The organism is Melioribacter sulfuriphilus (genome assembly GCF_052656625.1).
On record NZ_JBQXXK010000002.1, the window covers coordinates 1 to 57,671 of the forward strand.

The 57,671-nt window shown below is 37.8% G+C and carries 54 protein-coding genes and 1 tRNA gene (1 of these 55 running past the window's edge); 29 read left to right on the top strand and 26 right to left on the bottom strand.

What is annotated here, in order from left to right:
* Nucleotides 1–115 precede the first annotated feature (115 nt).
* A tRNA-Asn gene (locus ACUN8G_RS01990) sits at nt 116–187 on the bottom strand.
* 255 nt (nt 188–442) lie between these two features.
* Between ACUN8G_RS01990 and ACUN8G_RS01995 the strand changes: the two genes are divergently transcribed.
* The 7 genes from ACUN8G_RS01995 to ACUN8G_RS02025 all read left to right on the top strand — a co-directional run bounded on the left by ACUN8G_RS01995 (nt 443) and on the right by ACUN8G_RS02025 (nt 8,412).
* Complete coding sequence (locus ACUN8G_RS01995; RefSeq protein WP_437345440.1) at nt 443–2,122, top strand: acyl-CoA mutase large subunit family protein; 1,680 nt, start codon at nt 443–445, stop codon at nt 2,120–2,122.
* 13 nt (nt 2,123–2,135) lie between these two features.
* Nucleotides 2,136–2,555 carry a methylmalonyl-CoA epimerase gene (gene mce, locus ACUN8G_RS02000; RefSeq protein WP_437345441.1) on the top strand — a complete coding sequence of 140 codons (420 nt, stop codon included), beginning with the start codon at nt 2,136–2,138 and terminating at the stop codon, nt 2,553–2,555.
* Between the two features lie 14 nt (nt 2,556–2,569).
* Nucleotides 2,570–4,129, top strand: a complete 1,560-nt coding sequence (locus ACUN8G_RS02005; protein ID WP_437345442.1) for an acyl-CoA carboxylase subunit beta — start codon at nt 2,570–2,572, stop codon at nt 4,127–4,129.
* Between the two features lie 7 nt (nt 4,130–4,136).
* On the top strand, nt 4,137–4,547 hold the full coding sequence (locus ACUN8G_RS02010) for an OadG family protein (protein WP_437345443.1): 411 nt from the start codon (nt 4,137–4,139) through the stop codon (nt 4,545–4,547).
* A 1-nt stretch (nt 4,548) separates the two neighbouring features.
* Nucleotides 4,549–4,992, top strand: coding sequence for an acetyl-CoA carboxylase biotin carboxyl carrier protein (locus tag ACUN8G_RS02015; RefSeq protein WP_437345444.1), 444 nt, complete (start codon nt 4,549–4,551; stop codon nt 4,990–4,992).
* Nucleotides 4,993–4,994: 2 nt separating this feature from the next.
* Complete coding sequence (locus ACUN8G_RS02020; RefSeq protein WP_437345445.1) at nt 4,995–6,158, top strand: sodium ion-translocating decarboxylase subunit beta; 1,164 nt, start codon at nt 4,995–4,997, stop codon at nt 6,156–6,158.
* Nucleotides 6,159–6,351: 193 nt separating this feature from the next.
* Nucleotides 6,352–8,412 (top strand): alpha-amylase family glycosyl hydrolase, encoded by a 2,061-nt coding sequence (locus ACUN8G_RS02025; RefSeq protein ID WP_437345446.1) that lies wholly within the window; start codon nt 6,352–6,354, stop codon nt 8,410–8,412.
* Here ACUN8G_RS02025 and ACUN8G_RS02030 read toward each other — a convergent pair.
* From ACUN8G_RS02030 to ACUN8G_RS02040, 3 genes are all read right to left on the bottom strand, one after another.
* Nucleotides 8,396–8,995 carry a hypothetical protein gene (locus ACUN8G_RS02030; protein ID WP_437345447.1) on the bottom strand — a complete coding sequence of 200 codons (600 nt, stop codon included), beginning with the start codon at nt 8,993–8,995 and terminating at the stop codon, nt 8,396–8,398. The genes ACUN8G_RS02025 and ACUN8G_RS02030 overlap by 17 nt on opposite strands.
* 136 nt (nt 8,996–9,131) lie before the next feature.
* Nucleotides 9,132–12,488 carry a hybrid sensor histidine kinase/response regulator gene (locus ACUN8G_RS02035; RefSeq protein WP_437345448.1) on the bottom strand — a complete coding sequence of 1,119 codons (3,357 nt, stop codon included), beginning with the start codon at nt 12,486–12,488 and terminating at the stop codon, nt 9,132–9,134.
* A gap of 60 nt (nt 12,489–12,548) precedes the next feature.
* Nucleotides 12,549–13,784: a M28 family peptidase gene (locus ACUN8G_RS02040; protein ID WP_437345449.1), complete on the bottom strand. Its 1,236-nt coding sequence runs from the start codon at nt 13,782–13,784 to the stop codon at nt 12,549–12,551.
* 106 nt (nt 13,785–13,890) lie between these two features.
* Between ACUN8G_RS02040 and ACUN8G_RS02045 the strand changes: the two genes are divergently transcribed.
* Complete coding sequence (locus ACUN8G_RS02045) at nt 13,891–14,847, top strand: NAD(P)H-dependent flavin oxidoreductase (protein WP_437345450.1); 957 nt, start codon at nt 13,891–13,893, stop codon at nt 14,845–14,847.
* Nucleotides 14,840–15,550 (top strand): DUF6901 family protein, encoded by a 711-nt coding sequence (locus ACUN8G_RS02050; protein ID WP_437345451.1) that lies wholly within the window; start codon nt 14,840–14,842, stop codon nt 15,548–15,550. Before ACUN8G_RS02045 ends, ACUN8G_RS02050 begins: the two co-directional genes overlap by 8 nt.
* Here ACUN8G_RS02050 and ACUN8G_RS02055 read toward each other — a convergent pair.
* Together ACUN8G_RS02055 and ACUN8G_RS02060 are read right to left on the bottom strand one after the other, a co-directional pair.
* A complete protein-coding gene (locus ACUN8G_RS02055) occupies nt 15,547–16,614 on the bottom strand; it encodes a hypothetical protein (protein ID WP_437345452.1) in 1,068 nt (355 codons plus the stop codon). The two genes, ACUN8G_RS02050 and ACUN8G_RS02055, sit on opposite strands and share 4 nt — an antisense overlap.
* A 47-nt stretch (nt 16,615–16,661) precedes the next feature.
* A complete protein-coding gene (locus ACUN8G_RS02060; RefSeq protein WP_437345453.1) occupies nt 16,662–17,336 on the bottom strand; it encodes a FlgD immunoglobulin-like domain containing protein in 675 nt (224 codons plus the stop codon).
* Between the two features lie 118 nt (nt 17,337–17,454).
* Here ACUN8G_RS02060 and ACUN8G_RS02065 point away from each other — a divergent pair, with 118 nt between their 5' ends.
* The 9 genes from ACUN8G_RS02065 to ACUN8G_RS02105 all read left to right on the top strand — a co-directional run bounded on the left by ACUN8G_RS02065 (nt 17,455) and on the right by ACUN8G_RS02105 (nt 28,058).
* Nucleotides 17,455–17,916: a hypothetical protein gene (locus tag ACUN8G_RS02065; RefSeq protein ID WP_437345454.1), complete on the top strand. Its 462-nt coding sequence runs from the start codon at nt 17,455–17,457 to the stop codon at nt 17,914–17,916.
* Nucleotides 17,917–17,925: 9 nt separating this feature from the next.
* Nucleotides 17,926–19,071: a 1-deoxy-D-xylulose-5-phosphate reductoisomerase gene (locus tag ACUN8G_RS02070; RefSeq protein WP_437345455.1), complete on the top strand. Its 1,146-nt coding sequence runs from the start codon at nt 17,926–17,928 to the stop codon at nt 19,069–19,071.
* A gap of 12 nt (nt 19,072–19,083) precedes the next feature.
* Nucleotides 19,084–20,436, top strand: coding sequence for an RIP metalloprotease RseP (gene rseP, locus ACUN8G_RS02075; RefSeq protein ID WP_437345456.1), 1,353 nt, complete (start codon nt 19,084–19,086; stop codon nt 20,434–20,436).
* A gap of 141 nt (nt 20,437–20,577) precedes the next feature.
* Nucleotides 20,578–22,404, top strand: coding sequence for a TonB-dependent receptor plug domain-containing protein (locus ACUN8G_RS02080; protein WP_437345457.1), 1,827 nt, complete (start codon nt 20,578–20,580; stop codon nt 22,402–22,404).
* A gap of 88 nt (nt 22,405–22,492) precedes the next feature.
* Nucleotides 22,493–23,896: a glycine--tRNA ligase gene (locus tag ACUN8G_RS02085; RefSeq protein ID WP_437345787.1), complete on the top strand. Its 1,404-nt coding sequence runs from the start codon at nt 22,493–22,495 to the stop codon at nt 23,894–23,896.
* A 92-nt stretch (nt 23,897–23,988) separates the two neighbouring features.
* Entirely contained in the window at nt 23,989–24,885 is an 897-nt protein-coding gene (locus ACUN8G_RS02090; RefSeq protein ID WP_437345458.1) for a DUF1684 domain-containing protein, read from the top strand.
* On the top strand, nt 24,886–25,563 hold the full coding sequence (locus ACUN8G_RS02095) for a sensor histidine kinase (RefSeq protein ID WP_437345459.1): 678 nt from the start codon (nt 24,886–24,888) through the stop codon (nt 25,561–25,563).
* Nucleotides 25,564–26,328, top strand: coding sequence for a LytR/AlgR family response regulator transcription factor (locus tag ACUN8G_RS02100; RefSeq protein WP_437345460.1), 765 nt, complete (start codon nt 25,564–25,566; stop codon nt 26,326–26,328).
* Nucleotides 26,329–26,525: 197 nt separating this feature from the next.
* Nucleotides 26,526–28,058, top strand: a complete 1,533-nt coding sequence (locus ACUN8G_RS02105; protein ID WP_437345461.1) for a sensor histidine kinase — start codon at nt 26,526–26,528, stop codon at nt 28,056–28,058.
* 6 nt (nt 28,059–28,064) lie between these two features.
* Here the strand turns inward: ACUN8G_RS02105 and ACUN8G_RS02110 are convergent, their stop codons facing one another.
* Nucleotides 28,065–30,455: a DUF5686 and carboxypeptidase-like regulatory domain-containing protein gene (locus ACUN8G_RS02110; RefSeq protein WP_437345462.1), complete on the bottom strand. Its 2,391-nt coding sequence runs from the start codon at nt 30,453–30,455 to the stop codon at nt 28,065–28,067.
* 67 nt (nt 30,456–30,522) lie between these two features.
* Here ACUN8G_RS02110 and ACUN8G_RS02115 point away from each other — a divergent pair, with 67 nt between their 5' ends.
* On the top strand, nt 30,523–31,425 hold the full coding sequence (locus ACUN8G_RS02115; RefSeq protein ID WP_437345463.1) for a TIGR01777 family oxidoreductase: 903 nt from the start codon (nt 30,523–30,525) through the stop codon (nt 31,423–31,425).
* On the opposite strand, the gene ACUN8G_RS02120 is transcribed toward ACUN8G_RS02115, so the two are convergent.
* From ACUN8G_RS02120 to ACUN8G_RS02130, 3 genes are read right to left on the bottom strand one after another with little or no spacing between them, the layout of a single operon-like run.
* Nucleotides 31,426–32,658, bottom strand: a complete 1,233-nt coding sequence (locus tag ACUN8G_RS02120) for a DUF4900 domain-containing protein (RefSeq protein WP_437345464.1) — start codon at nt 32,656–32,658, stop codon at nt 31,426–31,428.
* A 12-nt stretch (nt 32,659–32,670) separates the two neighbouring features.
* Nucleotides 32,671–33,303, bottom strand: a complete 633-nt coding sequence (locus tag ACUN8G_RS02125) for a hypothetical protein (protein WP_437345465.1) — start codon at nt 33,301–33,303, stop codon at nt 32,671–32,673.
* 3 nt (nt 33,304–33,306) lie between these two features.
* The gene (locus ACUN8G_RS02130) at nt 33,307–33,834 is read right to left on the bottom strand and encodes a hypothetical protein (protein WP_437345466.1); all 528 of its coding nucleotides are present in this window, start codon (nt 33,832–33,834) and stop codon (nt 33,307–33,309) included.
* A gap of 205 nt (nt 33,835–34,039) precedes the next feature.
* On the opposite strand from ACUN8G_RS02130, the gene ACUN8G_RS02135 reads away from it, so the two are divergent.
* The 3 genes from ACUN8G_RS02135 to ACUN8G_RS02145 all read left to right on the top strand — a co-directional run bounded on the left by ACUN8G_RS02135 (nt 34,040) and on the right by ACUN8G_RS02145 (nt 36,644).
* Entirely contained in the window at nt 34,040–34,627 is a 588-nt protein-coding gene (locus ACUN8G_RS02135; RefSeq protein WP_437345467.1) for a methyltransferase family protein, read from the top strand.
* A 6-nt stretch (nt 34,628–34,633) separates the two neighbouring features.
* A complete protein-coding gene (locus tag ACUN8G_RS02140; protein WP_437345468.1) occupies nt 34,634–36,169 on the top strand; it encodes an N-acetylmuramoyl-L-alanine amidase family protein in 1,536 nt (511 codons plus the stop codon).
* A 61-nt stretch (nt 36,170–36,230) separates the two neighbouring features.
* Nucleotides 36,231–36,644, top strand: coding sequence for a c-type cytochrome (locus ACUN8G_RS02145; RefSeq protein WP_437345469.1), 414 nt, complete (start codon nt 36,231–36,233; stop codon nt 36,642–36,644).
* Nucleotides 36,645–36,710: 66 nt separating this feature from the next.
* Here ACUN8G_RS02145 and ACUN8G_RS02150 read toward each other — a convergent pair whose 3' ends face one another.
* From ACUN8G_RS02150 to ACUN8G_RS02175, 6 genes are all read right to left on the bottom strand, one after another.
* The gene (locus ACUN8G_RS02150; protein WP_437345470.1) at nt 36,711–37,703 is read right to left on the bottom strand and encodes a class II fructose-bisphosphate aldolase; all 993 of its coding nucleotides are present in this window, start codon (nt 37,701–37,703) and stop codon (nt 36,711–36,713) included.
* 78 nt (nt 37,704–37,781) lie between these two features.
* Nucleotides 37,782–38,459: a hypothetical protein gene (locus ACUN8G_RS02155; protein ID WP_437345471.1), complete on the bottom strand. Its 678-nt coding sequence runs from the start codon at nt 38,457–38,459 to the stop codon at nt 37,782–37,784.
* Between the two features lie 33 nt (nt 38,460–38,492).
* A complete protein-coding gene (aat, locus tag ACUN8G_RS02160) occupies nt 38,493–39,089 on the bottom strand; it encodes a leucyl/phenylalanyl-tRNA--protein transferase (RefSeq protein WP_437345472.1) in 597 nt (198 codons plus the stop codon).
* Complete coding sequence (locus tag ACUN8G_RS02165) at nt 39,082–39,558, bottom strand: DUF2721 domain-containing protein (RefSeq protein ID WP_445480892.1); 477 nt, start codon at nt 39,556–39,558, stop codon at nt 39,082–39,084. The genes aat and ACUN8G_RS02165 overlap by 8 nt, the downstream gene beginning before the upstream one ends.
* 4 nt (nt 39,559–39,562) lie before the next feature.
* Nucleotides 39,563–39,991 carry a CBS domain-containing protein gene (locus ACUN8G_RS02170; RefSeq protein WP_437345474.1) on the bottom strand — a complete coding sequence of 143 codons (429 nt, stop codon included), beginning with the start codon at nt 39,989–39,991 and terminating at the stop codon, nt 39,563–39,565.
* Nucleotides 39,992–40,063: 72 nt separating this feature from the next.
* Nucleotides 40,064–41,452, bottom strand: coding sequence for an aminopeptidase P family protein (locus tag ACUN8G_RS02175; RefSeq protein ID WP_437345475.1), 1,389 nt, complete (start codon nt 41,450–41,452; stop codon nt 40,064–40,066).
* Nucleotides 41,453–41,573: 121 nt separating this feature from the next.
* Between ACUN8G_RS02175 and ACUN8G_RS02180 the strand changes: the two genes are divergently transcribed.
* A complete protein-coding gene (locus tag ACUN8G_RS02180; RefSeq protein WP_437345476.1) occupies nt 41,574–42,455 on the top strand; it encodes a DMT family transporter in 882 nt (293 codons plus the stop codon).
* On the opposite strand, the gene ACUN8G_RS02185 is transcribed toward ACUN8G_RS02180, so the two are convergent.
* Together ACUN8G_RS02185 and ACUN8G_RS02190 are read right to left on the bottom strand one after the other, a co-directional pair.
* The gene (locus ACUN8G_RS02185) at nt 42,433–43,401 is read right to left on the bottom strand and encodes an MBL fold metallo-hydrolase (protein WP_437345477.1); all 969 of its coding nucleotides are present in this window, start codon (nt 43,399–43,401) and stop codon (nt 42,433–42,435) included. The genes ACUN8G_RS02180 and ACUN8G_RS02185 overlap by 23 nt on opposite strands.
* A gap of 61 nt (nt 43,402–43,462) precedes the next feature.
* The gene (locus tag ACUN8G_RS02190) at nt 43,463–43,918 is read right to left on the bottom strand and encodes a TPM domain-containing protein (protein ID WP_437345478.1); all 456 of its coding nucleotides are present in this window, start codon (nt 43,916–43,918) and stop codon (nt 43,463–43,465) included.
* A 110-nt stretch (nt 43,919–44,028) separates the two neighbouring features.
* On the opposite strand from ACUN8G_RS02190, the gene gpmA reads away from it, so the two are divergent.
* From gpmA to ACUN8G_RS02205, 3 genes are all read left to right on the top strand, one after another.
* Nucleotides 44,029–44,775: a 2,3-diphosphoglycerate-dependent phosphoglycerate mutase gene (gene gpmA / locus ACUN8G_RS02195; protein ID WP_437345479.1), complete on the top strand. Its 747-nt coding sequence runs from the start codon at nt 44,029–44,031 to the stop codon at nt 44,773–44,775.
* Between the two features lie 138 nt (nt 44,776–44,913).
* On the top strand, nt 44,914–45,942 hold the full coding sequence (locus ACUN8G_RS02200; RefSeq protein ID WP_437345480.1) for a PorV/PorQ family protein: 1,029 nt from the start codon (nt 44,914–44,916) through the stop codon (nt 45,940–45,942).
* Between the two features lie 44 nt (nt 45,943–45,986).
* Complete coding sequence (locus ACUN8G_RS02205) at nt 45,987–46,484, top strand: hypothetical protein (RefSeq protein ID WP_437345481.1); 498 nt, start codon at nt 45,987–45,989, stop codon at nt 46,482–46,484.
* Here the strand turns inward: ACUN8G_RS02205 and ACUN8G_RS02210 are convergent.
* The 4 genes from ACUN8G_RS02210 to ACUN8G_RS02225 form a co-directional block, all read right to left on the bottom strand.
* Nucleotides 46,477–48,444: a tetratricopeptide repeat protein gene (locus ACUN8G_RS02210; RefSeq protein WP_437345482.1), complete on the bottom strand. Its 1,968-nt coding sequence runs from the start codon at nt 48,442–48,444 to the stop codon at nt 46,477–46,479. The two genes, ACUN8G_RS02205 and ACUN8G_RS02210, sit on opposite strands and share 8 nt — an antisense overlap.
* A 98-nt stretch (nt 48,445–48,542) precedes the next feature.
* Nucleotides 48,543–49,052: a hypothetical protein gene (locus ACUN8G_RS02215; protein ID WP_437345483.1), complete on the bottom strand. Its 510-nt coding sequence runs from the start codon at nt 49,050–49,052 to the stop codon at nt 48,543–48,545.
* 13 nt (nt 49,053–49,065) lie between these two features.
* Nucleotides 49,066–49,371, bottom strand: a complete 306-nt coding sequence (locus tag ACUN8G_RS02220; RefSeq protein WP_437345484.1) for a hypothetical protein — start codon at nt 49,369–49,371, stop codon at nt 49,066–49,068.
* Nucleotides 49,372–49,378: 7 nt separating this feature from the next.
* Nucleotides 49,379–50,038, bottom strand: a complete 660-nt coding sequence (locus ACUN8G_RS02225; protein ID WP_437345485.1) for a hypothetical protein — start codon at nt 50,036–50,038, stop codon at nt 49,379–49,381.
* A 207-nt stretch (nt 50,039–50,245) separates the two neighbouring features.
* Here ACUN8G_RS02225 and ACUN8G_RS02230 point away from each other — a divergent pair, with 207 nt between their 5' ends.
* Together ACUN8G_RS02230 and ACUN8G_RS02235 are read left to right on the top strand one after the other, a co-directional pair.
* Nucleotides 50,246–52,210, top strand: a complete 1,965-nt coding sequence (locus tag ACUN8G_RS02230) for a thiamine pyrophosphate-binding protein (protein ID WP_437345486.1) — start codon at nt 50,246–50,248, stop codon at nt 52,208–52,210.
* A 71-nt stretch (nt 52,211–52,281) separates the two neighbouring features.
* On the top strand, nt 52,282–53,520 hold the full coding sequence (locus ACUN8G_RS02235) for a DNA polymerase Y family protein (RefSeq protein WP_437345487.1): 1,239 nt from the start codon (nt 52,282–52,284) through the stop codon (nt 53,518–53,520).
* Here the strand turns inward: ACUN8G_RS02235 and amrB are convergent.
* Genes amrB through ACUN8G_RS02255 form a run of 4 tightly spaced genes read right to left on the bottom strand, consistent with a single transcriptional unit; the run spans nt 53,514 to nt 57,094 of the window.
* Nucleotides 53,514–54,329 carry an AmmeMemoRadiSam system protein B gene (gene amrB / locus ACUN8G_RS02240; protein WP_437345488.1) on the bottom strand — a complete coding sequence of 272 codons (816 nt, stop codon included), beginning with the start codon at nt 54,327–54,329 and terminating at the stop codon, nt 53,514–53,516. The two genes, ACUN8G_RS02235 and amrB, sit on opposite strands and share 7 nt — an antisense overlap.
* A complete protein-coding gene (gene amrA / locus ACUN8G_RS02245; protein WP_437345489.1) occupies nt 54,326–54,889 on the bottom strand; it encodes an AmmeMemoRadiSam system protein A in 564 nt (187 codons plus the stop codon). Before amrA ends, amrB begins: the two co-directional genes overlap by 4 nt.
* Complete coding sequence (locus ACUN8G_RS02250) at nt 54,890–55,705, bottom strand: DUF4905 domain-containing protein (protein ID WP_437345490.1); 816 nt, start codon at nt 55,703–55,705, stop codon at nt 54,890–54,892.
* A 12-nt stretch (nt 55,706–55,717) separates the two neighbouring features.
* A complete protein-coding gene (locus ACUN8G_RS02255; protein ID WP_437345491.1) occupies nt 55,718–57,094 on the bottom strand; it encodes a tryptophanase in 1,377 nt (458 codons plus the stop codon).
* A gap of 227 nt (nt 57,095–57,321) precedes the next feature.
* Here ACUN8G_RS02255 and ACUN8G_RS02260 point away from each other — a divergent pair, with 227 nt between their 5' ends.
* Nucleotides 57,322–57,671, top strand: partial view of a Yip1 family protein gene (locus tag ACUN8G_RS02260; RefSeq protein ID WP_437345492.1) — the 5' end (the start) only. Its footprint extends 478 nt past the window's final position; 350 of the gene's 828 nt are visible here — the first part of the coding sequence; it begins with the start codon at nt 57,322–57,324; the stop codon falls past the right edge of the window.

Below are 57,671 nucleotides of genomic sequence, written 5' to 3' on the forward strand. Positions count from 1 at the left end.
TGCAAATCTTCGGTCTGTCCAATATAAATTTTATTGTGATGGCGAGAATATAAAACATATACTGTGTACATAAATAAAAAGCCCCTTAATCTTACTGGGGCTCTATTTGTTTTTGCTCCGCGTGCAGGACTCGAACCTGCAACCCTGCGGTTAACAGCCGCATGCTCTACCATTGAGCTAACGCGGAATATTTTATAAGAACGAGTGATTAAAAAAATCGAGTCAAAAAATAGAGTTTATTCTAACTTTTGTCAAGTATAAATATGAAAAAAATATCTGGTATTTTCCATTTATTGACTTTATCTTTCTAAAATATGAGAAGCTGATCATTATTTTGTGACGTTATTGTCTTTTTTTGACCGCTTATTGCACTTAGTTCATATTTATTATAATACGGCACACTTATTGATGTAAACTTTTATTCTTATAAGGAGTTATTAAAATGGATTTAGAGGAATTGAGGAAGAAAATAGAAGAAACCTATGCAGATTGGGAAGAAAATTATTACAAAAAAACCATAGACCGAACCCCGGAACGACAGCCTGAATTTACAACTCCTTCTTTTACAAAAATAAAACAACTCTATACACCCAACGACTATTCATTCGAAAATTATCTCGAAGAAATCGGATACCCTGGTAAATTTCCTTTTACACGTGGCGTTCAACCTACGATGTACAGAGGCAGGCTCTGGACAATGCGACAGTATGCCGGTTTTGGTACGGCGCGGGAGTCGAACGAACGGTATCGCTTCTTATTATCGCAAGGTCAAATGGGATTGTCTGTTGCTTTCGATTTGCCTACACAAATCGGATACGACAGCGACGATCCGATGGCTTTAGGTGAGGTTGGAAAAGTTGGCGTTGCAATCGACACTCTGGCAGATATGGAAATTTTATTTGATCAAATTCCACTTGATAAAGTTTCCACCTCGATGACAATCAATGCACCTGCATCAATTTTACTTGCAATGTACATTGCGGTAGCCGAAAAGCAAGGCGTTGGCAAAGAAAAATTGAGTGGTACTATTCAGAACGACATACTGAAAGAATACGTTGCGCGCGGCACTTACATCTTCCCGCCCAAACCATCGATGCGTCTTATTACCGACATTTTCAAGTTCTGCTCGGTTGAAATTCCAAAATGGAATACAATTTCGATATCGGGCTATCATATAAGAGAAGCTGGTTCAACAGCGGCTCAGGAAGTTGGATTTACGCTGGCAGATGGCATTGCGTATGTCGAAGCAGCAATAAATTCCGGCTTGAATGTGGACGATTTTGCCGGTCAACTCTCCTTTTTCTTTAATTCTCATAACGACCTGTTCGAAGAAGTGGCAAAATTTAGAGCTGCGAGACGGTTATGGGCTAAAATCATGAAAAACCGCTTCAAAGCGACCAAACCTAAATCGATGATGCTGAGATTTCACGCTCAAACTGCCGGCTCGGCATTGACTGCTCAACAAGTGGACAATAACATTATTCGCGTTACAATTCAAACATTAGCTGCTGTGCTCGGCGGAGCTCAAAGCCTTCATACTAATTCAAAAGACGAGGCGCTGGCACTCCCCACAGAAGAGTCGGTTAAAATTGCTCTGCGAACGCAACAGATAGTTGCATACGAAAGTGGAATTACAAATACAATTGACCCTCTTGCCGGATCGTACTACGTGGAAACCCTTACGAATCAGATTGAAAAAGAAGCGGAAGAATATATAAATAAAATCGACGCACTCGGTGGAATGGTATCCGCAATTGAACTTGGATATATTCAAAGTGAAATTCAAAAATCCGCTTACAAATATCAGCAAGAAGTCGAAAAAGGCGAACGAATTATAATCGGTTTAAATAAATTCACTGAGAAGGAAGAACATAAAGGCAAAATACTGAAAATAGACGAACACATTCAGAAAGAACAAATTAATTTCCTGAAAAAAATTAAATCGGAACGCAATAATCATTTAGTCGAACAGAAATTAAAAGAATTAAAAACGGCAGCCGAAACCGATACAAATTTAATGCCCTACATTATCGATGCGGTCAAAGCGTATTCAAGCATAGGGGAAATTTGTAACACGCTCCGCTCTGTCTTCGGAGAATACAAAGAACAAGTCATAATTTAAAATGGAGGCGAAAATGGAAATCACGCATATAGAACATATCGGCATAGCCGTTAAAAATCTTGAAGCTGCAATTAAATATTACGAGGATGTACTCGGTCTTAAATGCTATTCAGTTGAAGAAATTAGAACTCAAAAAACGCGTACAGCTTTTTTTATGGTTGGACAAACAAAGATCGAGCTCCTTGAATCTACCGAGCCATACGGACCTATTGGAAGATTTATCGAAGCAAAGGGTGAAGGGATTCATCATATAGCATTTGCCGTAAAAAACTTACCCGAAGCTTTAAAAGAAGCTTCTTCTAAAGGCATTACTCTAATCGACGAAGAACCTAAGCTCGGTGCAGAAGGTTTGAGAATTGCATTTCTGCATCCAAAATCAACCAGAGGTGTTTTAACTGAATTGTGTGAGCACCCTGAAAACGACAATAAATAAACTGGTTTAATAGAATGTCGATAAGCGAAAAGATAAAAGTACTGATGGAAATGCGGGAAGAGGCACGTCTTGGCGGCGGAAAATCCCGCATCGAAGCTCAACATAGCAAAGGAAAATTGACAGCCCGCGAAAGAATTGAACTGCTCCTTGACGAAGGAAGTTTTGAAGAATTCGACATGTTTGTAACTCACAGAACAACTGAATTTGGACTCGATAAAAAATCGTATCTCTCCGATGGAGTAGTTACAGGATACGGTACAGTCGACGGTAGATTGGTCTATGTTTTTTCGCAGGATTTTACAGTTTTTGGAGGCTCACTCTCCGAAACTTATGCCCAGAAAATATGCAAAATAATGGACAAAGCTCTCAAAATGGGAGCTCCTGTAATTGGAATTAACGACAGCGGCGGCGCAAGAATTCAAGAAGGGGTGCGAAGTCTTGCAGGCTATGCCGATATATTCCAGAGAAATATTCTTGCATCGGGTGTAATTCCACAAATTTCTGCAATATTTGGACCATGCGCTGGTGGTGCAGTTTATTCACCTGCTTTGACCGATTTTACAATCATGTCAAAAGACACGAGCTATATGTTCGTTACAGGTCCGAAAGTAGTTAAAACTGTAACCGGTGAAGTCGTTACCGAAGAAGAACTTGGCGGTGCAATGGTTCACGCTACTAAATCGGGCGTTACACACTTCGTGGCTGAGAACGAAGAAGAAGGAATTATGCTCATCAGAAAATTGTTGAGCTATCTGCCTCAGAATAATCTGGAAGACCCGCCAATAATTCAATGCGACGATCCGATAGATAGAGTAGACGACTTTTTAAATGAAGTAATTCCAGAAAATCCGAACAAGCCCTATGACGTTAAAGATATTATTCATTCAATTGTAGACAACAATGAGTTCCTTGAGATTCAAAGGTATTTCGCTCCTAACATTGTAATTGGGTTTGCGCGTTTTAATGGGATGCCAGTTGGTATCGTTGCCAACCAGCCGAATTATCTGGCAGGAGTTCTTGACATAAACGCTTCCAGAAAAGCCGGTCGCTTCGTCCGCTTCTGCGATGCTTTTAATATACCAATAGTAACTCTCGTAGACGTACCTGGATTTCTACCGGGAACTGCGCAGGAATACGGCGGAATTATTTTACATGGGGCAAAACTCTTATTTGCTTACGGCGAAGCAACAGTTCCAAAAATTACTATAATTCTCAGAAAAGCATACGGCGGTGCATACGATGTAATGGGTTCGAAACACCTTAGAGGCGACATTAACTACGCATGGCCTATTGCAGAAATTGCCGTAATGGGACCACGAGGCGCAATCGAGGTTTTACATAATAAAGAAATTTCCAGCATTGCCGACGACTCAGAACGGGCACAATTTATCCTTCAAAAAGAAAAAGAATATAAAGAAAAATTTGCAAATCCATACGTAGCCGCTAAATACGGTTACATAGACGATGTCATTGAGCCCCGAAATACGCGGTTCAGAATAATTAGGGCGCTTCAGTCTTTATCGACAAAAAAAGACACGAATCCGCCCAAAAAACATTCGAATATTCCCTTATAGGTGAAACATGTTCTTGCTTGCTTTTCAGAATTCGGCAATAGATACTTTGACACGCAGTAGAATCGAACAAAATGCGGAAAAATTCAGTCAACTCGACGCATTCGGAATCGGACTTACGTTTATCGGAATGTCCGTCGTCTTTGCCTCACTCTTATTGCTCTATATTGTGTTTTATAATCTGACTAAATTAATTAACAACAGGATCAAGAAAAAACAAACTCCGAGCACAGTTAAAACGGAGAGCTATGAATTGTCAGGTGAAGTAAACGCTGCAATTTCGACAGCAATTTTTCTGTACCTGAATGAACTTCACGACAAAGAAAACATGGTTTTGACGATTAATCGCGTTGCACGGATTTATTCGCCGTGGAGCTCCAAAATTTACGGCTTGCGCCATTATCCACGTTCAAGAGGTTAACATGAGAAAATTTAAGTTTACCATAAACGGTAACAACTACGACGTCGAAATCCTAAGTTTTGAAGATAATATAGCAGAACTGGAAGTTAATGGTACCCGTTACCACGTAGAACTCGAAAAGAAGTTACAGACACCCAAGACGCCGAAACTTGTACGGAGTACCGCTGCCCCGAGCACCGATATTGACGTCTCAACTAAAAAGACAAGTAAACCAACCGAAAAAAAAGGTACCGGATTTGTTAAATCGCCTTTACCGGGGGTAATTTTGTCTGTTCACGTAAAAGAAGGCGATTCTGTTAAGATAGGAGATAAACTTATAATACTCGAAGCCATGAAAATGGAGAATAATATCAACTCAGACAAAGAAGGTAAAGTTATTTCTATCAAAGTTAAACCGGGCGATTCTGTGCTTGAAGGGGATATTTTAGTAGAAATCGGGAGCTAAATATGATAGAGTTTTTCAAATTTATTGGTCATGGTTTTGATATTTTCATGCAATATACAGCATTTGCAAATGTTACTGTTGGTCATTTAATTATGATTACCGTTGGATTGATATTTCTTTACCTTGCTATCGCAAAAGAATATGAACCGCTGCTTCTCGTGCCCATTGGATTTGGAATTTTAATTGGGAACATACCATTTGCCGAAGCGGCAAATTTAAAAGTTGGAATTTATGAAGAAGGGAGTGTACTGAATTATTTGTATTACGGAGTTACTCAGGGGATTTATCCTCCATTAATTTTTTTGGGCATCGGTGCCATGACCGACTTTTCAACTCTCTTGTCTAATCCCAAACTAATTATACTTGGAGCTGCTGCACAGATTGGGATTTTTGGCGCATACACAATTGCACTTGCTTTAGGATATCTTCCTCAGCAGGCAGCTGCAATTGGTATTATAGGTGGAGCCGACGGCCCAACAGCTATATTTCTCTCTTCAAAACTTGCACCCGAACTTACCGGTGCAATCGCCATTTCTGCATATTCTTATATGGCGCTTGTGCCTGTGATACAACCGCCAATAATGAAGCTTTTAACCACACCGAAAGAAAGAATAATCCGTATGAAACCGCCGCGGCAGGTATCAAAACTGGAGAAAGTACTCTTTCCAATTGTTGGTTTATTGCTTACATGCTCAATAACACCATCAGCTATTCCGTTGCTGGGCATGTTATTCTTTGGCAATTTGTTGAAAGAAAGCGGCGTTACAAAAAGATTGGCTGAAACGGCACGCAATGCTTTGATCGACATTGTAACAATTTTAATAGGACTTACTGTAGGAGCTTCCACTCAAGCAACAACTTTTCTTACGGCTAAATCGATCGGAATTTTTGTACTCGGTGCGGCCTCTTTTGTTATTGCTACTATGGGTGGAGTATTGTTCGTAAAATTTATGAATCTTTTCTTGAGCGAAAATAACAAAATTAATCCACTTATCGGAAATGCAGGAGTATCTGCAGTGCCGGATAGCGCACGCGTTTCTCAAATTATCGGACTTCAATACGATCCCACAAATCATCTTTTGATGCATGCAATGGCACCAAATGTGGCTGGAGTAATTGGCTCGGCCGTGGCCGCAGGTATTTTGCTCTCGTTTTTCGTAGGCTAATTATCTATTTCTTTTTCTCACCTCCGATTTATATCTTTGCTGACATGATAATCAGAGTGCATTACTCTGTTTTATTTAATATTACAATAAAAAAATGATTTATTATCAATAAACTAATTGAGTTCAAGAATTCGATTTATTATTCGATAATTATACACGACACGTTATAATATTGTCTTGAAAGGAATTTTTAATGTTTGTAACAGAAAACAAGTCAATAGTAAAAGAAAGAAAGCTTTCAGAATTTCAAAAAAGATATCAGGAATTAGACCGTTACTTTTCTGAAAAAGAACTGGGCTCTATTGTTAAGGACAACAATACGATATTCAGACTGTTTGCACCATCAGCTATTCAGGTAAGGCTTTGTGTGTTTGATAAATTAGAATCTTCAATTTGCAGTGAATATTTCATGGAAAGGGACGACGATGGTGTATGGGAAATTTTGATCGACGAAGATTTGACAGGCAAATTTTACGGCCACAAAGTTTATCACACTGGCGAAGATATCTCCAATCCAAATAAACCAATCTGTGTTGATCCTTATTCAAAAGCAGTTGCCACGTTTACAACTTATCAAAACCCGAGACGTTCAATTGTAATTAAAAGAAAAGAGTTTGATTGGGAAGGGACGGAATATGTACGCCACGACTGGAGAGATTTGATTATTTATGAATGCCACGTACGCGACATGACCATCGACAAAAGTTCCGGTGCAAAAAGTGCAGGCACTTATAAAGGACTGATCGAATCAGATATAAAAGGTGGTCTGAATTATATTAAATCATTAGGCGTCAATGCAGTTGAACTTCTGCCTGTACACGAATATGGTTACTGCGAACTTCCTTACGGTGCACTAAAAAACAATTCTATCAACAACATCAATCCTTATGAAAGAAATTACTGGGGATATATGACTGCTGCTTATTTTGCCCCGGCAGCATACTATTCCGAAAAGATGCCCACTTTCCGCTGGAATAGATGGATTGGGAAAGATGGAAAACAGATTGAAGATTTCAAAGAAATGGTCAAAGCGTTTCATAAGGAAAATATTGCTGTAATACTCGACGTTGTTTATAATCATTTTTCAGAATATGAACTCGGTAATCTCAAACAAATCGATAAGGAATACTATTTCAGATTAGATGAAAACGGGAATTTTGAATCGAAAAGCTGGTGTGGCAACGACTTGAAAACCGAACGTCCAATGGTCCGTCGTTTAATAATAGAAAGTTTGATTTACTGGATGAAAGAATATCACATTGACGGTTTCAGATTCGATATTGCGACGTTAATCGACTGGGAAACAATTGAAAAATTTACTGCCGAGGCAAAAAAAATAAATCCGAACGTAATTTTAATAGCCGAGCCATGGGGCGGCGGTGGTTATAATCCAGGAGGATTTTCAGACAGAGACTGGGCTGCGTGGAATGACCAAATTAGAAATGGAATCAAAGGCGAAAATCCATTTAACGGGAAAGGATGGATATTCGGTAAATGGTTCGGTAACAATTCACCCAGAAGAATTAAAAGTTATGTCAACGGCACTTTAAGACGCGATGAATATGGAATATATCTCAAAAAAGAACACTCCGTAAATTACCTCGAATCGCACGACAATTATACTCTGGGAGATTTTATCAGAATTGCCAGCGGTGAAATAGACGCACATAAAATAATCAGAAATGTAGACGAGTTTGTAAAACTTTCACCTCGTCAATTAAAGCTGAATAAATTAGCCGCCCTCTTCCTTTTCACTTCACAAGGAATGGTAATGATTCACGAAGGACAGGAATTCGCACGCTCGAAAGTAATTCCTTACAATATCAAAACACCCGACCCAAGAAAAGGTACAATGGATACCGACTCATACAACAAGGATAATAAAACAAATTACATTAATTATGCTCACGCAGAAATAAATAAAGAACTGTTTGATTATTATAAAGGATTAATAGCCTTACGCAATAAATATGAAGCCTTCAGAAGAGCAAATTATAACGACATCGCTTTTTTCGACCATGTCAAAAGCGAATTTGGACTGGCATATTTACTAAAGTACCAAGGAGAGCATTTTACCGTATTGTTTAATGCCGAGCAGGAAAACGATCTTGAATTCCCACTCCCCCCCGGCAATTGGGAGATATTGGTCAATGATAAACAGGCTGGGATCGAAAAATTGGGCGAAGTATCCGGAAACATTGTAATACCAGCCATTTCTGGAAGTGTATTAAAAATGATTAAAGACCGAAATTGAATCCCGACATGACCATGTAATTCGTTAACGATTCTCCGTTTATTTTGAAAGCGTTTAGTTTGAATTCGACAACTAAAGATAGATTTTCATTCAAGTGATGAACGATACCAGCACCAAATCCCGCCAGGAACGAATATTCATTAACTTCTCCGGCTTTAATTGCAGCAAGATAAATCGGTTTTCCGTCGACTTCCTGTAAATAATTGTTGTACACATAATACGAGATATAAGAAACTCCGATCTCCATTTCTAAAAAAAACGAGAGGGTTTTTACTGTGTCCATAACTCTACGAAGTCCAAATCCGAGAAGATACATTCTATGGTCGCTTTCGTTATAGGAACTAAAAATTTTATTTTCAGCGAGGGCATTGACCACATTTCTGTCCCACCAGTAATTAGCTGCAACGGCATATAAATGATACCGCTGGCTCAGGTTGTGTTTAAGCTGGAGAGTTAAATTGTAGCCTTGAGTGCTGGCGCCTTTTGTATCGTGCAAACCACCTTTAAATTCAACTGAATTGATAAATTGCGCATGACAATTCAGCGTAAAGAAAAAGAAAGCAACTGCGATTAAGTATTTCATAGCTTGTCTTCTTTTTTGAACGGGGATATAGTAGCTATGACTACATTTAACTCCGGAATTAATTTAAGGCGGTAAAATTAGATTAAAATTCCCTCAAAAAATTTTATTCTTAAAATAGCGCTTGTAATTTATTAGATCAACCAAAAAATGCTTTTCGGAGGGATTTTTCGATAGCGTTTTTGAATGTAGTAAGATTGACCGGTTTACGAAAAACAAATTCGACTCCTAACTTTTTGTATTCCTCTTCGATGGCGGGATTAATATCGCTACTAAGAATAATAACCGGTGGCTTGAATTTCAAATCTGCCAACGTCAATTGTTTAACGAAATCGTAGCCATTCATAATCGGCATAAAATGATCGCTAATTATCAAAGCAGGCGATGTACTTTTAACTGCATCGAGAGCTTCTTTTCCGTTTTCGGCTTCGGCTATTGTATAGCCATCGATTAAGTTTTTAATCAATTTAGAATAGAGTATTCTGTCAGACTTAATATCATCCACAAGTAAAATTGTGGTGGAAGAGATAGGAATAGTAAAAATAAATTCAGAGCCTTTGCCGAACTGGCTCTTGACCTTTATATCTCCGCCGTGTTTAAGAATAATTTCCCGTACGAGAGATAAACCCAAACCGCTTCCTTTTTCACCGGCAGTTCCAGGTGTCGTAAATTTTGTATCAACTTTGAAAAGTTTTGGAATATCTTCCTCTTTAATTCCAGTACCAGTATCTTTAACTGAAAATGTCACGTTCTTGTTTTTTACATCGGGCACTGCACTGATTGTAATGGTACCTCCTGTGGGTGTAAATTTAATGGAGTTTGAAACGAGATTGTTAATTGCTTGAAGTAATAGATTTTCGTCTGCGTGAATAAGCAAATTATCGTCAACTTCAGATTTCAATTCGATTCCTTTTCTAAGAGCGGCGCCAGATAAAATTTGAATCGATTTATCGACCGCCTGCTTAGCTTTGATTTTCTTCGGTTCGAATTTGATTCTACCCGTTTGAAGACGTGTCCAATCAAGCAGTGAATTAACCAGCTCCAGCATATTCCTGGCTGATTCTTCGATAAAACGTATGTACTGAGTTCGTTTTTCTTCCGTGAGATCTTTTTCGTTCAGAAGGAAATCGGTAAAGCCCAAAATTGAACTGAAGGGTGTACGCAAGTCGTGAGAAATAATTGAAATAAAGCGGTCTTTGGTTTCGTTTAATTCTTTCAATTCACTTGCAGACCTCTTCAATTCGTCTTGAGCTCGTTTGGAAAGTGTAATATCGTTAACAATGCCGAAAATTTTAGTGATTTTTCCGCTACTGTCCCTCTGAACAGATATTTTATTCTCAATCCAGATTATATTACCAAGACTGTCGATTATACGGTATTCGAGTTTTTCAAAATTTTTGTCGGATAATTTATAAAGCCGTTTCAGGTTTTTAATAACATCAGAGAGGTCGTCGGGATGAATAATTTTTTTCCATAAAAAACGGTCGTTCAAAAATTGCTGGGGTTTATATCCAGTTATTTTTTCGATTGCCGGCGTATAAAATACCTGCACTAATTTCCCTCTTATTCTTTCTGCAGTCCAGAAACTCTCGTCAATATTTTCTGTAATGCTCCGATATCTTTCCTCCGAAAGTCGTAAAGCTTCGAGAGCTTTCTTTTGAGGCGTAATATCGCGTAATGACCAGACTATAAACTTTTCACCCTCAGCGTCGTAAGAAGAAACCGAACTTTCAAGTTCGATTGTCGATCCGTCTCCCTTCACCCCCTTGAATTCAAAACGTGAGGGCGACTCTTTTCCTTCTTCCAGACTCTGAATGTTTCTTCCCACCTTCATAATATCGTCAACGTCAACAAAATCGAGCGGGTCCTTACCGATAATTTCACTTGCGCTTTTATATCCGAACATTTTAACGAAAGCTTCGTTGACAAGGAACAGTTTTCTTCTATTGATAAGAGCAATGCCGTCGTGCGAAGCCTCGAAAATCGACCGTATAAGCATTAAATCTTTTTCAGCTTCTTTCAACATCGAAATGTCCGTTAAAAATACATTATAATAAATCGGCATTCCCCTATCGTCGTAAACAGTCGATATACTGGCATGAACGTAAATTTTCTGGTCGTGTTTCGTTATGAGAGGAAGTTCGATAGTTTCCTTTTTTATTTCCTCCAGTTCATGGAGATTAAATCCATTTGTCATTAAATAATATGGTTCAATTAAATCCACAAAGTAAAGCGAAGTAATTTCCTGTTCGGTATAACTGAACGATTGCAACATTGCAGGATTTGCATATTGAATTTTCCCATTCAGATCAAGAATGCAAATGAACTCCTGTGTGTGAGTCACTATTTTTCTGAATTGCTCTTCTGAATTTTTAAGTTCCAGTTCTTTACGAATCCTCAATGTGGAGTCGGTGCAGATAAACACGAAATATTCTTTTATTCCTTCTTTTAATTTTGCAATACGAATTGTATAATACTCGGCAGATTGATTATCGTCGCCCAGTTTTACAAGATCATCGACATACTTGTTATCGATCAATTTTTGAGATACAGTATGCAGATAATTCCTGTCGATTTTAGGAAATAATCTGGAAGCTTCATTGCCGTAGACTTCGCTCCTTTTTAAACCGAAGAGCCGCGCAGCCGATTCGTTCCAGTAAACGATACGGTTCATATCGTCGGTCAAAAAAACCGCATCGACCATATTGGAAATAATATACTCGTACTTTCTAAGTTCTTTTATTTCTTCCTGAAGTAATTCTTTTTCTTTCCTATCGATTTCTTTATTTCGAATAAGCAACAATAAATTGCCGTCTAATGGAATCAATGCCACAACAGCAATCTGTTGTCGGTCATCTTTAACATACGGAATTTCCATCCATATCGTTGAATTCGACTTTTCGATTTGTTCAAGAAGCTTTTTAAATAAAATGCCAGATAGACGTTTCGGCTTTTCTTCTTTTGATGTTGCTGCCTCGAAAAGAAAATTATACCGCCAGCACTCTTCAGAGGAATAATTGATCTTACCGTCCACGTCGCAAATCAAATAGCAATCGCAAATCGATTCGAAAATCTTTTTATAATTCAGTCCGCCGCTTTCGCCATAAGAATACTTATATTTAATGTCCTCAAGTACAACTACACCGCCTTCAAACTGGCGCTCTAAAATGACTGGCACATATTTAATAAGAACAGCCATCCTTTCGCCAGCAGCAGTTACTGACGAATAAATTTCCTTTTCGAAGGGCTGATTTTCTTTGAGAATAGAATAGATCTCTTTATCTTCAAATAGACCGATCTTTTCAATATTCTCGCCAGTTATATCAGCCGACTCAACGTGCTTAATACCTTTAAAACCAAAGAATGTCTGATTGACAAAACGTACTTTGAATTCATTTGAAAAGATCAAAATACCTACAGGTGCGGCTTCAAACATCGCTCTTAGTTTCAGCATCTTACCGCCAGAAGTATATTTATCTTCGCTGTATTCTGTCATAAAAGTGGTTCATTTGCTTACATCAATTTATAAATTTAAGCGGATATAATCATAGAGATTTTACTTAAGAATGAGCAGTTTGCGAATTTCGCTTCCGCTCTCTGTAATTAAAGCGTAGTAATAAATGCCACTTGCGAGCTTACCCTCAGGAGCAAAGTTAGTCTGGTATAAGCCTTTTGCGTGATATCTATCGACCAGACTTGCCACTTCCCTGCCGGTAAGATCATAAATTTTTAATTTCGCATTCCCATCATTTGCAAGGAAATAACTAATTACAGTAGAGCTGTTAAACGGATTTGGATAATTTTGATAAAGAATGTTTACGAGTGGAATTTGTCCCTCTTTAGATAAAATTTCAGCTCTTGAAGAAACCGATGCCAGTGCAAGCTGTGTCATTTTTTTATAAAAGTCGTAATTGATGCGCCACATCTGATCCATAGGTGAATGATAATAAGGGTTGAAATCGTTCGGTGTATCTTTGGGTGAATAAAAATCTTCAATAAGTAAAACCGCAGGATAGTTTTGCAACCAGAAAGAATAATGGTCGCTACGTGAAGTGCCAGGATAGATTAATTCAATATCGAGATTAATTAGATAATTTTTGTTAATCGATATAATTTCCTCTGCAAGCAGCGAAGTAAGCGGTTTGCCATCTGAATGGAGGTCGGCTTTAAAGTCGTTGTTGCCGTCCCATCCAATCATATCAAGATTAATAACGGCAATAATCGAGTCGCCTCTGAGTGCAGCATTTGTAGCATAAAAATTACTGCCGTGCAATCCCTGTTCTTCGTTGTCCCAGAACGCATAGACCACAGAATATTTAGTATCGTAACTCGAAATTATGCGCGCTGTCTCGATAACTGCAGCGGTGCCAGAACCATTGTCGTCGGCTCCAGGTGCGTCTCCTTTCGACGGCATGCTGTCATAATGCGCACAAATAATCACATAACGATTTGATGCAGCTCTCCCTTTTTGGACTACTATAATATTTTCAATATTTTCGCCGTCCTCTTCAAATTTTTCGACCTCGACTTTCAAACCGTAAGAACTTAATTTTGCGATCAAATATTCGCGTGCATAAACATTTCCCGGGCTTTCTTTGTGTCTGGATGTAATCTTTTTATATCCACCGTTGATATAAAACGAGTCGACTCCAGTCAGAATTCTCAGATTTGCTTTCAGACTGTCGACGTTTACCTTATTGATGGCATTGAATATCAGGTAATCCGTCTGACCATTAATGGAGACGGCGTAGTTTAAGAACAGGAGAAGTGTTCTAATATATTTTTTCAGCATACGATATTGTCTAAAATCGGTTTATAATTTACAAATAATCTATTAATTATTTCCATTATATTGCTTATTTAATATGTCTTTATGAATTTAAACGTAGCGAGTGGCAATGATAATTCAAAATAACATAACGAAATTATTCGGCATTCGATATCCGATAATTCAAGCTGGGATGGTATGGGTAAGTGGGTGGAAACTGGCATCTGCAGTATCGGAAGCGGGTTGTCTCGGCTTAATTGGCGCTGGCTCGATGAAACCCGAAATTTTAAGAGAACATATTGACAAATGCAGAAGTGCCACCGATAAACCGTTCGGGGTTAACATTCCTCTGTTGCGCGAGGACGCAGCCGATTTAATTGAAACGGTAATTGAGAACGACGTAAAGATTGTATTCACGTCAGCTGGCCATCCTGGTAAGTTTATTGACAAATTAAAAGCGAAAGAAATTACAGTGGTTCATGTTGTCCCTTCACTGAAATATGCTCTAAAAGCTCAATCCGCTGGGTGCGATGCCGTTGTGGGCGAAGGAATTGAAGCAGGCGGTCACAATGGGATTGACGAAATAACCACTTTCAGTCTTATTCCACAATTAAAAGATTCTATCGGCATACCAATTATAGCGGCGGGTGGAATTTCAAACGGCAGATCGATCGCCGCTGCTATGGCGCTCGGTGCCGAAGGAGTACAAATCGGGACACGCTTTGCCGCTACAATTGAATCCTCGGCACATATTGATTATAAAAAGAAATTGGTCGAATCCGAAAACGAAGATTCAGTATTGATCCTCAGAAAAATTGCACCTGTTAGAGTAATCAAAAACCGTTTTGCTCTGGAATTAAAAGAACTCGAAGAATCAGGCGCAGACAAAACCCTGCTTTTAAATAAATTAGGTCGTAAACGGGAACGACTCGGAATTTTTGAAGGCGATCTTGAAAACGGACTTTTAGAAGCAGGACAATCCCTCAATTCAATCAAAGAAATTCTTCCTGCAAAAATTGTAATTGAGAATCTATTGAAAGAAACAGTCGATGCAATAAAAAATCTAAGGGATATTTGCAATGAATAACGAACCGCAGACATTAGAATATATCTATACTTTTAAATTCGAAGACGGATCGGAAAAAGTTTTTACTATTCAGCTTGATGCCGAGACGCTCAATATTATTACCCGCGAGACGGAGGAAATTCCCGAATGGGCATACAATTCCGACTTTCCCTGTAATTCTGAAAAGTGCAATAACTCAAACACTCAATACTGCCCCATTGCGCTGCACCTCGATAAGATAATAAGATTCTTCAGCGACAGAGTTTCCTACGAAAAGGTCTTTATAACCGCCGATATAAACGGAAGACATTATTCAAAAGAGACTACTATCCAAAACGCAGTAAGCAGTTTAATCGGAATTATAATGCCTAGCAGCGGATGTCCCATACTCGGTAAATTAAAACCTCTGGTTAAATATCATTTACCTTTTTCATCAATTGAAGAAACCGAATATCGCGTTTATTCGATGTATTTGTTTGCTCAATATCTCAGACATTTAAAAGGATTGGATGCCGATTGGGAAATGAAGCACCTGCACGATTTATATGCACAAATTCTCGATATCAATCGCATAATATCACAAAAAATTGCACAACTCGAAAACCAGGATGCCAGTTGCAATGCAATTATAGCACTCGACAATTTTGCACAGTTCATCAGCTTTAACCTTGAGGAGAGCGACTTTTCCAGCTACGATAAAATATTCAGAGTCTGGTTCGATTAATACCAGAAGTGAAATTGAAGCACAAAGGCATTGTTCTTAATTCCCGCCGATTCGAGATTTATTCTGTACTGTGGCCTGACTTCAATAAAACTGTACGGAAAAAATTCAAATCCAAGAATTATATGCTCGAATTCATTGTCCGGCGTAGAATCGTCATAATCGAAGTAATCATATCGAACTATAGCATCGATGCCCACGTAAACTTTATAAGCGGCTTCCAGCATTACAGCTCTGCTGTAGATTCCTTCAGCCACATAATTCCGAGCAATATCGTATTCTCCCATAAGCGAGAAGTATTTTAATCCGAACCCAGCAAAACCACCATACATTTTAGATTGAAGTGATGAAGACAAAACTTTCCTTTCGAAGGCTACGTAAGAAGCGCCTACAAGTATGTTAGCATCTCCCATTTGTCGGGTAGTTTCGAATCGCAATGTAAAAGTCGGGTCGCTCGAAAATAATGAACTTGATTTTGGTTTCCCCATACTTGCTGTAATTAATGTATTGTCAGTTAAATACGCTCCCAATTCAATGCCAGTTTCAATATAAAATGGATTATAGAACATCCCCTGAATTCTTCCGAGTGAAAAAAGCAGACCGAAATCCCCGCCTTTTGAATACGCCGTATGATCGTCGATACGTATTCCGTAATAGGGAACGAAGGAACCCACTTTTATGTAGCTCTCGTTCGGTAAAATGCGCCCCACGGCATAGGCTTCCCAGATAGATTGTACAAAATCGTATCGTGTAATAACGTCGATCTTTTCGGATATTGAAGCGTTCATATAGAGACTCCCACTCATGTCCTGGAAGTCGGAACGATTCTTTTCCTGTGAATAAAGTATTTGTGTTCTGTAGTCGAATCCGATAATTAAATTATCCGTAATAGCTGGCGACAGGGGAAGATCTTTTTGATGCGGAGAAATCAAACTCAGCGTGTTCTTTCCAAAATAAAATCCGTCCTCGTTCCTTATAATGCCACCTGTTGGATTAACGTGACAATCGACACAACGGTCACCCTGTTTAATTGCAAAACGAGGTAAGGCTATTATTTCGGAAATCATAAAAAGTCCGAATAAAAGAGAAAAGATTTTCATATTTCTTCGCATAATTATTTAAGCAAAATCATTCGAGCTGATTTGTTAAAATGACCCGCTTGAATCGAATAAATATAAACTCCAGCTGCCACACTTATGTTATTGTTATCTTTACCGTTCCATTCAAATTGATATGTACCTGCAGGATAATTACCATTTACGAGCGTTCTGATTTCCTGCCCTTTTATATCATAAATTTTCAGCGTTACAAATTCACTGCGCGGAATGGTAAATGAAATATTAGTCGAAGGATTAAATGGATTTGGGAAATTGTTATGAAGTTCATACTTTGCCGACAAAATAATATCGTCGAGTGATGTAGGAGCTGGTTTACTATTTGGATCGCCAGGATTTGTAACAAGGTTTATGTCCCCTGGATTTGGCTGACCCGTACGCCACAATCCGGCAGGATCTTGCAATTCCTGACCGTTAGTAAAACCATCGCCATCTGAATCGATATTTGCCAGATTTTCATTCCAGAAATCCTCAAAACCGCCAGGTGAAACAAGCGCTTCGACTGCTTTTCCAAATGAATTTCTTACTCCGCCTCCAGAAGGATTTACATGACAATTTGCACAATCAAATTTATTTCCGTTCGGAATCTTCGAAGTACGAAACCCTCTTGAAATTAATATTGTTGTAGATACGAAAAACGACAGGACTATAGCCACTCTGATTAACTTAGACATAAAGCCTCCGTTTGATAAATTCAAAACAGAGGAGTGCTCATACAAGTTCATTGCCGATGGGCAAAGTTAAAATTCTTTTTATATATTAGATATTAACAATTAGTTTGAAAGGAAAAAAATGGAGTATTATCCGACATTATTAACATTCCATATAATATTTGCAGGCGGCTGGATTTTCAGCGCATTGATAGATCAACCTTTTAAGAATTATATTAATGAAGCAAACACGAAAGATAAACTGGTAGAGCTATATCTCGTGTTGACTAATAAACTGGGGATGGTAGCTTCAATAGGCATATTACTCACCGGTATTTTGATGGTCATCTTCAATCCGGTCTATGGCTTTTTTGAATTTACATCTAATCACTGGCTCTTATCAAAACAAATACTAATGGTTGTCATTCTTTTGATAATTTTTATATACGTTATACCCACCTCAAAGGTCCTCAGAAAGAGTATAAAAGAAAAGAGTGATGAACTGAATACTAATTTGAAAAAAATCTATAAATTAAATACGATTGTAAACGTTCTGGTATTAATTAATTTTCTTTTTGCAATAACGCATCGATTTTTCGGATAATCGGAAATAATGAAAAACATATTAGTATTAGGTTCAACTGGCTCCATCGGTAAAAACGCCCTGAGGCTGGTCAAGGAGTTTAGGGACGAGTTTAAAATTGCGGGATTAACAGCCCACAGTAACATCGATTTGCTGGAAAAGCAGATAGAAGAATTTAACCCTCCGGCAGTGGTGGTCGGTGACGAACAAAATGCAAAAATCTTAAAAGAAAGGATTAATGGGCGCTGTGAAATTCTTTACGGTGAAGATGGTCTTATAGAAATTGCCCAAAGAAACAATTACGACATTCTACTTTCTGCCATCGTTGGCTTTGCAGGTCTGAAACCAACTATTGAATCGATTAAACTCGGTAAGAGGATTGCACTTGCCAACAAAGAGACTCTGGTAGTAGCTGGCGAATTAATAATGGAACTTGCAAGGCAATTTAATTCAGAAATTATTCCGGTCGATTCCGAACATAGCGCAATTTTTCAATGCTTGCAGGGTGAATCGAAAAAAGAGATAGATAAAATCATTTTAACAGCTTCTGGGGGACCTTTCTTAAACAGAAACAAAGCTGATTTCGAAAGCGTTACAATTCAAGAAGCTCTCAGCCATCCTAATTGGAATATGGGTAATAAAATTACGATTGACTCCGCTACGATGATGAACAAAGGACTTGAAGTAATAGAAGCTTATTGGTTGTTCGGATTAAAAAAAGAACAAATCGAAGTTTTAATTCATCCGCAATCTGTCATTCATTCGATGGTTGCATTTCAAGACGGCTCAATCAAAGCGCAATTGAGTACGCCCGATATGAAACTGCCAATTCTCTATGCACTAACATATCCCAGCAGACTCAATTATGGCGGCGTTAAGACAGACTTCAAAAAAATTGCGCAACTGACGTTTTTTGAGCCAGATTTTGATAAATTTGTATGTCTTAAATTGGCATACAATGCTATCGAAAGTGGAGGCATTGCACCCTGCATATTAAATGCAGCAAACGAACTTGCGGTTGATAAATTTTTGTCGGGTAAAATCAAGTTTTCCCAAATTCCCGAATTAATTGAAGATGCGCTCGTCAATCTTTATGAAGATGTAGAATTGTCGTTAGAAATTATTGAAAAATACGACCAGAGAACGCGCAATTACATAAACAATAGATATAAATAAAAAAAGAATGTTATGGACTATATAATATACTTCGCAATAACCATTGGAATCCTTGTCTTTGTACACGAATTCGGTCATTTTGCGGCAGCTAAACTTTCAAAAATGAGAGTGGATATTTTTGCAATCGGATTTGGTAAACGGTTATTTGGCTGGAATAAAGTCACTGGTTTTACTTTCGGCAATTTACCCGAAGACTGGGACGGAAATGGACACACTGATTATCGTCTGTGTCTTTTTCCACTGGGCGGCTACGTTAAAATAGCTGGTATGGTAGACGAGAGTTTTGACACCAAATTTACCGAGAGCGAACCGCAGCCGTATGAATTCCGTTCAAAATCGACTTTGCAAAAATTGTTCGTCATTAGCGCCGGAGTAATTATGAATCTGGCGTTAACTTTGATGATTTTCTGGGGCATTAATTATTTCCAGGGCAAGCAGGTAATAAAATCTACCACTGTTGACAAAGTACTACCAGGAAGTGTAGCCGAAAAGGCAGGTTTTAAATCCTACGATAAAATTTTAAAAGTCAATGATACTCCGGTTAACAACTGGGAAGACGTAATTTCCCATATGCTCATTCAAAGTAAAAAGAATATCAACGTCACAATTTTAAGAGACAACAAGGAATATACACTTACCATTCCTCACAATGTTATTGCCGAAAGTTCACAGGAAGGATTTTTTATCTATCCATATCCGACAAGACCTTATATTCAGGATGTATTAGAAAATTCTCCCGCCCAAAAAGCTGGCATTAAACCTGGCGATATTTTCCTGACAATTAATAAAATCGAATTGACCGACAGGGAACGAGCAGTTGACTTAATTTCATCAAATCCTAACAATAAACTCGAAATTAAAATACTCAGGAATCAAGATACACTTTTAACTGAGGTAACGCCCACAGATGAAGGAAAAATCGGAATTGTCATATCCGACATTTACTCGGGAGATTATGATATAATTAAATATGGCGCATGGGAATCAATTACACACAGTATATCGAACATCGGTAATTATACTGTACTTACTTTTTCACTATTGAAAAAAGTAATTACAGGAAATATTGCTTTCAATCAAGCATTCGGAGGCCCTGTAAAAATAGCTCAGTATGCAGCTAAGTCTGCCGACAGTGGAATTATGTCATTCTTACTCTTTCTTGCAATGTTAAGTTTGAGTTTGGCTATCATCAATATCCTCCCATTCCCTGCTCTCGACGGAGGACACTTGCTTATAATTCTTATCGAAGGAATTTTAAGAAGAGAGTTACCGGTCAAAGTCAAAATTGCTATCCAGAATGCCGGCTTTATTATTCTTTTGATGTTGATGGCATTTATAATTTACAACGACCTTATAAGTTTATAATCGTTCTTTGAGTATTATTCAGTTCATCTAAATTAACGGGAACAATGCAAGCCCCAATTTGAGTTTGTATTGTTTCCGTTACATATTCCACACCTTTTTAATTTTCACATAAAGCAAGACATTATAAGCGGAGAGACGCCGATGAAATACTATATTAATTTCTTCTTCATACTTTTTGCAATATCGCTTGTAGCACAGGAAAAAGAATATAAGTTAGATGAAATATACGTAACTGCTGGTAGAGCGCCAATTACATTTAAGGAAATCGCCCGCAGTATCGTTGTAATTACTTCCGAAGAAATCAAGAACCTTCCAGCAGCGAGTCTGGAAGATTTAATTGGTGCGGTAAATTCCGTCGATATCCGCACCAGAGGTGCAAACGGCGTTCAGAGTGATGCCGGTATTCGTGGTGGCACCTTTGAACAGACATTAATCCTCATCGACGGAATAAAAGTTAACGACCCCCAAACGGGACATCATAATATGAACTTACCCGTTTCGGTTTCCAACATAGAACGTATCGAAATTCTAAAAGGACACGGCTCCAGAATTTTCGGCGCTAATGCCTTTAGTGGGGTAATAAATATAATTACAAAGAAGAAAAACGACCCGAGTGCTGATGCAACGGCTGAAACTGGAAGTTTCAATTCATATTCATATTCATTCTCCGCCTCGCTTCCCACTTCATTCATAAATAATACAGTTACATTCGGTAAGAAAAAATCGGACGGTTATATTGCAAATACGGATTATGACATAACCGATTTTTCAATTAGTCAAAATGCAGGTATTGCTTCCCGACCGATTAACTGGTATTACGGTTATACGAATAAAAAATTCGGAGCATATAATTTTTACAGCGACCGTTTTCCGAATCAAAGGGAAGAAACCACTACGCAATTATTTTATGTTTCATCCGAATTAAATCTGTCAGAAGTTTTTTATTTATCTCCCAAAGTTTATCTACGCAAAAATCACGACGATTATCTGCTCGACTATACAAGACCTGACTGGTATCACAATATTCATAAGTCAACTTCTTATGGATTTGAGTTACAATCGACGCTTGTCTCGGATTTCGGTAAACTCTCATTCGGAGGAGAATATAGCGGGGACGAAATTGAAAGTAATAATCTGGGCAATCACAGGAGAGAAAAAAAGGGATTTTATATCGAGCAAATGTTTTCTCCCACCGATAAAATAAATTCATCTTTCGGATTTTTTGTCTATAAATACGATCGAGCCGGATGGAAAATATGGCCTGGATTCGACTTTGCATACAATCTCAATCACACAACGAAAATCTACACAACGCTCGGTAAGTCGTTCAGAATTCCTACATTCACAGAATTATATTACGACAGCCCTGCCAATAAAGGCAATCCAGATTTAGCATACGAGGAAGTGACTAATTATGAAATCGGACTAAGCAGCCGCGCTATTAATTATACTTACGACCTGAATTTATTTTTAAGATCTGGTTACAATTTAATCGATTGGGTAAGAAAATCGGATTCCGATCCATGGCGCGTGGAGAATGTAACGGAATTGAATACAACGGGATTCGAGTTTAGCTTTGGAATTAATCCATCTTTTTATATTTCCGATTTTTTCATTAAAAACATTAATCTGAGTTACACATATTTATCGTACGATCGTAAAGCGGAAGGTTATCAATCGAAATACTTGATCGACAATTTGAAGCATCAGCTCGTATGCTCGCTTGCGTACGAACTACCGTTCAACGTAAATCAAACCTGGATTGTTAAATACGAAGATCGCTTAAACTACGGCACAAATTTTTTAACGGACACACAATTTAATTACAGCAATTCTTCCTACCAATTTTACATTCGAATAACAAATTTATTCAACGTAAAATACGAAGAGATACCGGGCGTACTTCTACCTGGCAGATGGCTGACGGCGGGATTCAGAATAAAATATGAACATCTCGATAAGCAATAAATATTTTTGAGCTTCTTTTCTTATATTTGCAGCTAAAAAAACAGTGAGGTGTGCCATCGAAAATAGTCGTAACGAAACAGTGGAAAAAATCGTATCGCTTGCAAAGCGACGCGGATTCGTATTTCAATCAAGTGAAATTTATGGCGGTTTGAACGGATGCTGGGATTATGGTCCGCTCGGAGTAGAACTACTCAGAAACATCAAGGATGAATGGTGGAAGGCAATGACCTATCGTGACGACATCGAAGGATTGGATGCTGCAATCCTTATGCATCCCCGTGTTTGGGAAGCCAGCGGACACGTCGAAAATTTTACTGACCCGATGATCGATTGCAAACAATGCAAGGCGCGTTTCCGTCTCGATACACTCGCCGAACTTATATCCGACAAAAACAAAGAAAAAGCTCTCAAAGAATTTAATGAGGTGGAAGGCGAAACACTCGACGATAAATTTACATCATTACTCGAAAAGCCTGAAACAGCGCCGCAGCTTTTGAACTTAATAAGTTGTCCCCAGTGCGGCAACAAAGGCACTTTTACACAACCCAGAAAATTTAACCTGATGTTCAAAACTTTTTTAGGCCCTGTCGAAGATACGAATAACGTAATATATCTTCGACCTGAGACAGCTCAGGGAATTTATGTCAACTTTTTGAACGTTGCTAATTCAAGCAGGCAAAAGTTGCCCTTTGGAATTGCTCAAATCGGAAAAGCATTTCGAAATGAAATTAACACGAAGAATTTTCTCTTTAGAACACGTGAATTCGAGCAGATGGAAATGCAATATTTCGTAAAGCCTGGAACCGACAAAGAATACTACGACTACTGGAAAGAAATACGCATACAGTGGTTCAAATCCCTCGGGATGACGCCATCCAAACTCCGCTTTCACGATCACCCTGCAAACAAGCTTGCTCATTATGCTAAAGAAGCAACCGATATCGAGTACGAATTTCCTTTTGGCTGGGGCGAAATCGAAGGCATTCACAACAGAACAGATTACGACCTTAGCCGCCATCAGGAATATTCGGGTAAATCACAACAATATTATGACGACGTTTTAAAAGAAAAATATATTCCTTATATCATCGAAACTTCAGCCGGTGCCAGCAGGTCATTTATGGCATTTTTAATCGATGCTTATTATGAAGAAGAAGTTAATGGCGAAATCAGAAGTGTTCTCCGTTTTCATCCGAAGCTGGCGCCAATTAAGGCAGCTATTTTGCCCCTCGTTAACAAGGACGGAATGCCGGAAATCGCACGTAAAATTGAATCGGAGCTGCGCCCGCATTTCAAAATATTTTATGACGACAAAGGTGCTATCGGTAGAAGATATAGAAGAATGGACGAAGCCGGCACTCCCTATTGCATTACAGTCGACACTCAAACACTCCAGGACAATACCGTAACAATACGAGAGCGCGACTCAATGGAACAGGTAAGAGTCTCGATCGATAAACTTATTGCCTACCTTAAAGAAAAATTAATGTAACCGATGCGGCTCGAATAGAGCCGCATTTTCATTTCTATAGAATTCCAGACCTTATTTTTTTATCTTGTGTTAATAACTCGGGAATATTTGTTATGAAACGTTATTTACCCATTCTACTATCGCTCATTTTTCTCTATTGCACTGATAGTCTGCAGGAAAAAGGATCGCCGGAATATATCAAACAAATTAAAGATTGGCACAAGAAAAGAATTGAGAATCTAAAAAAGGAAAATGGATGGTTGAATTTAGCTGGACTTTACTGGCTCAAAGAGGGAAAAAACAGTTTTGGTAGCGATCCTTCGAACGATATTATTTTCCCTCCCGAAGCACCTGCTCATATCGGTTATTTTATTTTAAAAGATTCAACGGTCACGGTTAAAATTGACGATAATATTGAAGTTTATGAAAACAACACACCAGTAAAAGAAAAAGTAATGCACAACGACATGGAAGATAGCACAACAGTTTTACAGTTAGAACGATTTAAATGGTTTGTGATTAAACGCGGCAATCTCTTTGGTATTCGACTCAGAGACCTCGAAAGTCCTCTCTTAAAAAACTTCGAAGGAATAGAAACGTTTCCTGTCAATAGCGATTGGAGAATTGAAGCCAGATTCGAACCCTATAATCCTCCAAAAAAAATTAACATCCCTACAATTATCGGGACAATCGAAGAAGAAATGTCCCCAGGAGCATTGATATTTGAAAAGGATGGAATAACTTATCGATTAGATGCAATTGACTCAGGCGATAAATTATTTATTGTTTTTGCAGACAAAACAAGCGGAACTGAAACATACGGAGCAGGCAGATTCCTCTATACCGATAAACCTGATTCAACTGGTACAGTAATCATCGATTTTAATATGGCATATAATCCGCCATGCGCTTTTTCCAGATATGCTACATGTCCATTGCCGCCAAAACAAAATTATTTGAATCTAAGAATTACAGCAGGTGAAAAAAATTACGGGAAGCTGCATCATTAAATGAAAAAGAGGGATTCTAAAAATAATTATATCGAGCTGATTACACATCAATTGAGAACTCCACTTTCTACAGTTCAAAGCTCGGTCGACCTGCTCGAGTTGTATATTCGAAAGGGAAACAAAGCTCGTCAATTGCAAATACTCAACAAAGTTAAAAAAGGTTTGAATGAACTTAGAAAGATTATCGATCAATCCACGTTAATTTATAAAGCAGAGACAAACAAACTCAGCCTTACAAAAAAGGAGTTTAATTTACGCGAATTAATTAATGATATAATCGAAATCGTAATTACAGATACATCCGATAAACATTTTATCAACGTTGACATAGAAAATTCAGCAGAGACAATTTTCTCCGATGAACTGATATTAAAAGAAATTTTATTGAATCTGGTTACAAACGCCATAAAATACTCGCCCGAAGGAGGACAGATAAAAATAACTGCTGCCAGAAGAGGTAACAGAACCATTCTATCGGTCAAAGATGAAGGGATGGGAATACCGGCATCAGACATCAACAAAGTATTCGAACCGTTTTTTAGAGGCTCAAATACCTCAGAAATAGAAGGAGCAGGTCTCGGACTTTCAATTGTTAAAAAATTATCCGCTCTGCTTCAAGCTGAGATCGAAGTTGAAAGCACAATCAGTAAAGGCACTGAATTTAAACTTGTTTTATAAATGAAGAGAGTTCTAATAATAGAAGACAACAAAGACCTGGCCGAAAACATTGTATTGTTACTGAAAGAATTCGGTTATGAAACCTATTGCGCATATAATGGTTCCGAGGGATTGAAAACTTTATTTAAGATTCATCCCGACATTGTTTTATGCGACATAATGTTGCCCGATTTAAGTGGATATAAAATCCTGTCGAGCATTAAAAAAATAGATGATATAGAACCGCCCATATTTATTTTTCTTACGGCTAAAGGTGAACGTATCGACATAAGAAAAGGGATGGAACTCGGAGCAGACGATTATATTCCCAAACCATTTACTTATGCAGAACTTCTAAATTCAATTAAAGCTCAACTGGAAAAGCGAAATAAATTTATTAAGACGCACGGAAGAATAATCGACAATAATGAAGGCGCAAAAGAATTATTGACAATGAATGATTACATCTTTATTAACGATAAAAAGCATCCTGGCTTTTATAAAGTTCAGGATATAACCTGCATAATAAGCATGAAGGATTACTCAAAAGTCAATATACGCGACGGCAGGATGTTCCTGTTGCGCAAATCGATGAAAGATTGGGAGAAGCAATTACCCGCAAATAAGTTTATAAGAATTCATCGTCAGACAATAATCAATATCGAATTTGTAGAATCGTTCAAAAAAAGCAGCAGCAATCGATACTTGATTAAATTAAAAGGATACGAGAAAGAATTCGATGTTAGCCAGCGATCGGTAAAAAAAATCAAGCAATTTGTCCTATAAAATTATCGCTTGTCTATTTATTTAATCGCTCGTCTAAAAACTATTATTTTCTCCCCTCATAAAATTTATTTTTGTTGTGCACCCTCTGAGAAGTGGAATCGAAAATGATTTAAGAAATATCAAATGTTTCGATTCCACTTAATTTTTTAGTCAGATGAATCCCAGCCGGAAGTTATAAATATGAAAGGATGTAAATTTTGGGATCAATTAAAAAAACTATTTATGACGAATCGGTTTTCCCTCACGACCATATTGAGCTCGAAAATCTTTACAGAATTATCACCGAATTTTCTATCGATTGGATCTACTGGTTAGACCCTCACAATAAATTAATTTATAACTCACCTTCCTGTCGTTACATTACAGGTTATTCGAAAGAGGACTTTTTTTCCGATCAGTCATTATTAATTAAAATTATTGCACCGGAAGATAGAAAGCGTTTTATTTCTCATACACGCGATGTTATTAGAGGAAAAGTTTTTTGCTCAGAAGAATTTAGAATAATTACTAAAGACGGACAAACTAAATGGATTGCTCATAACTGTCAGGCAGTATACGACGACAATAATAAATATATCGGTAGATACATTAACAACCGCGACATAACCGAAATAAAAAAGGCACAGGAAGAAGTACGTTCCAGGGACAATCAGCTGAGTAACATTTGCAATGAAATAAAGATCGGTTGCTGCAGAATATCTCCATCTGGGAAATTGATTTCGATAAACAAAACTCTGCGAAAGATGCTGGGTTACAAATCCGAAGAGGATATCGACAAAGAAAATTTCGAACAGAATACATTTTTGAATCTTGAAGAACATAACAAATACAAGCAAGAAGCCGCCGCCGGTAAAATCGTTAAAAATATTACTACAGCCTGCATCAGCAACAAAGGCAGGATATTGTATTTCAAAGAGACACTCATACCTGTTAAGGATGCGAAAGGGAATATCGTCTACTTCGATATTAGCTTCATTGATATTACAAAACAACAAGAAGCAGAGTTAAGCCTTTTAGAAACCGAGGCACAAAAAAAGAATCTTGAAAAATTGAAAACTGAATTCCTTGCTACAATTTCTCATGAAATACGCACGCCTATTAATGTTATTCTGAATCTTGTTCAAATTCTTAAATCAGATTTAGCCAGCATGGATGTTGACAGAGAGATAATTGAAAGTACAGCTATTATTGATACTGAAACGCGCAGGATACAGCGCACAATCGGATTAATTCTCGAAATGTCCCAACTTGCAGCCAACAATTTCGATATTAACCCTGAACCCGTTGATTTATACAAATTGATTAAGGAGGTAGAAGCAAAATATATCGACGAAGCCCGTAAAAAAAATATTAAATTATTGGTAGTTAACGAAACCGACTCACCCGTAATAAAAGCTGACAAATACAGCTGCCTTCAAATATTCACACAGTTAATAGACAATGCCATTAAATACACTCCCGAAGGCGAAGTTCTTATTTTGATTGCAGAGCATTCAGGAAAAATTAGTGTTGAAGTGAGAGATACTGGAGTTGGGATTAAAAAAGAATATATACCGTATCTTTTTTCGACCTTTTCGCAGGAGGATAACAGTTATTCACGAATGTTTGATGGCACTGGTTTGGGACTAGCAGTTGTAAAAAAACATTGTGATTTGAATGATGCCGTAATTGAGGTTGAAAGTCAAAAGAATGAAGGGAGCGTTTTCAGAGTAATCTTTGATAAAGTTTAGTTATTATCAGAATATGAATGAATTCAAACCGATAACAAAGTTGTTTCCGTCCAGTTGATTTAATTTCCATGTAAATTCCAGAACAAAAGGACTTATCAGGTGACCGATTCCGAAACCCGCTTCAATAAAAGGATGGATAAATAATTTTGGTTCATTGTTCATAATTTGCCTGCTTTTTTCCGATAGGTTAATTAATGCTGCATTCAAATGAAGAGTAAAGATTAACCTGGAATTTTTCATAAAAGGGATCAGGCTAAATAATTCATCTTTAAAATCATGTTCGGTAAAAATTGCCAGACATCTATCGCCATACACTTCGCCCGGTCTGATCGTTCTGAAAGAAAATGATTTACCGGCTGAGTTGATATTGCCTGAAAGAGAATGTAACATTTGTATAGGGACAGCTCCTTTTGAGTAAAAAAATTCTGCAATAAACTGAAATTCAGCTGCACCGAAAGTTCTAGTGCCTCCTTTCATGTCAACTTTGTAAGTACTGAATTCAATTGAACTGTTGAGCAAATCCTTATTGCTGCTAAATATTTCCCCGTTCAACAGGAGATATCCTTTGTCGTTGTTGATTCTTCTTCTGGTATATCCGTCCTCAATATATTTTCTGAAATCGAGATTAATTCCAAACTTAAAGCCGTTTATATTTCCGTCGAAGATTTGTTTGTTAGCACTGAATTTTCTATCCCGATAAAAAAATGAAAAATCAGAATTATTCACCGAACTTTTGTCGGTACGCAATACAATACCACCGCTAAGGTTCATAAACGGTAGTAAGTCGCCACCGAAATAAAGTTCGATTCCTTTTGAATAATAGTAATCCATAAAATCATATTTATAGAAGAGACTTGAAATAGTTGAAGTAAACTTATTATAAGAAATGGCATCGCCAAAGAGTTCGTATAATTTATCATAGGCTTTGAACCCAACAAAACCCGTTCTGTAAGTTCCGAATTGATATTCGGCAGAGAGTCCAACGTTTGTTTTTCTATCGTTAAAGCCGTATGAAATTTCAAATTCGGAATTAAGTCTTCTGTTCAAGGCTTTTTCCAGCATTACATTTAAACTTACCAGATGACCCGACACTTTATTAAAGCTATATAAAGTCAGAGGTCCGTTAACACTCAGGTTACGCCATATATTCAGGCGCGGCGAAAGTAAGGAAAAATTATCCCAGAATGTTTTTTCGATTCCACTTAAACTATCAATTCTTCTGTAAGCTTCGAGTTCCGTAATTGAATAGGGGATTGTCTGTACTGAAAACCAGTAGAGAGAATCCCTGCTATCAGCTTCGGGTAATACTTTAATTGTTGCATAATCAAAATTCAGATCGATTTTGTCGTTGATGCAATAATCGAAGAAAATGGTATTAACATCGAAAGCAAATTTTATAGCATTAAAAATGTTGCCCCCTACCGACAGTCGATAATCGATTGGCATATAGACATCTTCATAAGGATAGAATTGCTGCGATACCGATATACTGTCGAGGAATCCACCCGGAAACCCGTACTTGTTCACATGAACTTTAAGTCCTGCCAGTGCAAATGTTTTATCAGCAATTAACAATATTCCTTTAAAACCTTTGTCGGTAGTGTCCCTCGGCTCGAAAGTTACTTCGAATATTGCGGTGTTATCCCGTGTTAATGTATCGGATATGATGAAGTAATAATAATCGAGGGCATCGTCGGCTAAAGGACTTTTAAGCGGTCTATTAAAAAAATCAATCTCTTCCCTGTAAAAATCCTTTAGCAATCTCGCACCTGTGATAATATTAATTTCAGATGGAGTATTCGCAGTTTGTTTTCTGGCCAAAATTATTTCTTTAAAGTTATCGGGTTTACGGAAATATCCTTTGCTTTCGTTTTCAATAATTCCAGTAATCTTTAAGTCTTCGGAATTCTCGCTCGTGCTAATTCCCAAACTTTTATCAGTTGCTTCTAAATCTTGGTTTGTTTTAATCAGAATTTTAGTGAAAGCATGATATTCATAAGAATCAAGTATCTGTTTACGGATTTTCTTGTATTCGATGGCTTTTGTCATCAAAGCTAAGGCGGGATTTTCCACCGGCAAAACAGTTACCTGTTCTAAAACAATGGCAGAGCGTGTTAACCTGAAATTGACTGTCGTATCTCTGTTCAAATCTATCAAAGCTGTATCCGATTTATAACCAATAAAAGAAACAATAAATTTATATCTACCTTTATCGAGCTTTAAAAAATAGTTTCCATCTTCATTGGCCGAGGTTCCTCTCAAAGTACCTTCAATTCTCAAATTGGAATATGGCAGTGCATTGTTTTCTTCGTCTGTTATTTTACCGGTGATATTGTACTGCTGAGAAAATATAAGGAGTGGAAATATTAGCAGAGTAATAAAAAATAATTTTATCATACGTTTGCGTTTTTTATCTTAAGTAATAAAATAGTGTAGTTATTAAAATATACAAAGGGATGAACTTATGAAAGGTAAGATAGTCATTGCAGGTGGTACCGGATTAATTGGACAGGCCTTAACTTTGTTTCTAAGAAATAAAGGATATAAAGTAATCGTTTTAACAAGGAACATTCCAAAAGATATTCTTGAAGATATTGAGTACGTGACGTGGAATTATTATGAACAAAGCGAATGGATAAAATCGATCGAAGGCTCAGAAGTTATAATAAATCTGGCTGGAAAGAATCTGGCTTCGGGCAGATGGAATTCCGAGATCAAAAAGTCAATCCGAGAAAGTCGTGTGAAACTTACGCAAAATTTGGTAAAGTCATTTGCTTTAATGACGCACAAACCATCATATTTTATATCGGCTTCTGCTGTAGGATATTACGGCAATACTACAAATCCTGTTGACGAGAATTCGCCTCAGGGAAATGGATTTTTGTCTGAATTAACAGCTGAATGGGAAAAGTCCGCTTTAGAAGCTGAACAATTGGAAGTACGGACTGCATGTTTGAGATTCGGAGCAGTATTAAGTGCTAAAGGCGGAGCCTTGCCCAAAATAATCAAGCCAATTAAATATTTTGCAGGCGCCGTACCTGGTTCGGGTAAGCAATTTTTCCCCTGGATTCATATTGAAGACGCGGTGAGAATGATTGATTTTCTTATGGGAAAAAAATCAAGTGGCATTTATAATGCAGTAAATCCTGATACAATCACAATGGAAGAACTAATTAAAACCGCTGGAGAATTATTAAACAGACCCGTTCTTTTTAGAATTCCTGAATCATTAATTCGATTGGTGATGGGAGAAGCTTCCGAAATTTTATTAAGCGGCGCTCCAGTAAGACCGAAAAGAATTACTTCTGAAGGATTTAGTTTTACATTTCAGAATATAAGAGAGGCTTTGGAAAATTTGATTTCTTGATTATTCAAACCAGGAAACAATTTCGAAACCGCCCGTCCCAGGGAAAGCAGGGGGACTGAGCAGCATTAATCTATCATCATATCTATATCTTTTATTATATCCATGAATGATATATGTATTACCCCACCAGTCAGTAGTAAACTGTCCTACTGGCCCTCTGGTATATTGAGTAATGCCACCATAAAGTTTAATAGTGCCTCTTGGAGAACCGTGCTGATAATCTTGTACAGTGAACGAACCTCTTTCTGCATAGATTGCAGCCTGTATTATGATATCGTTACTGTTGGGAGTATTGTTTACAATGACTACATCACGTTTTGCAACCAATCCAATTACATCAGTCGAGTTTGGATTGGTTTCAGGATTATTATAACAAACTATATTGTCTTCAAGAAAGATTTTACCCCGATTGCTCCCAGTTCCTGAAACTCCAACCGTATATTGTCCTTTGACTGTACCGCTAACATGAAGTTCTGCGTTTTCCACATAGATAACGCCATTTGGTGCAAACGTAGAAGCGAGTTCATAATTCCATGGTGAGCCTGTGCTATAACGGTATCTCACACTGTCTCCTCTGAATTCGAGATAAACTTTGTTTTGTCCGCTTATAATTCTGCCGCCTGCAGCAGCCGCCGTTCCAACTCTTTCAACGCCGTCTTCAGGAATATCTTTATGTACACCTGTTTCAAGACCACCGTAGAAATGTGGATTTGCAGTGTTCGAATATTTTACTACTTTGCCATCAATTGTTACTTTTCCGTAAAATACCGGTTCGTCGGCTACTCTCAATTGTCCGTTCGTATGAAATGGGCCCCAAACCGTATCTCTTGTAGTCCACCAGATATTTGCTCCCTCTGTGTCAGAAAAATAGGCGTATTTTGAAAAGCTACTTGGCTTTAATAAAATTTTGACGGTTGAAGAAATTCCTTTATAATTAGCAATTGATGTAATCTCTCTTAAATCCTGCGAAGGATTAATTGTAACCAGACTTATACTAATAGTACCACCGTCAAAATTATAATTATAATTGCCGTCTGGTAGATCATTATTTAAGAAAACTTTATTTGCTATTAAGTTTACTCCTGCAGTAGCAATATGATGAGCTTTTGTTTCGTAGAAATAAGTAGCCATATTATCGACTGTCTCGGTCGACATACGATTGAAATTCATGCCGGCGACCATAAAAACAAGGCTGAATCCGAGCACTAACAATATTGCAGCTTTACCACCCATTAATATACCTTACTATCTATTACCCAAATTTCTTGCGGCCAGTCTGATTTGACGCCATATAACTCTTTTGTCAAACGAATAATCATTGCCGTATGCGTACGGATTTTCAACTGCGATATCAATTTGTATAGTCGAAATACCCAAAGGTGGAGCCTCAGGAAAATTCGTAATTTCATTTCCAAGTGCATCATAGTATGTAAGCTTGAATTTTGTAATTCCGAGGTTAGCTCCTTTGGGTGTTTCATTATTAACCACTCTGTAAAGTATTACATCATTCGGATTGGGAGTCTGAGATGTCAGGGTATCATTCGGGTCAATATAATAATAAATTTCGTCGGGAACTCCGTCCCCAAGAGGATCAGTAGTTGTGACTATATCTGTTAAAAATCTAATTCCATTTGAATCGGCATATAGAATTGCCTTTGTAGGATCGGGAATTTTTGACCAATCTTTACAATAACCGATTTTACGAAAATCGTATTCGAGCAGTCTAACCACTTCAGTTAAATTTTGCTGAACAATTTTTTCACCGCTGAAATTATAATTATTTTCAACGGCCGCGTCGTTCATCCTGAATAGGATCAAAAGGAGCATTCCACCGACTATTGTTGAACCCAATATGTCTAATAATGTACTGAATCCCATTTTTCACCTGAAATACCAATAGCTAAAAACAGTAGACATCGACACTGTATCGGACATGCTATCGCTGAATACTTTTACCACTATTCTCTTATGCCATGTTCTATTGGACGATACTTGTTCCGGATTGTCAGGGTCCACATAGTCGACCTGGCAGAGGGTATTGTAAACTAAAAGGCTGTCAGTTCCTTCCAATCTTATTGTGTCGGCTTTCGGTACGTAGCGGTAACAATTATAATCATCAAAATCATTGAAGGCCTCTGGATTGCTCGACGATTCCCCACTTTCAATGCCGAGATTCTCTGGTAAAGTCAGTTGCGATAGCGAGGTTAGATCCGTCGTATCGCTCTCGTTATCAAAAGCCAGTCCTGTCGCTCTTTCAATTGTTGATGTGGCTAATGAAATGCCCATAATATGATAACGACTGTCGTACATTGTAGTTGTCGTGGTCATCAAACCCCTATTGACATTCAATATTACCGTCGTCAGCAGAAAGATAGCCCCGATTGTTATTAACATCTGTCCTGTATTCATCTTCAACCCTTCTGAAGAGCTGATATTCTATTTACTAGCTTCAAAATGCGTGCTATTTATTAAATTATCGAAAACAGACAACATTTTATTTAATGGCTTTGCTCGAATGTAAATTTAACATGTAAAATTTGCAGAGGCAACTAATATTAGAGATTTATATCACAAAGTTATTATATTATCAACAAACTATTATCTGGATTACACAATGGATGCAATATCGATACTGGTACTAATTAATTTAATAGTATCAAGCAGTGCAAACTGGAGTGGCGCGCGCAAAGGACTAAAAACATCGATTACAAAAGTAGTAGAGCGACCGGCTACTTATCTTCAAAAAATTCCACCAAATATATCTGCTTTGATAATAGTATTGATTATTCTCTCATTCTTCGGTGTCGGCACTTTGAATAACCTTAGCGATGAAAAATTTCTCTACGTCAGGACAATCGGCTTATTACTTTACATTGTTTTTTCATGGTTGCAAATTAAGTCTTATAAAACGCTCGGGGATTATTATACACAGGACGTAGCTATATTGAAAAACCACAAATTAATTACGAATGGACCTTATCGATTCATTCGTCATCCACAATATCTGAGTCAGGTACTGAGCGATCTGGGTGCTGGCTTGGCTTTTGCGAGTTACTTAATCATACCAATTGTTCTGTTGGTTGAATTGCCCCTATTCGTACTTAGGGCAGTCCTGGAAGATAAATTGCTCGAAAAACACTTGGGCGAAGAGTACAGAAACTATAAAAAATCAACTTCTTTTATGATACCTTTTATTGGGTGACCTGTAATGAAATTTATTCATCTCCTTTTATTAATACTATCATTCACAATTACGGTTTCGGCTCAGCGTTTATACCAACTTTCGGTTGAATTACCTGATACTTCAGCTCATCTTTCTTTTGTAACAAAAAAAGGAAACATTTACATATCGGCAACCGAATTTGCATCGATTACTTCTGCCGGGGTTTATTATACCGACAAAACTCAAAAAGTCGAATTAAAATACGAATTATATAATATCAAGCTTACAGCCAAGAGCCAATTTATAGTTTTAACCGACAAAAATTCGGGCAAACAGGAAGTTTATCAATTACCCTTATCCACACTATTTATTAAAAACGACGTCTTTTTTCCCTTGTCGTATATGATCGGCTATCTCGAGAAAACTTCGGGCTACAACATTAAATTCATCCCATCCAGAAAACATTTAATTTTATCGAAGAAGCCTTTATCAGAAGAAAGTCTGCCTGCAGATAGAAATTTTTATGACGTTCAAAATATTAGCGTAGAAGAGAAAGCGAATGGCTCATTAATAAGATTAAAAATTTCCGAGCGCGTGATTACTCCGCGAATTTCGATAAAAGACAACAAACTATTTCTTTTTTTCTCTTCTGAAAAAATCAATCCAGAATTAGTAACTCAATTTAGTCCCAAAGGATTTATCAAATCAATTAGACTTATAAATATCTCACCGAATAGCAAACAGATAGAATTCGGATTATCAGGCGATTATTCCGACGCCGAAATAATACGCAATCCATCAAACGGAGAATTAATTGTAACCGTTCACAGCAAATTGTTTACTGCTGATAATAATCCCCCTCTGGAGAAATGGATTTTTGATACAATTGTAATTGATGCCGGGCACGGCGGCAAGGACCCTGGCGCCATCGGGACAACGGGCGTAAAAGAAAAAGATATCAATCTCAAAATTGCTCTCGAACTCGGAAAATTGATTGAGAAGTCAGTACCAGAAGTCAAAGTGGTTTATACACGCACCGACGACAGCTTTATTGAACTTTATAAAAGAGGTAAAATTGCTAACGAAGCAAACGGTAAATTGTTCATATCGATCCACTGCAATTCTATGCCAAAGAAAAAAAGCACTCAGAGAGGTTTCGAAGTTTATCTTTTGAGACCCGGCAGAACTCAAGAAGCCATAGCTATTGCAGAATTTGAAAATAGTGTAATTGCATACGAAGATAATCCAGATAGATACAAGGAACTGACGGATGAAAATTTTATACTCGTGAGCATGGCTCACTCACAATATATGCGCTATTCTGAAAAGTTTGCTGAAATTCTTAACGATGAATGGAAGAGAAAAGTTAATATCCCGACTAACGGCGTTAAACAGGCTGGATTTTATGTGCTGGTTGGCGCATCTATGCCGTCTGTATTAATTGAAACAGGGTATATTTCCAATCGACACGACGAGGAGTATCTTAAAAGTAGCAAAGGCCAAAAAGAAATAGCCGAATCGATTTTCAACGCAATTATTAAATACAGAGAATATTATCACAAAGAAATAATCTCAAATTAATTTGTTTTATAATCGTGGTAATAATAACTTTACATTCAAAATTCAGGAAAGGAATTTAAAAATGACAAATGCACAGAAATGGCTTACTGCATTTTTTGGTATTTTTTTGTTGCTCTTCATTCTGGGCAGAATTCTTCAAAAAGAAGAGACGTTGTCGCTGCCCGAAAATTATTCCGAAAAAACGATGCAGTCGAATCAGGAGTTGGACGCAATGACATTAATTCGACAGAATGGATGTGTATCGTGTCATGGTCAAAACCTCGAAGGCAGCACGATTGCTCCTGCACTGGTAAATATAAAGGAACACTGGACACGGGATAGATTAATTAACTACTTGCGTAATCCATCGTCTTACAGCAGCGACGAACGTTTTAAGGAATATAAATTAAAATATAAAAACATAGTAATGCCAGCCTACAACAATCTGGATGTAAAAGACCTCGGGAAAATTGCAGACTTCTTACTAGAAAAATAATTTTGAAGGGACTTTAATGTAAGTTTAGGAGGCTGTCAATTGACAGCCTCTTTTTTTTGTAATTAATTAAGCTTTGTCGTTACTGCCAAGCACGTTTACAATTTTGTGTTTGTAGAGTTCTTTCAACGCCTCGCGAGCAGGACCGAGATATTTACGCGGGTCGAATTCTTCCGGATGTTCGTTCAAGTATTTTCTGATTGCGGCAGTCATTGCAAGTCTTCCGTCGGAATCGATATTGATTTTGCAAACAGCCGAGCGGGCAGCTCTTCTAAGTTGTTCTTCTGGAATTCCTACTGCATCTTTCAGACGTCCACCATTATTGTTGATGATTTTTACCAGCTCTGGTGGCACTGAAGAAGCGCCGTGAAGCACAATCGGGAAGCCGGGTATTCTCTTTTCGATTTCTTCAAGAATGTCGAATCTCAACGGCGGAGGAATTAAAATTCCGTCTTCAGTACGTGTACACTGCTCTGGTTTGAATTTATTCGCTCCGTGCGACGTACCAATTGATATTGCAAGTGAATCAACACCTGTCTTTTTAACGAAGTCTTCAACTTCTTCGGGTTTTGTATAATGAGTAACTTCACTTTGCACTTCATCTTCAATACCGGCCAAAACACCGAGTTCACCTTCAACTGTAACATCGTATTTATGAGCGTATTTAACCACCTGAGCGGTCAATTCCACATTTTTTTCGTAAGGATGATGTGAACCATCAATCATTACAGAAGAAAAGCCCATTTCGATGCACGATTTGCATAATTCAAAAGTATCGCCATGATCCAGATGCAATACAATCGGAATTTTATATCCAAGTTCTTCAGCGTATTCTACGGCACCCTTTGCAAGATTTTTCAGTAAAGTTTGATTTGCATATTTACGTGCCCCGCTGGAAACCTGAAGAATGACGGGCGATTTAGTTTCAACACATGCACTTATAATTGCCTGCAACTGTTCGAGATTATTAAAATTGAATGCAGGTATTGCATAACCGCCATCGACTGCTTTTTTGAATAATTCCCTGGAATTAACCAGACCCAATTCCTTGTAGGATATCATAATTCCACCTTTTTATATTAGTTTGTAAATATTAACTAAACAATTATATAAAAATCTAAGTACTAAATAAAGAAACGACTAAAAATTTACGACAACACCGATTCCGAATGTCAGCAAGTCAGTTCGTGAGCGTCTTATATTGTAACGCACTTGCGTTGCAGAAATAATTTCAATGTCTTCTTCGGTGAGATATTCGGCTTCGGTGCCGTATAAGTATCTGATTTTAACATCAAGATGGAGCGACTTTATTCCTGGTATGTTGTCGGTAAGCAAAAACAGGCTTCCAAATCCGCCACCATAACTCCAGTTGAAATCGTCAAAATTAGTATCTTCTGCGAAAGGTTCATCTGAATGTCGACTTTTGACTTTTGATGTCGTGAAAAGATACGACCCACCAAACAAGCCTTCAAGATATGGCTTAAATACACCTTCGAATGGCGATAGATAAAAAAGGAGATGCGCATTGGCCATATTATTCATTCTTTCTACATCCAGAAAGACCTCTGGAAAGCCGGGAAATGGCCTTGATTCTGAAACCTCGCCATAGACCATATAACTAAAACTAAGTCCAAAAGTATATGGCATATCATGCGTTGTTTCCCACAATTGCCCCTGAAACTGGATACCATAGCCAAGACGGTCTACATTATTTTTAAATTCACCCTGCGGAATCCCAAGCATAAAAGCGCCTCCTACACTCTGACCGTAAACAATAAAAGCCATAAACAGAATTAGAATAATTATTCTTTTAACCATTGTAGTCTTGTTTTTGATGTTCAATATAAACAATTAGAATACAACATTCTTCTTGTAGGCGCGAATAAGAAGATTGTGATACTCTTCATAGTTAATTTGGACTGTACCAAACATTTTGAGATGCTCGTTTTCGTATTGAACATCGAGCAACACAAAGCCGCGGTCATTCAGTCGTTCGATTAACTTTATCAAAGCGCATTTTGAAGCCTGGGACACGGCGGAAAACATCGACTCGCCAAAGAAAGCGCCTTTGTAAGTTACACCGTAAAGTCCACCTACTAATTTATTTTTCTGCCATACTTCGACTGAATGCAGATGGCCCAAATCATAGAGTCCTTTGTAGGCTTCGATTAATCTTTCTGATATCCAAGTGGAAGGTCGATTAGCACACTGACGTACGACTTCCATGACGGCTGTATCGTAACGATATTCGAAATCGACCGATTCCATAAATTTTCTGAGGGATCGCGGTACATTATAGCCATCCAGTGGAATGATAGTGCGGATTTCAGGTAGGTACCAATTGATTTCACCTGTAGATTCAGCCATCGGGAAGGCGCCCCTTGCATAAAGTTGAATCATGTTGGTGGGAAGTAGCAGATCGTCAGGAAAATTATGATTATCAGTCATCTACATCGACTTCGAATTTAATAATATCGTATCCTTTCTTTGATTCAAAGCCGGCAAAACACGCTCCTGTAAGCACCAGAATCATTCCTATCAAAAAAGCAATGACGATCGGAATATTCAGGTAATCCAGTGAAAAGAGATAGCCGATTCCAAGGAGCATCGACGTGAAAACAAATAGAGCTACAGCGGCAACATAACTGAGCACAGAATTTCTGATCAAACGCACGCGATAAACGAGCAGTTCAATTTGTCTGGCTATACTTACAAGACGTAGATTTTCCGTTGTAGAAAGAGGCTTGTCGCCTACTTTGACAAAAAGTTTTCTTTTTTCTTCGTTGAGTAGACGAATACGATTAACTACAAGCGAATATCTATTGTTAATTCCCAATAGAAGCAAGCCGCAGGCGCTTATCATCACAGCAGGCGCCAGCATAAATTGAATCAGATTCTGTGCATTAATGTCGAACATAAAATTATTTTGCATAAATATAATTGTGTAATACTTCTATAGTTTCCTTTTGAACAGTAAGGTCGAATTCAAGCAGGTCCCGCATAGCCAGTATTCCCGCTAATTTTCCTTCTTCAATTACGAGGATATGACGTGTCCCTTTGTCCTTCATTTTTTTAAGACATTCCTGATGAGATTCATTTATGTCGGCAAGAATTAGTTCTCTGGTCATTACATCGTCAATTTTTGTTGTTTTGATATCAAGCCCTTTTGCAATTACTCTTTTCACAAGGTCTCTTTCAGAAAATACACCCACGAGCTTACCTTCGTCATCCAGAACCGGTACAAGTCCTATGTTATGCTCTGCCATAAATTTCACCGTATCTACAACGGAAGTTCCCGTTTTTACTGTAAATATATTTCTATTTTGAAGCAACTCTTTAATTGTCTTCATAATCCCTCCTATTAAGCCTTAACGTCCTATTTAAAGTACGTAATGAAACTCAATAAATGCAAGAGAAAAAATTTAAGCCGACGCCAGGGCTTCCAATTCTTCGACAGATTTGGGAATTTTTTTGCCTAGAACGCGTGCACCATTATCTGTTACTAATATATCGTCTTCTATTCTAATGCCTCCAAAGTCTTTATATTTTTCTAGCCTTTCATAATTAATAAATTCAGTGAACTTATTTTCCGCTTTCCACTTGTCTATCAATTGAGGAATGAAATAAATTCCGGGTTCAACTGTAATTACAATTCCCGGTGCAAGCGCTCTGGCATATCGGAGCGACTTCAGACCGAACTGAGAACTTCTTTTAATTCTATCGTCGTAACCGAAGTTGCCCTCCCCGAAATTTTCAAGGTCATGAACGTCGAGCCCGAGTAGATGCCCCAAACCGTGTGGGAAAAAGAGCGCGTGTGCTCCCTTCACAACTGCCTCTTTTATATCTCCCTGCATCAACCCGATTGTTTTTAGTCCCTCAGCAATTACAGATGCAGCTTTCAAATGGACCTGTTTATAACTTCTTCCTGGTTTAATAAAATTAATTGCTGCAAGCTGGGCCGATAGTACGATATTATAAATCTCTTTTTGCCGTTCCGAAAATTTTCCGCCGACGGGGAATGTTCTTGTGATATCGCTGGCGTAATGTTCCAGACTTTCGGCACCGCTATCGTGAACCACCAGGTCGCCTTTCTTTAAAATATTATTATGTGAATGGTTGTGGAGAGTTTCGCCGTGTTTCGACAGAATCACAGGGAAGGACAATCCTCGTCCCATTGAATAAGCAAGTCCCTCTACATAGCCTGCAATTTCTTTTTCGATAATGCCGGGTTTAGCCATTTTAATTGCACCGATATGCATTTCGTACGAAATATCGAGAGCTTTTTCAATTTGTTCGATTTCTTCTTTAGATTTAACCGCACGTTGTTCTGCAACTGCACGTATAAGGCTTTGCGATGCATATTCATTAATTCGAAGAGCATCGATGCCGAGCAGGATCTGGAGTTTAAGCATATTTTCGTGGCGGTATTGAGGAATAAAATGGATTCTTCTTCCTTTCTTAATATTGTCGGTTAAATATTGTTGCAAATTTGAAAGCGGCTCTGATTTTCCAACTCCGACGAGGTGTGCTTTTTGTTCGACAGATTTTTGCGGCCCCATCCATACAATGTCATCGATATCAAAATCATTACCAAAAAGAATTTCTTTATTTTCGTCGATATCTATCACTCCTGCAAAATTTGGTTCGTCAATGCCGAAATAGTAAAGGAATGTGCTATCCTGCCTGAAGCGGTATGTGTTATCTGTATAGTTCATCGGTGCTTCGCCGTTTCCAAGAAATAATATTATTCCCTCTTTAATCTTCTTTTTTATCAAATTTCTTCTTTTGATATAAATTTCTTTTTTAAACATACATTCACCTTTATGTTTTCGATCACTACTTTAAGATAATCGACATTTTTTTCATAACAAACTAAAAAAAATAAAATAAGTTTTTCTATTTTCAGAACCATAAAATAAAATAGATTGAAAAATGAGTAAGAGCGGATTAAAATACGCATTGAGTGCTGTATTTTTATGGTCTACGGTTGCAACTGCATTCAAGTTAACCCTTACAGGAATGAATTATGCTCAACTTTTATTTTACTCTTCGTTAACAAGTACATTGATTTTTGCATTTTTCATAATCCAGAGAAAAAAGTGCGTTGGCGAAATTCTGCTTTCGAAAAATCACATCAAAAACAATATACTGCTTGGCCTGCTCAATCCTTTTCTTTATTACCTCGTTTTGTTCAAGGCATATTCACTATTGCCCGCGCAGGAAGCTCAGCCTCTCAACTATACATGGCCAATTATAATTTCAATCTTTGCAGCAATTTTTCTGAAGAACAAAATTAATTTTAGAATTATTGCCGGATTAATTTTAGCTTTTCTGGGAGTGATCATAATTGCCACACGCGGATATATTTTTTCACTTCATTTTCATAACATACTTGGTGTGAGCCTCGCATTGGGCAGTTCATTGTTATGGGGTCTCTTCTGGACTTTTAATTTGCTCGATAGTCGTAAGGAAGACGAGAAATTATTCGGATCGTTTTTCTTCGGTACAATTTATACATTCATCTACATTTTAATATTCGATTCGTTTTCGATCATATCTTACAAGTATTTAATAGGAGCGATTTATGTTGGATTTTTCGAGATGGGTATAACCTTTGTTTTATGGCTTAGAGCTCTACGTCTTAGTGAAAATAAAGCTCGCACGGCAACTCTGGCATACCTTTCACCCTTCATCTCTCTTTTGTTTATCTGGTTAATATTGGGTGAAAAGATGATGCTTTCGTCTATTGCAGGATTAGTATTGATTGTAAGCGGGATAATAATACAGCGTCTTAACGATTCTCTCCCAAATTGAATTCTTTAAGAGAAAAAGTCTTTCCAATTTCGTCGAGTGCCACTTTGATTGGATATTTTGAGGCAGATTCTCGTAGCCATGCAATAGGCTCGTCGACCGGTTCGTTTCCCTGTCTGAATGTTTTAGTGTGTATCGGCACAAAATATTTTGCATTCATTCGAGCAGCCATTTGCAAAGCTTCCTCAGGATTGCAATGACTTCTACGCCAGGGGTTATAAGCTCCGATCGGCATTATTGCAACATCGACATTTTCATCCTTAAGTATATCGAATTCATCTGTCATCGCAGTATCGCCACCGAAAACTATTTTTTTATTTTGATATTCAATTAGATATGCATTATAGCTTCTTCCATCTTTGAAGAAACCACGTGAGCGGTCTTTCTCCCACGGGAAACGCCATCCAAAATGCTTTACCTTCAGGGCTCTGAAATTAATTCCGTCAATTTTAAGTTCGTCGCCCCAATCCATAATATTGAGAGACTTCCAGGGAAGGTCTTCGATAACATCGCCTGTTAAATAAGAGGTAATAACGTCTATTTTCGATGGATATTTTTGGGCAAAATATTTAAGCGTAGGATAATCCATGTGGTCCATATGTGCATGCGAAAGGAGGATAATATCCGGTTGTGGTATTTCATTTCGATTGAGTGCGGGCGGAGAAATTCTCGAAGGTCCAAAACTCGTTCCGAAAAGATACACACCAATTCGATCGAACAGAACCGGGTCTGTTAATATCCATTTCCCCATAATGTTGATTAAAACAGTCGAATGCCCGATCCAGGAAAGTGTTATGCTGTCGTTATCCCAGTTGGCCGGTTCAGGTCTGTATTTTAATTCAATACGTGGTTCGGCTTTGGTATTACTGCTACCGAATAAAAATGAAAAAACCGAACCGACTGTCAACAACGAAAGTTTATTTAAAAAATTTCTTCTGTTTACTGGCATAACACTCTTATCGAATTACGCGTATCCTGAAACAACAACACAAAATAAAAAATTCACTAAATCATGTAATAATCTGATTCGACAACTCGTTTGTATCGTCCGTTTTAATCGGAAAATTTTCGGAAAGAATTTTGCCCACGAGTTCGATTCCCTTTAGAATGCCGTCTGAATATTTTCCATTCATAAATTCGGACTGCATAATATCCCTTATTTCGTCCCAAGTAGATTGATTTACTTTTGAATTAATGCCTTCGTCAGCAAGAATATAGAACATTCTTCTGGGTAAAAGAAGATAGATTAAAATCCCGGTTCTGTCCCTCGTATTTTGCATATTAAGCTTTTTGAATTCTTCCTCTGCCAATAGTCGGATTTTTTTACGGGAAGCAAAAAAAGGGAGTTCTCCTTTAATAGCCAATCGAATTTCGCCAGAAGTAGATTTTTCTGCTTTTTCGATTGCCCTTGAAAAACGGAGAAAGTCGTCGTCTGTGAAATAATGATATATTAATTTTCTTTTCATATCTACTCGAAGTTTATGACAAAGATAAATGTTACGTTCATTAAAATAAACCCCGTAATTCCGAAAATTATTATATTTGCATCTGATTTTTTTCACAAAACGAGGTAATTATGCACAAGGTAGTTTTATTACGACATGGTGAAAGCGAGTGGAACAAATTAAATCTGTTCACCGGCTGGACTGATGTCGATTTATCAGAAAAAGGAATTGAAGAAGCACACCAGGCAGGCAAAATAATGAAAGAAGAAGGTTATACGTTCGATATCGCATTTACTTCTGTTCTAAAAAGAGCGATCAAAACTCTTTACATTGCACTGGAAGAAATGGATTTAATGTGGATTCCAGTAATAAAGTCTTGGCGTCTTAATGAACGTCATTATGGAGCGCTACAGGGTTTAAATAAAGCTGAGACTGCGGCCAAATACGGCGAAGAACAGGTAAAATTGTGGCGCAGAAGTTACGATGTACCTCCTCCAGCATTAGACGAAAACGATCCGCGGTATCCTGGTAAAGATCCACGTTACAAAGACCTCGACAAAAAAGACATCCCTTTGACCGAAAGTCTGAAATTGACAGTTGAACGTTTTCTGCCTTACTGGCATGAAACGATCGCTCCAACCATAAAAAGTGGTAAAAAAGTTATAATCGCAGCGCACGGAAACAGCTTACGCGCATTAGTTAAATATCTCGATAATATTTCCGAACAAGAAATTGTTAATCTAAATATACCGACTGGAGTTCCTCTTGTTTATGAACTCGACGATAATTTGAAACCAATTAAACATTATTATCTCGGCGACCAGGAAGCAATCAAAGCAGCAATCGATGCTGTTGCAAAACAAACCGAAAAGAAGTAATAAGGTTGCATTCTTATAAGATAAATTTTATAATTGTCTGAAAAATTCGGGTCTTTTTTAAGACCCGAATTTTTATATGAAAATTAAGGAGAAGATCGGCTTTCCAGTTGCTACGATAAAACCACAAAGGAGAATAATATGAAAAAAGTATTAATCGTTACGATCTTACTCCTGATTACTTCATCCCGCCTTATATCTCAAACAGTAATTGGAAAATACGGTGGAGAATTTCTCGCAATTGGAGTCGGCGGCAGAGCTTCAGGGATGGGTGGAGCTCAAACGAGCCTCGTAAACGATGTTACCTCCGGTTACTGGAATCCAGCAGCTCTGGCACATATCGACTATCCTCAAGTAGCATTGATGCACGAAGAACATTTTGGAAGCCTCGTAAACTATAATTATGCGGCTGTTGCCATCCCTTACGATAAAGACATGAGTTTAGGACTCAGTGTTATAAGACTAAGTATCGACGGCATTCCCGACACAAGAAACGCATTATACGATTCAAACGGAGATGGAGTTATTGATATCCATACAGACCGTCTCGACTACTCGAAGATAACCGAATTCAACAACACTGACTGGGCATTTTTTCTTACGTTTGCTAAGCGACAATTAGATAATTTTTATTGGGGAGCCAGTATTAAAATTATCCGTAGAGACATTGCAGAATACAGCGCAACGGGAATCGGTTTCGATATCGGTGCATTTTATCAGCCGTTTAATTCCTTGCTTCTGGGACTCAACTTTCAGGATATTACCACTACACTCGTTGCCTGGGACACCGGAAGGAACGAATTAATTACTCCAACATTAAAGTTGGGCGCTGCATATTTAATCAATTTCTGGGAAGGTGTTCTTTCACCTGCCATTGATATCGACACCCGATTCGAAAATAGAAAATTCGCTTCCAATCTTAATCTCGGTCCTGTAAGTTTTGATTTCCATACAGGAATCGAATACAAGTACAAAAATATTGCTGCACTACGCGTTGGATATTCAGACGTAAAACAATTGACAATCGGCGCAGGTATTAAATTACCTAAAATGGTGATCGATTATTCCTACTCCCGAGTTAGCGGCAATCAAGACGAAACTCTTCCTGCATCACATAGAATTTCGCTGCTTCTTACGCTTGAAGATGTTCAATTCAAGCGTAAAGAATAGTCCCGTTTATTTTAGCATTTTGTTAATCTTCGGCACTTTTTCGAATGCTTAGATTAATCACAATAATTTTATTTTTGTTTCTCGCCGGATGTGCCACTCATAACGTATCGGTAAAGTCAATTGAAATTGCACATGATAATTATTCGTTTCTACTGCCCGATGGCTGGCAGATATTGGACACAGCATTTGAGCAAAATAAATTTGTATTAATTGCAGATAAAAATAGGGAAGCATTCATCGAGATAAACAAGATTAATGTAAATGCCGATCTGCGGCTTGACGAAATTGCCGAGCTAAACAGATATTTTTTAAAACTAAAATTCGGGAAAAATTTTCATGGTTTTTCGGAAATCAAAATAGTGGAAGAAAAAACTTACACTTCCGCTCGTTATAGATTTATAACGCCCCGGGGTATTGAAGCAATGGTAATTATCAAAAAAGTGAATTCGGCTTATTATGAAATTACTGGTTATACACTTGCAAAAGATGGAATTGAATCATTCAGCGAGGCTCAAGAAATTATTGCCCGATCACTTAATTAGACTCTTCATTTTGATTTTCATAACTACGAAGAGTAAAAATAAATTTGCTGCCTTTGTCGAGTTCACTTTCAACCCAAATTTCCCCTTCGAGTTTTTCGATAAAATCTTTGCATAGTAAAAGACCTAATCCGCTTCCTTTTTCGCCCGATGTACCTGTTTTACTGATTCTTGTATTGCGGACGAAAAGTTTATCCATTGTTTCTTTATCCATACCGACGCCGTTATCTGCCACAGTAATTTTCACCATTTTATCTTCTTTAACCGCGTCAACAAAAATTTTCCCTCCTTTCTCGGAAAATTTGATCCCGTTGGATATCAGATTTCTAAAAATTGTGTTGAGAATATTTTCATCGGCCAACACTTCAATCCCGGGCTCAATTGAAGTTTCGAGTGAAATCTCTTTGCTTTTAGCTACTTCTTCGAGCAGGAAAAAGTTTGTTTTGACTACTTCGTAGAGGTCAATATTTACTATCTGCATTTCGAGTTTGCCCATCTGAGCCTGCGACCACATCAGCAGGTTTTCCAGCAATTGATAGTTGCTCTTAGCTGCTCTCTCTATACTTTCGATAAATTGTTTCCTTTCGCTGTCATCTATTTCGTCGTAGTGACTGATTAAAAAATTTGTGTAAACGAAAATGGTATTGAAGGGTGATTTAAGATCGTGCGCAAGAATTCTGAAAAAGGTATCCTTCATATTATTCAATTCGGCTAATTCATCGGCGACTACTTTTTTTGCTCTGTATCTATTGTAAATTACAACTGCGGTTAGCAAAATGAGCAGAGTAATAATTATAAGCAATTTGCGTTGTTTATCGGCAAATTCGATATCTTTAATTAATAATTCGTTTTCTTTCTTTTGTTTTTCGTTTTCATAAATCGATTCAAGAGCTTTAACAACTGCAAGACTTTTTCGATTGATAAGAGAATCCTTAACATTTGTCAGTTTTTTGTGATATTTCAGTGCAGTCTCAAAATCTCCTTTCATTTCGGAAAGTTTTGTTGCATTCTCATAACATTCAAGACTTACGTATGCAATATTATATTTTTCAACCAGTTTTATCGCCTCGTTCATTGCTTCATCTGCTCTGGTTTCATCTCCCAGTTTGTAATAGATAAGCGACATATTGCTCAGGTTGTTAGCAATTCCCTCGATGGAATTTACGTTGCGCAATAATACCAGCGCTTTCTCCCTCAAATCTAATGCACTTTTATATTGTCCTTTTTCAAAATAAATATCGCCAATACCTCCCCAAACGGAAGCCAGTCCTGTTTTATTACCAGTTGATTTATAGATTCGTTCTATCTTTCGGTAGTATCCAAGCGCTTCATTAAGTCTGTTTTGCTCTTTATAAATTTCTGCTATTAAATTCATCGCAAGTGCTTTGCCCTCTTCGTCTTTAATTTCTTCCCTTAACTCAATTGTTTTATTCAGATATTCAAGAGCTTTTTCATAATTCTTTTGATTTTTGTAGACCAACCCGATATTGATGTTGCAGAATGCCATTCCCCTTTTATCATCCAATTGTTCGAATATTTTCAAACCCTTTAGAACATATTCGAGAGCAAGCGGATTATTCCCCTGGATTCTGTAAATCCCACCAATATTATTATACGAATAGCCAATTTGAACAGAATCTTTTACCTGTTCGGCGAGAATTAATGCTTTTTTATAATAGTCGATTGCCCTGGCATAATTTCCTTTATTTCTATAGACTACTCCAAGTAGATTCAGTGCACGAGCATGCAGAGACTTGTTATTTATTTTTTCTGCAATTTGAATTGCCTCCTCGCCAGCTTCAATTGCCAGCTGCGGATTGCTTGTCCTCTCCTTCCAGCAAATATCCGTTAAGACCATAACTCTTAAAGAATCAGGTAAAGTGGATATACTTCTGCGAAGGCTATCAAGATTCGGCTGTGCCCACCCAATCGTGGTGTGAATTAGTAAAATTAACAATATCATAATCGCATATGCACCCTCTATAAAAGAACTTTCCCTCTTTTTTGGAACTTCGAAATATAAGAAGATTTTCTCTCTATTAAAATCTTTGGTTAATAAAATCAATGTGACTTTAAAGCTGTGCTTTCAAAGTAATCCTGTATAACTTTAATACTTTCTCTGGCAGCGCTACTAATATAAACGGAAGTCTCTCCGATCGATTTTCTGTTTGTCGAGTCCATTTCCATCAATCTTAAACCCACCTGTGTCTGATAACTGTTCAACGCAATTACAATCTGGCTCATATCGCCCATCAATTTGTGAATTCTTTCAATCGGTTTGAACAAGAAGAGAGCAGTTAAATCAGCCAGACCCAATCCGCCTGAAATCAGAGATTGAATTTCGTCAACGTTTTCCTTCAGCGGCACACTCAACAAAAGGACTCCAAGGATAAACATGATAATAGAGAGAATTACTATTACCCAGTAAGTTGCGCTTAATTTGAATCTGAGGTTATGGATTTCCATCTTTCCATCGAGCATTGTACTTTGTAAATGCTTTACGATAAATTCGTTTGCCTTTTTTCGCTGTTCAGCATCTAACAGCAATACTTCGTTTTCCTGTTCGTTCATACTTACCTCTCTTTTATACAAACAATTTTGCAAGCGAAGGAATTTTTTTAGAGAGCTCCACCGCCGCTTTACCAAGTTCTTCTATATTCTTTTTAAGTTCTGCCTGGCTTAAATTAATCCTGGAAGCTTCTCGAACTACAGCTATTAACTGTTCATAAATCTGCATGTCGGTAGTATCGGGTAGAATTTGCTTTATTTCGCTCTTGGACAATCCCAGTAATTCTTCGAGTTCTTCTTTATATTTTCCTTCGAAGGCTTCTCTGCTTTCGCGTATTTTTATTCTCACCCTTTTGCGAAAATCATCCAATTTTTTGCTCATTTATCCCTCACTTTAAATCAATCAATTCTTCGAACTCTTTTATTATGTTTTCTATGTTCTCTTCTTTGGATACAATTTTCTTCTTCAAATCTTTAATTCTTTCGGAGAGATCAGAAATTTTTTTACCTGCATCTGTACCCAGATCGCTCAATCCAGCTGTCGCAATTAATTCATTCTGTAAATCCTTTACTTTTACAATTGATTGGAGGTAACTGGTAACAACAGAATTGGCATAGATTATTTTTTGATACGCACTGTCGAGCTGGCTCAAAATGCTGTCTCTCTGAGCTCTTATCGGTTTTAATTTGGAACGTCGGTAGCTTTCCACTTCTCTGTAAATTTCTTCAATCATAACTTTTGTATGTTCATAATTAATCGTTGTTTCGCCTGTAATTGAATCATTTTCTAAAATTTCCGAGCCGAATTGATTTATCAAATTATTTACCGTGTACGGCAAATAAACTTCGTCAATAAATTCGTTTATTTCGTCTTCAATACGGCTGTAATAAAGTTTGACGGTTTCAAGATGCGCAAACCGCATGGCACTCAGATCTCTACCAATCGTTGAATTGAGTTCAACTGTTTCTTTAGGAACCGAGCTGCACGCAAGCAATAATATTACCATCAGTACTACAGAAGACGGTTTAATGATTTTAACCGCTTGCATCTCTACTCTCTATTTTTTGAACGAAGGAATAATGGAGGAAATTGCCCTAAAATATAACGCTTGACTTTAACTTAAAAACATAAGAAAAATTAATCAAGAAAAATTTACGCGTTTTTGAAAACTCTTAAATTTAACAGTAATTTTATTTTATAGTTTGTCCTAAAACCAATAACTTTGTTTTTTGAATAACGTAATTTAAGGAGAGCCATGTCATACAGAATAATCAAGAAAGAGGAATTCGACAAAGTAAGAACTCGTGAAGGCAGTTGGGAAATTAGAATGCAACTTTATGCAGAGATGTGCCGCTACAATACTCTTGTAGCAGTTAAAAAAGCAGGCTCGGGACATCTTGGTTCGTCTTTCAGTGCTATGGATATTGTTACGTATCTTTATTTAAATGAATTAAACGTAGAGAAAGTGGGTCTGGAGAACGATGGAAGAGACATCTATTTTTCTTCAAAGGGGCACGATGTACCAGGACTTTATTCATTTTTATATTCTATTGGAATAATATCGGAAGAAAAGTTATTAATGTTACGCCGTCTAAATGGACTCGACGGTCATCCTGAAGTACGTATTCCAGGAATCGAAGCAAGTACAGGCTCACTCGGTATGGGGATTTCTAAAGGTAAAGGGATGGCATGGGCAAAAAGATATAAGAAATGCGGTGGGAATGTTTATGTATTAACAGGCGACGGTGAATTTCAGGAAGGACAGGTTTGGGAAGCGCTCCAGGCAGCTGCGCATCAACGTATCGACAATCTAATTGCCATTATGGACCACAATAAATATCAAACCGATATGCTTGTATCGGAAGTCAACAATATCGAAGATATAACTGAAAAAGTTAAATCTTTCGGATGGCACGTGGTGCAAATAAACGGCCACAATTTTAATGAATTAAAAAAGACATTCGAAGATTTAAAAGGGATAACTGGCAAACCCAAGATGGTAATTGCAGATACGATTAAAGGTAAAGGCGTATCGTTTATGGAAAAACCTGTTACAGAAACGATATCGGGTAAAACGTATTATAAATGGCACAGTGGCGCTCCGGATAACGATAGCTATATAAAAGGATTAAAAGAATTAAGTGATTCGATCAGGAAATTAGCTGCATCTTTGAACATCGTCATTGAAATTCCGGAAAATATTCCCGAAGAAAAAGTTTCCTTCAAATCTACAAAAGAATTTGTTACAGATGCTTTCGGGGATGCACTGGTAGAGCTGGCAAAAGAGAATCCTAACATTATTGTACTCGACGGCGATTTAGCGGCGGACTGTAAACTCAGAAAATTCGAATATACTTTTCCTGATAGATTCATCGAAAACGGAATTGCCGAGCAAGATATGGTTTCGACTGCTGGCGGACTGGCCAGAATGGGTTTAATTCCAGTTGTAAATACATTTGCAAGTTTTCTGGCGGCAAGAGCAAATGAACAAATTTATAATAACGCTGGTGAGAAAACAAAAATTATTTATGTCTGCCACTTTGCCGGTCTGATTCCGGCTGGACCTGGCAAATCGCATCAAAGCGTACGCGACATAGCACTCCTCGGCAATCTCCCGAATATTACAATCATTCAGCCATGCAATTCACTCGAAACCCGTAAAGCCGTTGAATATTGCATTAACGAAGCAAAAGAAAATTGCGTGCTTCGACTTATAATTGGTCCCTCGCCGAGAAATATTGAGCTTCCTGACAATTATCAATTCAGAATTGGAATTGGAACAGAGCTGACCGAAGGAGAAAATGCTATAATTTTTGCTTACGGTCCTGTAATGCTACACGAAGCATTGACGGCTTACGAAATATTAAAAAAATCAGGATTCGGTCTTAAAGTTGTTAATATGCCGTGGCTCAATAAAATTGACCTCGACTGGATTGCAGAGATTACAAACAAATTCAAAAAAATCTATGTTCTCGAAGATCATTCCACAACTGGCGGACTGGGCGATAGAATACTCGATGCACTGGCTGCTGTACATCATTTTAAAGGGAAGGTGTTCGAAAAAATTGGATTGAACGACTATCCCGAATGCGGTACTCCTGAAGAGGTATTAAAATATCACGGGCTGGACGGTATGTCGCTTGCAGAAAGAATTTCGGGTTACGGAAATCTCGTCAACAATTCAGGCAAAAATTTCTATAGCGCCGACGCTCCGCAGTGATTTGAATTTCTTACATAACTTGAATAAGTTTAAACCGAACTAAATTCTTTCCATAAATTTCCGTCGTTACTATGCCATTGAGAAATCTTTTTCTGGATTTCAATTCATTTTTTGCCTCGTGCGAGCAGCAGCAATATCCACATCTGAGAGGTAAGCCGGTAGCGGTTGTCCCTGTTAAAGCAGAGACAACATGTTGCATTGCTGCAAGCTACGAAGCAAAAAAATATGGAATCAAAACCGGAACACCTGTTTATGAAGCAAAAAAAGTATGTCCCGACTTGCAAATTGTACCGGCTCGTCATAGGATTTACATAGAATACCACAATCGGCTAATCGAGGCTATCGAATCGTGTATCCCTATCGATAAAGTATATTCGATAGATGAAGTTTCGTGTACACTTGTTGGAAAGCAGCGGGAACCGGAAAATGCAATAGCTCTGGCAAAAAAAATCAAAGAGACCATATATAAAAATGTCGGTAAATTTCTCAAATGTTCTATTGGATTGGCGCCGAATCAATATCTTGCCAAAACTGCAACCGACATGCAAAAACCGGACGGCTTGGTTGTAATTCAAGAGAAAGACCTGCCGGATATTTTATTCTCTCTCAAATTAAACGACCTTGTAGGTATCGGCCGAAGGATGGAGCCTCGTCTCAGAAAATTTGGTATCGATTCGGTCGAAAAGTTATGCAAAGCCAGCAAATCAACTTTAAGAAAAGTATGGGGCGGAATCGAGGGAGAAAGAATCTACATGCAACTCAGAGGTGAAGTTGTCGAACGCCCTCCGACACATCGTACTACAGTGGGACATTCACATGTAATGTCGCCCGAATTCAGAAATAAAAACGGTGCTTATGCCGTACTACATCGTCTGCTCCAAAAAGCCGCTATACGTCTACGCTATATGCAGTATGTGGCAGGGACAATGTCGATTAAAGTGAAGTTTCTTAACGGTAAAAAATGGCGAAATGAAATTTCGTTTCCTCATACGCAAAATACAATGTCATTCATCGAAGCATTCGAAAAAATGTGGGACTTTTACCCGAACACCAGCGAAAAACCACTTGCCGTTGCAGTCACTCTTTACAACTTACTGCCCGAAAATCAATTCACCCTTTCATTTTTTGAGAATTACGAAAAGACCAGGTCTTTACACAACGCTCTCGACTTTCTGAATAAAAAATACGGTTATGGAGCCGCATACTTTGCTGGTTCGCATAATGCACTCAATTCTGCACCAATGAGAATTGCATTTACTCAAATTCCAGATGTAGAACTGGAAGACGACGATATCGAATCGAATCAATAAACAATTGCCGAAAGATATCCCACAACTTCGTTTGAATCACCTGTTATGTCGCCTGAATCAGTACGAGCCAGAACCTTCGCATTTTTTCGATTGAGCAGGTCGGCACTTTTCATTAAACTGACTATAGCACCTCCACCACAGGCTTCACATCGGTTCTCTTCAAGGTCATTTTGAAGACCATTGTAATCGAAATTATTAATATGATTGACAACTATCGAATCGAGTTGTTCGGCAACATTCTTGGAATAATAATGAGATAAATCTGAACTCGAAACAACGAGAGTATGTTCATCAGCTACTTTACTTAATTTTTCCGCAAGCTCATCTACAAACAATCGCCTCTGGTCGCCCATTACTATCGGCAGCAATTTGAAATCTTTGAGAACCACTTGAAGGAAAGGTAATTGAACTTCGAGAGCATGTTCACTTCGATGACCATTAATCCCTTTAAAAATAATTTTACTTCCTTCGGTAATTCTTTCCCTCATTTCCTGATCGATTTCAATTTCACCAAGTGGAGTAAGATATGCATCGCCGTCAAAGATAGAGATGCCAGGGAAATATTCACGGTGACTCGGAGAAATGACAACAACAGTTTTGTAATTTTTGTCTTTCAGTAGTTTATATGCCTTTGCCGCCGTTTGACCTGAATAAACATAACCTGCATGTGGTGCTATAATGCCGAATAGATTATCGGGCGTTTCTATTGTGCCGGCTTTTTCGAGCATTTCATTGATCTCGTCTGTAAGTTTCTTTGGTGAAGAAGGATAAAACATCCCGGCCACAGCGGGTTGTCTTACTTTTTTCATTTTTCCTCCAGCTCTGCTTCGCTAAACACATTAGCAGTAAAAGCATAGAGATTAAGCTGCTTTACTTTCCAGTAATCGGAAGGAAGTCCGGCCTTTTGACAAAGAGCATCGAGATATTGTTCTTTACTCAAATTATACTCGACAGGCACTTGCGGAAGTAACAAGCCTCGCCTTCCTTTCTCTTCTACAATTAAACCGTGTTTACCAATGACAATCTCGTCATAATTTTCAATCGGAAAAGGTTCTGACAAAACAGAGATTTCAATATTAATCAACGGCAATTCGGAACGCCGCACGGGTTCAAATCGTGGGTCGTCCTGAGCAGCATGAATTGCGGCTTCGCAGACAGTTTCGTAAAGTGGCTTGGTGGAAGTAATGTATCCAATACAGCCGCGCAATACACCATTCTCGGTCAATGTTACAAAAGCACCGGCCTCTTTTTTCAAGGACGGATATTTTTCATAATCGCAAGACGGCAATTTTTCTCCGCTATAAATCGTTTCGATTGACTTCCTTGCCGCATGCAATAAGACTCTTTTTTCCTCTTTGCTCAGTTCCATTTACATCTCCAGCTTGTAAATATTTAAACCGTCTTTTTCTTTCAATAAAATCAGGTAATCCTTGTAAATAAAGAAAGAGTCCGTAAAAAGTGAACTTGCTTTATTGTTTAACACTTCTTCAAAAATCAGATTAGAGTTATCCACATTTATTATTCTGAAATAGTTTGTATACAAATTTTCGCCTTCCTGTAGATGGTAGTTAAACATTAATAAATTATTATATGTAGCATATTCGATATTGCCATAAACTTCTAAGTTCGCAAGATTTTCTAAGATCAACGGTTTTATTTCGGAATAATCAAAATCGAGTTTTGGAAAAGAATAATCTTCATACTTGTTTTGTTGGTCAGCTTCCATACGTAACGCATTAATTTTCCTGTAGTCATTGCCCATATCTTCCAGCATTTTACCGGTTTTATAGTCGACAGTGTAAAAGTATCTTTCGTCAAATCCCTGTTTGAAACAATAGAGTTTTTCGTCGTGAGCAAAAAGGAATGAGTATTCATCGTTGTCCCATAGCATTTCAGAAGAGCTGATATCGAATGCCGTTATCCCTTTGTGATTTGGAAGATCTGGTTTGGGATATTTATGAAAATAGAGGATATCTTTATAAACCGTTTCGATGCCGACGTAATATTTTTCGTCCAGCTGAAAATTTTCAAAAATCGTGTTACCAGTCTTCAAATCATACGAGTGAAAAGAGACTTCTTTTGTATCTTTATCTCTCGATTCGATAACAAGGTAGTCGCTTTCGGAAATAAGTATTCTCCACACCTGCCAATTAGATTTGACTGTAAAATGTTTTTTGATATTCATAATTGTTCCATATTAAATAATTGGTTCGAATCGTGCAGTAAAATGCCTCAGTATTGGTGCCTCATAAATAATTTTATAGCCTTTTAGTTTATGGCGTTTATTAAAAGTTTCAACAACAACTTCAGCAACATAATCGATATGACTTTGAGTATAGACGCGTCTGGGAATTGCGAGCCGCACCAGTTCCATCATAGCTGGAATAAGTTTACCTGTTTTCCTGTCGTATTTGCCAAACATTACGGATCCTATTTCCACACTTCTAATGCCGCCTTCGAGGTAGAGTTCGCACACAATCGATTGTCCGGGGTATTGTTCTGGTGGTATATCGGGCAGAAATCTTTTAGCATCGATATAAATTGCGTGTCCACCTGGCGGTTCAATAATTGGCACACCTGCAGCCATTAATTTTTCTCCAAGATATTCCGTGCTACGAATGCGGTATCTAAGATAATTTTCGTCCAGAACTTCCTCAAGACCCTGGGCAATTGCTTCGAGGTCTCTGCCGGCAAGTCCACCGTACGTCGGGAATCCTTCGGTTACAATAAGGAGATTTCTGCATTGCATTGCCAGATTTTCGTCATTCATCGAAAGCCATCCGCCGATATTAACCAGGGCATCCTTCTTAGCACTCATTGTTGTGCCATCAGCATAAGAGAAGATTTCTTTAACGATTTCCCGAACAGATTTTTCTGAATACCCTTCTTCTCTTTTTTTAATGAAGTAAGCATTCTCTGCAAACCTGCAGGCATCAAAAAAGAGTGGAATGCCGTATCGGTCGCAAACTTTTCTGACTTGTTTAATATTTTCGAGCGATACTGGTTGCCCTCCACCGGAATTATTTGTAATGGTTATCATTACAAGCGGGATGTTTTCCTTCCCTTTTTCTTCAATAAAAGCAGCTAATTTTTCCACATCGAGATTGCCTTTAAAAGGAGCTGCCACTTCGGGTTTTTTCCCTTCCGGGCATAACAAATCGACTGCTTCGGCACCTGTAAATTCGATATTGGCACGCGTTGTATCGAAAAAAGTATTGCTGATGAAATATTTCCCTTGGCCGCCCAAAATTGAGAATAATATTTTTTCAGCAGCTCTTCCCTGATGTGTCGGAATTACGTATTTGTTGCCTGTAATTTCTTTTACAGCCGATTCAAAACGGAAAAAACTTCTGGCACCGGCATACGATTCGTCGCCTTTCATTATACCACTCCATTGCTCCGAACTCATAGCTGCAGTGCCGCTGTCGGTCAAAAGATCAATTATAACATCTTCTGCTTTAATTAAGAATGGATTGTAGCCCGCATTCTTCAATATTTCCTCTCGTTCCTCTCTCAAAGTAAATTTTATCGGTTCGACTGTCTTGATTTTGAATGGTTCGATTATTGTTTTCATAACATAAAAATCCTTCTGAATTTTTGATTCTACTGTTTATCACTAAATTACAAAGATTCCTGATTTAAAAGACCAAACGAATTAAAAAATATTCCTTGCTAATACTGCGATAAACTCTTATTTTTTTCGACAAATAATTCAAGGCCTAAAATTCCAGTTCTAAAATCCCTTTTGGAAAATAAGTAACTTTAATTAATCGATAAATTCACAACCAGAAGGAGCATTAAATGGATGAAAAACAAGACAATCAAATTCCCAAAATGAGTTCTGTACAAGAAGAAGAGGAAATGGAATTCAGTCACACAGACAAACTTGTAGGTGTATTTTCGGAACCGGCAGCTACATTCGAAAAATTAAAAAAAATCGGACCCAAGACAAGCGATTGGCTAATTCCAATTTTCATCGTTATCGTGGCAGCCATTTTTTCGAATGTAATTATGATGAGCAATCCGGCAATAAAACTTTCGATAGTCGAAAAACAGATGGCACAGATCGAAAAAAATTTTGACGAAGCAGTTCAAAGTGGCCAAATGACCGAAGTACAAAAAGAGGAACAATTGGAACAGATACGTGAAAG

Bases quoted from the DNA above. Each gene is read 5' to 3' on its own strand.
- ACUN8G_RS01995 (WP_437345440.1), top strand. From the start codon at position 443: ATGGATTTAGAGGAATTGAGGAAGAAAATAGAAGAAACCTATGCAGAT.
- mce (WP_437345441.1), top strand. From the start codon at position 2,136: ATGGAAATCACGCATATAGAACATATCGGCATAGCCGTTAAAAATCTT.
- ACUN8G_RS02005 (WP_437345442.1), top strand. From the start codon at position 2,570: ATGTCGATAAGCGAAAAGATAAAAGTACTGATGGAAATGCGGGAAGAG.
- ACUN8G_RS02010 (WP_437345443.1), top strand. From the start codon at position 4,137: ATGTTCTTGCTTGCTTTTCAGAATTCGGCAATAGATACTTTGACACGC.
- ACUN8G_RS02015 (WP_437345444.1), top strand. From the start codon at position 4,549: ATGAGAAAATTTAAGTTTACCATAAACGGTAACAACTACGACGTCGAA.
- ACUN8G_RS02020 (WP_437345445.1), top strand. From the start codon at position 4,995: ATGATAGAGTTTTTCAAATTTATTGGTCATGGTTTTGATATTTTCATG.
- ACUN8G_RS02025 (WP_437345446.1), top strand. From the start codon at position 6,352: ATGTTTGTAACAGAAAACAAGTCAATAGTAAAAGAAAGAAAGCTTTCA.
- ACUN8G_RS02030 (WP_437345447.1), bottom strand. From the start codon at position 8,995: ATGAAATACTTAATCGCAGTTGCTTTCTTTTTCTTTACGCTGAATTGT.
- ACUN8G_RS02035 (WP_437345448.1), bottom strand. From the start codon at position 12,488: ATGACAGAATACAGCGAAGATAAATATACTTCTGGCGGTAAGATGCTG.
- ACUN8G_RS02040 (WP_437345449.1), bottom strand. From the start codon at position 13,784: ATGCTGAAAAAATATATTAGAACACTTCTCCTGTTCTTAAACTACGCC.
- ACUN8G_RS02045 (WP_437345450.1), top strand. From the start codon at position 13,891: ATGATAATTCAAAATAACATAACGAAATTATTCGGCATTCGATATCCG.
- ACUN8G_RS02050 (WP_437345451.1), top strand. From the start codon at position 14,840: ATGAATAACGAACCGCAGACATTAGAATATATCTATACTTTTAAATTC.
- ACUN8G_RS02055 (WP_437345452.1), bottom strand. From the start codon at position 16,614: ATGATTTCCGAAATAATAGCCTTACCTCGTTTTGCAATTAAACAGGGT.
- ACUN8G_RS02060 (WP_437345453.1), bottom strand. From the start codon at position 17,336: ATGTCTAAGTTAATCAGAGTGGCTATAGTCCTGTCGTTTTTCGTATCT.
- ACUN8G_RS02065 (WP_437345454.1), top strand. From the start codon at position 17,455: ATGGAGTATTATCCGACATTATTAACATTCCATATAATATTTGCAGGC.
- ACUN8G_RS02070 (WP_437345455.1), top strand. From the start codon at position 17,926: ATGAAAAACATATTAGTATTAGGTTCAACTGGCTCCATCGGTAAAAAC.
- rseP (WP_437345456.1), top strand. From the start codon at position 19,084: ATGGACTATATAATATACTTCGCAATAACCATTGGAATCCTTGTCTTT.
- ACUN8G_RS02080 (WP_437345457.1), top strand. From the start codon at position 20,578: ATGAAATACTATATTAATTTCTTCTTCATACTTTTTGCAATATCGCTT.
- ACUN8G_RS02090 (WP_437345458.1), top strand. From the start codon at position 23,989: ATGAAACGTTATTTACCCATTCTACTATCGCTCATTTTTCTCTATTGC.
- ACUN8G_RS02095 (WP_437345459.1), top strand. From the start codon at position 24,886: ATGAAAAAGAGGGATTCTAAAAATAATTATATCGAGCTGATTACACAT.
- ACUN8G_RS02100 (WP_437345460.1), top strand. From the start codon at position 25,564: ATGAAGAGAGTTCTAATAATAGAAGACAACAAAGACCTGGCCGAAAAC.
- ACUN8G_RS02110 (WP_437345462.1), bottom strand. From the start codon at position 30,455: ATGATAAAATTATTTTTTATTACTCTGCTAATATTTCCACTCCTTATA.
- ACUN8G_RS02115 (WP_437345463.1), top strand. From the start codon at position 30,523: ATGAAAGGTAAGATAGTCATTGCAGGTGGTACCGGATTAATTGGACAG.
- ACUN8G_RS02120 (WP_437345464.1), bottom strand. From the start codon at position 32,658: ATGGGTGGTAAAGCTGCAATATTGTTAGTGCTCGGATTCAGCCTTGTT.
- ACUN8G_RS02125 (WP_437345465.1), bottom strand. From the start codon at position 33,303: ATGGGATTCAGTACATTATTAGACATATTGGGTTCAACAATAGTCGGT.
- ACUN8G_RS02130 (WP_437345466.1), bottom strand. From the start codon at position 33,834: ATGAATACAGGACAGATGTTAATAACAATCGGGGCTATCTTTCTGCTG.
- ACUN8G_RS02135 (WP_437345467.1), top strand. From the start codon at position 34,040: ATGGATGCAATATCGATACTGGTACTAATTAATTTAATAGTATCAAGC.
- ACUN8G_RS02140 (WP_437345468.1), top strand. From the start codon at position 34,634: ATGAAATTTATTCATCTCCTTTTATTAATACTATCATTCACAATTACG.
- ACUN8G_RS02145 (WP_437345469.1), top strand. From the start codon at position 36,231: ATGACAAATGCACAGAAATGGCTTACTGCATTTTTTGGTATTTTTTTG.
- ACUN8G_RS02150 (WP_437345470.1), bottom strand. From the start codon at position 37,703: ATGATATCCTACAAGGAATTGGGTCTGGTTAATTCCAGGGAATTATTC.
- ACUN8G_RS02155 (WP_437345471.1), bottom strand. From the start codon at position 38,459: ATGGTTAAAAGAATAATTATTCTAATTCTGTTTATGGCTTTTATTGTT.
- aat (WP_437345472.1), bottom strand. From the start codon at position 39,089: ATGACTGATAATCATAATTTTCCTGACGATCTGCTACTTCCCACCAAC.
- ACUN8G_RS02165 (WP_445480892.1), bottom strand. From the start codon at position 39,558: ATGTTCGACATTAATGCACAGAATCTGATTCAATTTATGCTGGCGCCT.
- ACUN8G_RS02170 (WP_437345474.1), bottom strand. From the start codon at position 39,991: ATGAAGACAATTAAAGAGTTGCTTCAAAATAGAAATATATTTACAGTA.
- ACUN8G_RS02175 (WP_437345475.1), bottom strand. From the start codon at position 41,452: ATGTTTAAAAAAGAAATTTATATCAAAAGAAGAAATTTGATAAAAAAG.
- ACUN8G_RS02180 (WP_437345476.1), top strand. From the start codon at position 41,574: ATGAGTAAGAGCGGATTAAAATACGCATTGAGTGCTGTATTTTTATGG.
- ACUN8G_RS02185 (WP_437345477.1), bottom strand. From the start codon at position 43,401: ATGCCAGTAAACAGAAGAAATTTTTTAAATAAACTTTCGTTGTTGACA.
- ACUN8G_RS02190 (WP_437345478.1), bottom strand. From the start codon at position 43,918: ATGAAAAGAAAATTAATATATCATTATTTCACAGACGACGACTTTCTC.
- gpmA (WP_437345479.1), top strand. From the start codon at position 44,029: ATGCACAAGGTAGTTTTATTACGACATGGTGAAAGCGAGTGGAACAAA.
- ACUN8G_RS02200 (WP_437345480.1), top strand. From the start codon at position 44,914: ATGAAAAAAGTATTAATCGTTACGATCTTACTCCTGATTACTTCATCC.
- ACUN8G_RS02205 (WP_437345481.1), top strand. From the start codon at position 45,987: ATGCTTAGATTAATCACAATAATTTTATTTTTGTTTCTCGCCGGATGT.
- ACUN8G_RS02210 (WP_437345482.1), bottom strand. From the start codon at position 48,444: ATGATATTGTTAATTTTACTAATTCACACCACGATTGGGTGGGCACAG.
- ACUN8G_RS02215 (WP_437345483.1), bottom strand. From the start codon at position 49,052: ATGAACGAACAGGAAAACGAAGTATTGCTGTTAGATGCTGAACAGCGA.
- ACUN8G_RS02220 (WP_437345484.1), bottom strand. From the start codon at position 49,371: ATGAGCAAAAAATTGGATGATTTTCGCAAAAGGGTGAGAATAAAAATA.
- ACUN8G_RS02225 (WP_437345485.1), bottom strand. From the start codon at position 50,038: ATGCAAGCGGTTAAAATCATTAAACCGTCTTCTGTAGTACTGATGGTA.
- ACUN8G_RS02230 (WP_437345486.1), top strand. From the start codon at position 50,246: ATGTCATACAGAATAATCAAGAAAGAGGAATTCGACAAAGTAAGAACT.
- ACUN8G_RS02235 (WP_437345487.1), top strand. From the start codon at position 52,282: ATGCCATTGAGAAATCTTTTTCTGGATTTCAATTCATTTTTTGCCTCG.
- amrB (WP_437345488.1), bottom strand. From the start codon at position 54,329: ATGAAAAAAGTAAGACAACCCGCTGTGGCCGGGATGTTTTATCCTTCT.
- amrA (WP_437345489.1), bottom strand. From the start codon at position 54,889: ATGGAACTGAGCAAAGAGGAAAAAAGAGTCTTATTGCATGCGGCAAGG.
- ACUN8G_RS02250 (WP_437345490.1), bottom strand. From the start codon at position 55,705: ATGAATATCAAAAAACATTTTACAGTCAAATCTAATTGGCAGGTGTGG.
- ACUN8G_RS02255 (WP_437345491.1), bottom strand. From the start codon at position 57,094: ATGAAAACAATAATCGAACCATTCAAAATCAAGACAGTCGAACCGATA.